The 57,671-nt window shown below is 63.6% G+C and carries 50 protein-coding genes (1 of these 50 running past the window's edge); 27 read left to right on the top strand and 23 right to left on the bottom strand.

Features of this window, described 5'->3' with window-relative positions; genetic code table 11:
- Positions 1–312: 312 nt before the first annotated feature.
- A complete protein-coding gene (gene rimO, locus RBB16_RS04450) occupies positions 313–1,674 on the bottom strand; it encodes a 30S ribosomal protein S12 methylthiotransferase RimO (protein WP_306045012.1) in 1,362 nt (453 codons plus the stop codon).
- A gap of 111 nt (positions 1,675–1,785) precedes the next feature.
- Between rimO and RBB16_RS04455 the strand changes: the two genes are divergently transcribed.
- Positions 1,786–2,088 carry a DUF4389 domain-containing protein gene (locus tag RBB16_RS04455; protein WP_306045013.1) on the top strand — a complete coding sequence of 101 codons (303 nt, stop codon included), beginning with the start codon at positions 1,786–1,788 and terminating at the stop codon, positions 2,086–2,088.
- On the opposite strand, the gene RBB16_RS04460 is transcribed toward RBB16_RS04455, so the two are convergent.
- Complete coding sequence (locus tag RBB16_RS04460) at positions 2,085–2,987, bottom strand: helix-turn-helix transcriptional regulator (RefSeq protein ID WP_306045014.1); 903 nt, start codon at positions 2,985–2,987, stop codon at positions 2,085–2,087. The genes RBB16_RS04455 and RBB16_RS04460 overlap by 4 nt on opposite strands.
- A gap of 345 nt (positions 2,988–3,332) precedes the next feature.
- On the opposite strand from RBB16_RS04460, the gene RBB16_RS04465 reads away from it, so the two are divergent.
- Complete coding sequence (locus RBB16_RS04465) at positions 3,333–5,303, top strand: AsmA family protein (protein WP_306045015.1); 1,971 nt, start codon at positions 3,333–3,335, stop codon at positions 5,301–5,303.
- A 3-nt stretch (positions 5,304–5,306) separates the two neighbouring features.
- Positions 5,307–5,783, top strand: a complete 477-nt coding sequence (locus RBB16_RS04470) for a lytic transglycosylase domain-containing protein (protein ID WP_306045016.1) — start codon at positions 5,307–5,309, stop codon at positions 5,781–5,783.
- Positions 5,784–5,900: 117 nt separating this feature from the next.
- Here the strand turns inward: RBB16_RS04470 and RBB16_RS04475 are convergent, their stop codons facing one another.
- From RBB16_RS04475 to metF, 8 genes are all read right to left on the bottom strand, one after another.
- The gene (locus RBB16_RS04475) at positions 5,901–6,485 is read right to left on the bottom strand and encodes a GcrA family cell cycle regulator (RefSeq protein ID WP_306045017.1); all 585 of its coding nucleotides are present in this window, start codon (positions 6,483–6,485) and stop codon (positions 5,901–5,903) included.
- 83 nt (positions 6,486–6,568) lie between these two features.
- Entirely contained in the window at positions 6,569–7,465 is an 897-nt protein-coding gene (locus tag RBB16_RS04480) for a DMT family transporter (RefSeq protein ID WP_306045098.1), read from the bottom strand.
- Positions 7,466–7,497: 32 nt separating this feature from the next.
- Entirely contained in the window at positions 7,498–7,950 is a 453-nt protein-coding gene (locus RBB16_RS04485) for a cytochrome c (protein ID WP_306045018.1), read from the bottom strand.
- Positions 7,951–7,988: 38 nt separating this feature from the next.
- Positions 7,989–9,020 carry an alpha/beta hydrolase gene (locus RBB16_RS04490; RefSeq protein ID WP_306045019.1) on the bottom strand — a complete coding sequence of 344 codons (1,032 nt, stop codon included), beginning with the start codon at positions 9,018–9,020 and terminating at the stop codon, positions 7,989–7,991.
- Between the two features lie 106 nt (positions 9,021–9,126).
- The gene (argF, locus tag RBB16_RS04495; RefSeq protein WP_306045020.1) at positions 9,127–10,053 is read right to left on the bottom strand and encodes an ornithine carbamoyltransferase; all 927 of its coding nucleotides are present in this window, start codon (positions 10,051–10,053) and stop codon (positions 9,127–9,129) included.
- A gap of 121 nt (positions 10,054–10,174) precedes the next feature.
- Positions 10,175–11,353 carry an aspartate aminotransferase family protein gene (locus tag RBB16_RS04500; protein ID WP_306045021.1) on the bottom strand — a complete coding sequence of 393 codons (1,179 nt, stop codon included), beginning with the start codon at positions 11,351–11,353 and terminating at the stop codon, positions 10,175–10,177.
- 186 nt (positions 11,354–11,539) lie between these two features.
- A complete protein-coding gene (locus RBB16_RS04505; RefSeq protein ID WP_306045023.1) occupies positions 11,540–12,028 on the bottom strand; it encodes a PaaI family thioesterase in 489 nt (162 codons plus the stop codon).
- A 131-nt stretch (positions 12,029–12,159) separates the two neighbouring features.
- Positions 12,160–13,026: a methylenetetrahydrofolate reductase [NAD(P)H] gene (metF, locus tag RBB16_RS04510; RefSeq protein WP_306045099.1), complete on the bottom strand. Its 867-nt coding sequence runs from the start codon at positions 13,024–13,026 to the stop codon at positions 12,160–12,162.
- Between the two features lie 102 nt (positions 13,027–13,128).
- Between metF and RBB16_RS04515 the strand changes: the two genes are divergently transcribed.
- The 4 genes from RBB16_RS04515 to RBB16_RS04530 all read left to right on the top strand — a co-directional run bounded on the left by RBB16_RS04515 (position 13,129) and on the right by RBB16_RS04530 (position 21,364).
- Positions 13,129–14,037 (top strand): LysR family transcriptional regulator, encoded by a 909-nt coding sequence (locus RBB16_RS04515; RefSeq protein ID WP_306045024.1) that lies wholly within the window; start codon positions 13,129–13,131, stop codon positions 14,035–14,037.
- 286 nt (positions 14,038–14,323) lie between these two features.
- The gene (locus RBB16_RS04520; protein WP_306045025.1) at positions 14,324–20,092 is read left to right on the top strand and encodes a choice-of-anchor L domain-containing protein; all 5,769 of its coding nucleotides are present in this window, start codon (positions 14,324–14,326) and stop codon (positions 20,090–20,092) included.
- A 130-nt stretch (positions 20,093–20,222) separates the two neighbouring features.
- Complete coding sequence (locus RBB16_RS04525; RefSeq protein ID WP_306045026.1) at positions 20,223–21,023, top strand: inositol monophosphatase family protein; 801 nt, start codon at positions 20,223–20,225, stop codon at positions 21,021–21,023.
- Between the two features lie 80 nt (positions 21,024–21,103).
- On the top strand, positions 21,104–21,364 hold the full coding sequence (locus tag RBB16_RS04530; RefSeq protein WP_306045027.1) for a hypothetical protein: 261 nt from the start codon (positions 21,104–21,106) through the stop codon (positions 21,362–21,364).
- Between the two features lie 500 nt (positions 21,365–21,864).
- Here the strand turns inward: RBB16_RS04530 and RBB16_RS04535 are convergent, their stop codons facing one another.
- Positions 21,865–22,194: a hypothetical protein gene (locus tag RBB16_RS04535; protein WP_306045028.1), complete on the bottom strand. Its 330-nt coding sequence runs from the start codon at positions 22,192–22,194 to the stop codon at positions 21,865–21,867.
- A gap of 118 nt (positions 22,195–22,312) precedes the next feature.
- Complete coding sequence (locus RBB16_RS04540; RefSeq protein ID WP_306045029.1) at positions 22,313–23,002, bottom strand: phosphatidylcholine/phosphatidylserine synthase; 690 nt, start codon at positions 23,000–23,002, stop codon at positions 22,313–22,315.
- A 140-nt stretch (positions 23,003–23,142) separates the two neighbouring features.
- Here RBB16_RS04540 and RBB16_RS04545 point away from each other — a divergent pair, with 140 nt between their 5' ends.
- Entirely contained in the window at positions 23,143–23,871 is a 729-nt protein-coding gene (locus tag RBB16_RS04545) for a hypothetical protein (RefSeq protein WP_306045030.1), read from the top strand.
- A gap of 22 nt (positions 23,872–23,893) precedes the next feature.
- Here RBB16_RS04545 and RBB16_RS04550 read toward each other — a convergent pair whose 3' ends face one another.
- Genes RBB16_RS04550 through fsa form a run of 3 tightly spaced genes read right to left on the bottom strand, consistent with a single transcriptional unit; the run spans position 23,894 to position 26,242 of the window.
- Positions 23,894–24,817, bottom strand: coding sequence for a tyrosine recombinase XerC (locus tag RBB16_RS04550; protein WP_306045031.1), 924 nt, complete (start codon positions 24,815–24,817; stop codon positions 23,894–23,896).
- A gap of 5 nt (positions 24,818–24,822) precedes the next feature.
- Positions 24,823–25,536: a DUF484 family protein gene (locus RBB16_RS04555; RefSeq protein WP_306045032.1), complete on the bottom strand. Its 714-nt coding sequence runs from the start codon at positions 25,534–25,536 to the stop codon at positions 24,823–24,825.
- Positions 25,537–25,588: 52 nt separating this feature from the next.
- Entirely contained in the window at positions 25,589–26,242 is a 654-nt protein-coding gene (gene fsa / locus RBB16_RS04560; protein ID WP_071688798.1) for a fructose-6-phosphate aldolase, read from the bottom strand.
- Between the two features lie 89 nt (positions 26,243–26,331).
- Here fsa and RBB16_RS04565 point away from each other — a divergent pair, with 89 nt between their 5' ends.
- Positions 26,332–28,539, top strand: a complete 2,208-nt coding sequence (locus RBB16_RS04565) for a primosomal protein N' (RefSeq protein ID WP_371931210.1) — start codon at positions 26,332–26,334, stop codon at positions 28,537–28,539.
- A gap of 63 nt (positions 28,540–28,602) precedes the next feature.
- On the opposite strand, the gene RBB16_RS04570 is transcribed toward RBB16_RS04565, so the two are convergent.
- The 5 genes from RBB16_RS04570 to RBB16_RS04590 all read right to left on the bottom strand — a co-directional run bounded on the left by RBB16_RS04570 (position 28,603) and on the right by RBB16_RS04590 (position 34,386).
- Positions 28,603–29,520 (bottom strand): ABC transporter permease, encoded by a 918-nt coding sequence (locus tag RBB16_RS04570; RefSeq protein ID WP_306045033.1) that lies wholly within the window; start codon positions 29,518–29,520, stop codon positions 28,603–28,605.
- Positions 29,513–30,523: an ABC transporter permease gene (locus tag RBB16_RS04575; protein WP_306045036.1), complete on the bottom strand. Its 1,011-nt coding sequence runs from the start codon at positions 30,521–30,523 to the stop codon at positions 29,513–29,515. Before RBB16_RS04575 ends, RBB16_RS04570 begins: the two co-directional genes overlap by 8 nt.
- 92 nt (positions 30,524–30,615) lie before the next feature.
- A complete protein-coding gene (locus RBB16_RS04580; RefSeq protein WP_306045037.1) occupies positions 30,616–32,325 on the bottom strand; it encodes a peptide ABC transporter substrate-binding protein in 1,710 nt (569 codons plus the stop codon).
- A gap of 68 nt (positions 32,326–32,393) precedes the next feature.
- Entirely contained in the window at positions 32,394–33,386 is a 993-nt protein-coding gene (locus RBB16_RS04585) for an ABC transporter ATP-binding protein (protein WP_306045038.1), read from the bottom strand.
- A complete protein-coding gene (locus RBB16_RS04590) occupies positions 33,379–34,386 on the bottom strand; it encodes an ABC transporter ATP-binding protein (RefSeq protein ID WP_306045039.1) in 1,008 nt (335 codons plus the stop codon). Before RBB16_RS04590 ends, RBB16_RS04585 begins: the two co-directional genes overlap by 8 nt.
- A 222-nt stretch (positions 34,387–34,608) precedes the next feature.
- Here RBB16_RS04590 and argE point away from each other — a divergent pair, with 222 nt between their 5' ends.
- From argE to RBB16_RS04620, 6 genes are all read left to right on the top strand, one after another.
- Positions 34,609–35,772 carry an acetylornithine deacetylase gene (gene argE / locus RBB16_RS04595; RefSeq protein ID WP_306045040.1) on the top strand — a complete coding sequence of 388 codons (1,164 nt, stop codon included), beginning with the start codon at positions 34,609–34,611 and terminating at the stop codon, positions 35,770–35,772.
- Complete coding sequence (locus RBB16_RS04600; protein WP_306045041.1) at positions 35,769–37,115, top strand: FAD-binding oxidoreductase; 1,347 nt, start codon at positions 35,769–35,771, stop codon at positions 37,113–37,115. Before argE ends, RBB16_RS04600 begins: the two co-directional genes overlap by 4 nt.
- A gap of 102 nt (positions 37,116–37,217) precedes the next feature.
- Complete coding sequence (locus RBB16_RS04605; protein ID WP_306045042.1) at positions 37,218–38,387, top strand: M20 aminoacylase family protein; 1,170 nt, start codon at positions 37,218–37,220, stop codon at positions 38,385–38,387.
- A gap of 14 nt (positions 38,388–38,401) precedes the next feature.
- Positions 38,402–39,568: a M20 aminoacylase family protein gene (locus RBB16_RS04610; RefSeq protein WP_306045043.1), complete on the top strand. Its 1,167-nt coding sequence runs from the start codon at positions 38,402–38,404 to the stop codon at positions 39,566–39,568.
- A gap of 21 nt (positions 39,569–39,589) precedes the next feature.
- Positions 39,590–40,753, top strand: coding sequence for a M20 aminoacylase family protein (locus RBB16_RS04615; protein ID WP_306045044.1), 1,164 nt, complete (start codon positions 39,590–39,592; stop codon positions 40,751–40,753).
- Complete coding sequence (locus RBB16_RS04620; protein WP_371931211.1) at positions 40,714–41,355, top strand: cyclopropane-fatty-acyl-phospholipid synthase family protein; 642 nt, start codon at positions 40,714–40,716, stop codon at positions 41,353–41,355. Before RBB16_RS04615 ends, RBB16_RS04620 begins: the two co-directional genes overlap by 40 nt.
- Here the strand turns inward: RBB16_RS04620 and moaA are convergent, their stop codons facing one another.
- Positions 41,356–42,366, bottom strand: coding sequence for a GTP 3',8-cyclase MoaA (gene moaA / locus RBB16_RS04625; RefSeq protein ID WP_306045045.1), 1,011 nt, complete (start codon positions 42,364–42,366; stop codon positions 41,356–41,358).
- A gap of 74 nt (positions 42,367–42,440) precedes the next feature.
- Between moaA and RBB16_RS04630 the strand changes: the two genes are divergently transcribed.
- From RBB16_RS04630 to RBB16_RS04640, 3 genes are all read left to right on the top strand, one after another.
- The gene (locus RBB16_RS04630) at positions 42,441–42,899 is read left to right on the top strand and encodes a D-galactarate dehydratase (RefSeq protein WP_306045047.1); all 459 of its coding nucleotides are present in this window, start codon (positions 42,441–42,443) and stop codon (positions 42,897–42,899) included.
- A gap of 1 nt (position 42,900) precedes the next feature.
- Positions 42,901–44,514: an AMP-binding protein gene (locus RBB16_RS04635; protein WP_306045048.1), complete on the top strand. Its 1,614-nt coding sequence runs from the start codon at positions 42,901–42,903 to the stop codon at positions 44,512–44,514.
- 400 nt (positions 44,515–44,914) lie between these two features.
- Entirely contained in the window at positions 44,915–45,592 is a 678-nt protein-coding gene (locus RBB16_RS04640) for a hypothetical protein (RefSeq protein WP_306045049.1), read from the top strand.
- A gap of 179 nt (positions 45,593–45,771) precedes the next feature.
- Here the strand turns inward: RBB16_RS04640 and RBB16_RS04645 are convergent, their stop codons facing one another.
- Positions 45,772–47,055 (bottom strand): DUF3422 domain-containing protein, encoded by a 1,284-nt coding sequence (locus RBB16_RS04645; protein WP_306045050.1) that lies wholly within the window; start codon positions 47,053–47,055, stop codon positions 45,772–45,774.
- A 300-nt stretch (positions 47,056–47,355) separates the two neighbouring features.
- Between RBB16_RS04645 and RBB16_RS04650 the strand changes: the two genes are divergently transcribed.
- From RBB16_RS04650 to RBB16_RS04680, 7 genes are all read left to right on the top strand, one after another.
- Entirely contained in the window at positions 47,356–48,930 is a 1,575-nt protein-coding gene (locus RBB16_RS04650; RefSeq protein WP_306045051.1) for a Re/Si-specific NAD(P)(+) transhydrogenase subunit alpha, read from the top strand.
- A 13-nt stretch (positions 48,931–48,943) separates the two neighbouring features.
- Positions 48,944–50,377 carry an NAD(P)(+) transhydrogenase (Re/Si-specific) subunit beta gene (locus tag RBB16_RS04655; protein WP_306045052.1) on the top strand — a complete coding sequence of 478 codons (1,434 nt, stop codon included), beginning with the start codon at positions 48,944–48,946 and terminating at the stop codon, positions 50,375–50,377.
- 229 nt (positions 50,378–50,606) lie between these two features.
- The gene (gene iolG, locus RBB16_RS04660) at positions 50,607–51,611 is read left to right on the top strand and encodes an inositol 2-dehydrogenase (protein ID WP_306045053.1); all 1,005 of its coding nucleotides are present in this window, start codon (positions 50,607–50,609) and stop codon (positions 51,609–51,611) included.
- On the top strand, positions 51,608–52,483 hold the full coding sequence (locus RBB16_RS04665) for an SDR family oxidoreductase (RefSeq protein ID WP_306045054.1): 876 nt from the start codon (positions 51,608–51,610) through the stop codon (positions 52,481–52,483). The genes iolG and RBB16_RS04665 overlap by 4 nt, the downstream gene beginning before the upstream one ends.
- A gap of 154 nt (positions 52,484–52,637) precedes the next feature.
- Positions 52,638–53,726: a substrate-binding domain-containing protein gene (locus RBB16_RS04670; RefSeq protein WP_306045055.1), complete on the top strand. Its 1,089-nt coding sequence runs from the start codon at positions 52,638–52,640 to the stop codon at positions 53,724–53,726.
- 70 nt (positions 53,727–53,796) lie between these two features.
- On the top strand, positions 53,797–54,561 hold the full coding sequence (locus tag RBB16_RS04675) for an ATP-binding cassette domain-containing protein (protein WP_306045056.1): 765 nt from the start codon (positions 53,797–53,799) through the stop codon (positions 54,559–54,561).
- Between the two features lie 15 nt (positions 54,562–54,576).
- Entirely contained in the window at positions 54,577–55,779 is a 1,203-nt protein-coding gene (locus tag RBB16_RS04680) for an ABC transporter permease (protein ID WP_306045057.1), read from the top strand.
- A 23-nt stretch (positions 55,780–55,802) separates the two neighbouring features.
- Here the strand turns inward: RBB16_RS04680 and RBB16_RS04685 are convergent, their stop codons facing one another.
- Positions 55,803–56,234 (bottom strand): BLUF domain-containing protein, encoded by a 432-nt coding sequence (locus RBB16_RS04685; RefSeq protein ID WP_306045058.1) that lies wholly within the window; start codon positions 56,232–56,234, stop codon positions 55,803–55,805.
- A 442-nt stretch (positions 56,235–56,676) separates the two neighbouring features.
- On the opposite strand from RBB16_RS04685, the gene RBB16_RS04690 reads away from it, so the two are divergent.
- Together RBB16_RS04690 and RBB16_RS04695 are read left to right on the top strand one after the other, a co-directional pair.
- Positions 56,677–57,516 carry an IclR family transcriptional regulator gene (locus tag RBB16_RS04690; protein WP_306045059.1) on the top strand — a complete coding sequence of 280 codons (840 nt, stop codon included), beginning with the start codon at positions 56,677–56,679 and terminating at the stop codon, positions 57,514–57,516.
- A 32-nt stretch (positions 57,517–57,548) separates the two neighbouring features.
- Positions 57,549–57,671, top strand: the 5' end (the start) of a protein-coding gene (locus tag RBB16_RS04695) for a zinc-binding dehydrogenase (RefSeq protein ID WP_306045060.1). Its footprint extends 1,041 nt past the window's final position; 123 of the gene's 1,164 nt are visible here — the first part of the coding sequence; it begins with the start codon at positions 57,549–57,551; the stop codon falls past the right edge of the window.

Genomic DNA, 57,671 nt, shown 5'->3' on the forward strand with positions numbered 1-57,671 from the left:
CGCTGCCCAAGGGTCTTCCTATCGGCAATCGCCCTCGCAGCGACCGTCATCTATTGGCTATGAGTCCTGAGCCTAGTTTTGCGGCATTCTCATCATGTGCGCGTTCAGTCTGATGTGTGATCGTCATTAGTACGCCCGCTGTGGCCAAGGTGGCAGCAGTGAGTGTAACAAGAGCGGAGAAAAGGTATATGGCGTTTCTCGAGAATGCATCAGATACTTCAAGATCCACTGCCCATGAAAGAAGGAGCGCCGCTGCCGATCCGATTGCCAAGCCTAGCGGAAAATTACGTAACCAACGGAAAAAGCCTAACATTAAAGAAAAATCCTTCCCCACAAATCATACTCACTTGTCTCATCCACCTCGACCTCGACGATATCCCCCGGGTTCAACCCCTCGAACCCTTCATCAATAAACAGGTTCCCGTCGATCTCGGGCGCGTCCGCCTTGGTCCGGCAGGTGGCGCCTTCTTCGTCCACCTCGTCGACGATGACCTCCAGCCTTGTGCCCACCTTGGCGGCCAGTTTGGCCTCGGAAATCGCCTGTGATTTCTCCATGAAGCGGTGGAAGCGGTCTTCCTTGACCTCTTCGGGCACGTGGTCGGGCAGGTCGTTGGACCGGGCGCCTGCGACGTTTTCGTAGCGGAAGCAGCCGACGCGATCCAGTTGCGCCTCGTCCAGCCAATCGAGAAGCGTCTGGAATTCCTCCTCCGTCTCGCCGGGATAGCCCACGATGAAAGTGGATCGCAGGGTGATGTCGGGGCAGTCCGACCGCCAGGCGGCGATTTCATCCAAAGTGCGCGCGGCGGCGGCGGGGCGGGCCATGCGCCTCAAGGTCTCGGGGTGGGCGTGCTGAAAGGGGATGTCGAGATAGGGCAGGATCAGCCCCTCGGCCATCGCCGGGATCAGGTCGCGCACATGGGGGTAGGGGTAGACGTAATGCATGCGGACCCAGGCGCCGAGCGAGCCCAGATCGCGGGCGAGCGGCAGGATCGGGAACTTGTCGTCGCGGTCCTTCCAGTCGGTGCCATAGGCGGAGGTGTCCTGGCTGATCACCAGCAGTTCCCTGACGCCCGCATCGACCAGCTTTTCCGCCTCTCGCATCACCGCCTTGTGCGGCCGACTGGCCAGACGGCCCCGCATGTCGGGGATGATGCAGAACTTGCATTTGTGGTTACAGCCCTCGGAGATCTTGAGGTAGCTGTAATGGCGCGGGGTGAGCGACACGCCGCGCGCGGGCAGCAGGTCGATGAACGGGTCGGGGTCGGGCGGCACGGCCTTGTGGACGGCATCGAGCACCTGTTCGTATTGATGCGGGCCGGTGACGGCCAGAACCGTGGGATGGGTGCCGGTGATGGTCGCAGGGTCAGCCCCCATGCAGCCGGTGACGATGACCTTGCCGTTTTGTTGCAGCGCCTCGCCGATGGCCTCGAGGCTCTCCATCTTGGCGGAGTCCAGAAACCCGCAGGTGTTGACGATGACCGCCTCCGCGCCCGCGTAATCGGGGCTGATCGCGTAGCCCTCGGCGCGCAGGCGTGTCAGGATGCGTTCGCTGTCCACCAGCGCCTTGGGACAGCCGAGGCTAACCATGCCGATGGTGGGCTGGCCGGGTCTGGCGTCATTCGGCACCGTGGCGCGGGCGAGGTCGGGGCGGAGATCGGGCGGGTTCTGGGTCATGGGCGGGCAGATACATCGGTGTTGGCGATGAGGGAAGGGAAATCCGGACTTGCGTAATAGCTCGACAGTGCCGATGTGATAGGCTTGGGCGAGCGACAGATGGGGACCGAGATGACCGACGACGACGACGACAGATATCAGGGCCGCATTCATGGCGAGCAGTTCGAGGCCGAAGAGGATTCGATCGGGATGCGGCTGGTCTACATGATCCTCATCGCGATCATGATCTCTCTGGCGCAGACCATTCTGGGGATCGCCACGATCATCCAGTTCGTGATCCTGCTGATCAACAAGCAGCCCAATGAGAGGCTGGCCGATTTCGGCACCGATCTGGGGGTCTGGGTAGCGAAGGCCGCGCGGTATCAGACCGCCGCCAGCAATGTAAAGCCCTGGCCCTGGACCGAGCTGGACTAAGGCGCGGGCGGGAACATATCGGCATAGAGCGCGGCAAGGCGTGGGCTGCGGCGGGTGAAGATCGAGCGGGCGATGGCCTCGCCCGGCAGGGTCCAGACGCCATATTCCGGGCTGACGAAATAGTCGCATAGCCGCGTCATGCCCAGATCACGGCAGAGCTGCTCACCCCCCTTGGTGCAGCTGATCGTGCCGAGCCCGTGCAGGAAGACCTCTCTGGCCGCCAGATTTTCTAGAAACTGCACGAAAGAGCTGAGCAGGAGCGTCGCGGCGGCTTCATGTCCGGGCAGGACGATCAGCACCGGGCAGTAGCCGAAATAGGTCCCGGGCAGCAGCGGCCGGTGGAAGCGGTCTATGGTCAGGTCCGTTTCGATGATGCGCCCGGACCGGAACAGTGCCTCATCCTCGGGGGTCAGAAAGAAGACGGCCCATTTGCCGACCAGTTGATCCTCCTTCAGCACCAGACCCCAGTGATCCGGAAAGGCCTCGTAGACCGGCACGAGCGTGTCGTCGCAAACCGACAGTTCAGGGGGGAGCGGGCCGAATGCACGCTTTGCCAGATCTGTCCCGGCGCGACCGATTGCGGCCCAGTCCCCACCAAACAGCGTTTCGGAGAGCGCCGCGTCCAGCAAGCGGTATCCCCCTGCTGTCCCACCCTGCTGGCGGGCCTGCCAGTCTGCGCGGCAGGCAAGGATTTCGGACCGGGTCCAGCCCAGGTTTTCAGCCAGGCGGTGTTCCAGATCGCCCCGGATGAAGGACAGCGAGCGTTCGTATTTGCCGACGGCCTCGACACTGACGCCGAGCCGGTCGGCCAGCTGTTCCTGTGTCAGCCGTCCATGTGTGCCGCTTGTCAGGCGCCAGTCGCGCAGCTTTCGGGCAAAGAGAGAGGGCGTGTTCTGCATGCTGGCCGGGCCGGTTGAGGTCTGGCCAGCATGGGCGGTGCGGCGCGGATTGCCAAGCCGCTTACGGGTGACTTACGGGTTCTGCCGGGTCTGATCCGTGGCGGGGCAGGGGGGACCGGGATCAAGGTGAAACCCGACCCCACAGCCAGAAGCCGCCCCATGACCCACCGTATCGCGGCCTTTCCCGGAACCACCCATCTGCTGTTTCCCGGCCTGTCTGCCCCGCAGCCACCGCCGCGCGGGCCGCGCGCAAATCCTTGCCTGCGCGGGACTTTTCCAACTTTGCGCTATCCCGGTTCCGCGCATCGCGCTACCTTTTCCCCAAAGTGGCAAGGAGTGGCGGGCATGCGGTGGATCTTTCGGCTTCTCGGGTTGGTCGTGGTGCTGGTGGTGGTGGCGATTGGCACGCTGTTCCTGATCCCGACGGATCGGATCGGGGCCATTGTCAGCGACCAGTTCGAGCGCGCCACCGGGCGGACGCTGGCCATATCCGGGGATATCCGGCCCTCGATCTACCCGACCCTTGGCGTGCGGGTCGACGGGATCGAGGTGGGCAATCCCGCCTGGGTCGAGGACGGGCCGATGCTGCGGGCGGACCGGCTGAATATCGGGGTCGATCTGTGGGCGCTGCTGTCGGGCAATATCCGCGTGCAGCGGTTCGAGGTGGTGCGCCCCGATATCATCCTGGTGTCGCGTGCCGATGGGGCGGTGAGCTGGGATTTTTCCGACGGCGAGGGGGTGAGCGAACCTGCGGATGACAGCGCCGAAGGCGGCGGCGGTCTGGGGGCGTTCAGCCTTGATCTGGCAGAGATCACCGCCGGGTCGCTCATGTTCCGCGACGAAGCGGCGGGCACGGATGTGCAGGCCAGTGACCTGAGCCTGACCCTGCGCCTGCCCTCTGCCGATGGTGTGGCGCGGCTGGAGGGCAGCGGCGCGATGAATGGCGCGACGGTCTCGGTCGAGGCGGTGATCGACGGGATCGGCCCGCTGCTGGAGGGCGAGTTGCGCCCGGTGACGCTGGCGTTGAATTGGGCGGGGGGCGAGGCCGGGTTCGACGGGCGCGTGGGGCTTTCCCCGCTCGGTGTGGAGGGGGCCGTCGCGCTGGACGCCACCGATCTGGGTCCGCTGATGGCGCTGGCAGGGCAGGCGCCGCCGGAGCTGCCGCGCGGATTGGGGCGGGACCGGCTGGCGGTGGAGGGTGCGTTTACGCTGGCCTCGGAAGGCACAGTGCATCTGCGCGACGCCAGATTCTCCTTTGATGACAACGTGCTGGCGGGCAGTATCGACGTGATCCCCGGCGATGACCGCCCGATGATCCGCGCGGTGCTGACCGGCGGGGCGCTGGACCTGTCCGGCCTGACCGAAGGCGAGGGGGGCGGCGAGGCCACCGCGTCGGCCGAGCGGGGATGGTCGCGGGACCCGATCGACGTCAGCGGCCTGCACGCGGCGGATGCAGAGGCGGCGCTGGTGCTGGCGGGGCTCGATCTGGGGATCATGCAGCTTGGGGCGGTGGATTTGCGTGCCACGCTGACCGCCGGTCGGCTGGTCTTCGACCTGCGCGAGGTGGCGGCCTATGGCGGCGGCATTTCAGGTCAATACGTGATCAACGGGCGCGGCGGCCTGTCCATGGGCGGCAGTTTGCAGATTGCGGATGTGCGGTTGAACCCGCTGCTGACAGATTTCGCGAATTGGGACAGGCTGGAAGGCACCGGAAACGCCGATCTGACCTTCCTGATGGTGGGTAACGATCTGCATGCTCTGATGAACTCGCTGGAAGGGTCCGGGTCCATCGCCTTTGGCGAAGGCGCAATCCTGGGGCTGGATATCGGCGGCATGATCCGCAATTTCGACACCTCGTATCGGGGCGAGGGACAGCGCACGGTCTATGAAAGCATTACCGCCAGTTTCAGCATGGATGGGGGCGTGGTGACGAATGACGATCTGCTGATGACCGCGCCCTTCGGCGAGCTGACAGGGGCAGGGACGGTCAGCCTTGGGGAACAGGTGCTGGATTACACGGTGGTTCCGCGCGTGCTCTATGGGGAAGGCTCGGATGGGGGGGTGCGGGTTCCGCTGCGGATCTCGGGCTATTGGGCGGATCCGAATTTCAGCCTCGATCTGGAAGCGCTGGCACGTCAGGAGCTGGAAGAGGAAATTGACGCGCTGGAAGAGCGCGCAACGGAGGCGGCGGCGGATGCGCTCGGGATCGAAGTGGAAGAGGGGCAATCGGTCGAGGAGGCAGCGCAGGACGCGCTGGAAGACCGGCTGCGGGACGAGGCTGCCCGGCAGTTGGAACGCCTGTTCGGAGGAAACTGAGCCATGCGGTGGATGCTGATCGCGCTGGCCCTTGTGCTGACCGCCTGCGGCGGCGGGGATGATCCCGTAACCCGACGCGGGGAACCGCCGCTCTACCCCAACGAAACGCCGGAGCTGCGGCGGTTGATCAACCACTATGCCGATCACTACGACGTGCCGGCGGCGCTGATCCATCGCCTGATCGACCGGGAAAGCGACTATCGCCCGCATCTGCGCGCAGGGCCCTATTACGGGCTGCTGCAGATGCTGCCACAAACGGCGCGCACCATGGGCCATCGGGGACCCGCGTCCGAGTTGCTGGACCCGGACCAGAACCTCAGATGGGGGGTGAAATACCTGCGCGGGGCCTATCTGCTGTCGGGCGGGGATTTCGACGGCGCGATCCGGCGCTACGCGAGTGGATATTACTACGAAGCGCGGGACCGCTGCATGTTGGTCGAGACCGGGCTGGCGGAGCGGGAGATGCGCGGCTGCCGGTAAGCCGCAAGAAGATTTTTCCAGAAAAATCTTCCCACTCTGGACAAGAAGAGTTTTCTTGAAAACTCTTCCTGGTATTCGAGTCCGAAAATTCTTCGGGAAGAATTTTCAGCGTCGCGATTAACGGCGACGGTCGCGCCGGCTGCTCATCGGTTGGAAGGCCACACCCACATGCGCCTCGCAATAGGGTTTTCCCTGCTGCACGGGCAGGCCACAGAAATAGAAATCATCCGTCGCCGGATCCCCGATCGGCCATTTGCAGGTGCGTTCGGTCAGCTCCATCAGGCTGATGCGCTTGGCGTGGGTTTCCACCTCGCGCACCTTGGCCAGAGCCTCGGGGCTGATCTCATTGGCCGAAGGCTGCGGCGGCAGGGGTTGACCGGCCGGAACGATGGGTTTGCGCAGCGGCGTCACATTGCTGGGACGCGCGGCAGGTTCGGGGGCGGGTTCTGCCTTTTCGGCCTTGGCAGGTTCGGGTTTGGGCGCCGGTTCCGCGGCTTTGGGCGCGGGCTTCGGCGCGGCCTCTTTCACCGGGGCGGCAGGCTTGCTGCTGCCCGAGGTGCGGTTGGACAGGCCAAGGCGATGAACCTTGCCGATCACGGCATTCCGGGTCACGCCGCCAAGTTCCTTGGCGATCTGCGAGGCCGATTGCCCCTCGCCCCACATTTTCTTGAGAAGTTCGACCCGCTCGTCGGTCCAGGACATCTGCGTCCCTCCTGATCCTAAGCCCCAAGTGCAGCGTTTAGTTATATGTGCCCGCGCGCCGGAAGGGAAGGCCCCGGCGCGGGTTATTCTTGCGTGACGGGCCGTGGTTTTGCACGCCGCGCTTCGCGCCAGGCCAAGAGGGCCGCGCCCGCGATGATGATGCCCGCGCCGGTGATGCTGACGGCATCCGGCCGAACCCCGAAGATCAGCAGGTCATAGACCGCTGCCACCACCAGGGTGAGGTAGGAAAAGGGCGTGATGAAGCTGGCATCGGCCCGGGCGACCGCATTCACGAAACAGGCCTGTGCACAGGCCATCGTGCCCCCGACGCCGGCAAGCGCCGCCCATTGGGCGGGTGTGGGCATCTGCCAGACGAAGACCACCGCGAGGCTGGCCACCGTCAACCCGAGCGCATTGTTGATGAACAGAATGGAAAGCGGGCCTTCCCGTCCTGAAAGCTTCTTGATGAAGATTAGCTCCAGTCCCAAGGCCATGGCAGCCCCGAGCGCCAGCAGCGCGGCGGGCTGAAAGCTGTCCGGGGTGGGGCGCAGCAGGATCAGCGCGCCCAGAAGGGCAATGGCGGCGGCGGACCAGCGGATGCGGCCCACGGTTTCGCCCAAAAGCGGGATCGCCAGCATCATGCCGAAGACCGGGTTGAGAAAGCTGATCGCGGTGGCATCGGCCATGGGAATGAAGGCCACGGCGGCGAACATCAGCGATACGCCGACCCACCCGCACAGCGTCCTGCCAATATGGATGCGCAGGTTGGTGAGCCTTAGCGTCGGGCGCATCACAGCAACTGTGCTGCCGATCAGAATGAATGCGAACAGAAACCGCCCGTGGCTGACCTGAAGCGGATGCAGCGGGGGGCCGAGCGTATCCGTTCCCAGAAGCTTCGCCATCAGCATCGACCCCGCGATGAAGAGCGTGGCGGTCAGCATGAAGGCGACGGCGAGCGGTGGATTGTGGGACGGGGTCATGGCGCTGTCGGTGCGCCCGCCCGCGTCAAATGTCAATCGCGATTGATGCGGTAATCCTCGTGGCAGCCGCTGCAGGAGGCGCCGACCCGGCGCAGCGCGGCCACCAGCGTCGCCCGGTCCTCGACCGTTCCGGCCAGTTCCGCCGCCAGAAGTTCAAGTTCCATGGCGCGATTGCTGAAATTGCCGAAGTTCTCCCAGATGCCGGCCCGCGCCTCGGATTGCGGGTCGGTTTCCGGGGCCTCGAAGAGGTCGACGATGCGATTGGCCTGGCTGGAGATCCGGTCGAGAGCGGCATTGGCAGCCTCGGCATCGAACGCGGTTTCCCCCCGCGCCATGGTGCCGATCACTTCCATCTGCCGGGCCATGGCCGTCATGTTGTCCATCCGCGCCTGGACAGCGGGGTTCTGTACGTTTTGATGGGCAAGCGCAGCGGTGGCCATGGTAATCAGGCCAATGAGGGCGCTTGCGCGGGTCAATCTGGGCATGGGATATCGGTCTTTCTGTCAGGGGTGGTGGGACCTTGCTATTTGGACTCCGACTGTACCGGGGCGGGTACGACGGCCGGAGCGGGAGCCGAGGCTGCTTCGGCGGCTTCGCTGCCCGTCATGAACTGGGTCAGCAGCGGGACAAGCTCTTCATGCAATGGCGCGTTCGGGTCGGCATAGGTGGCGAGGCTTGCCTGTGTGAAGGCCTCGTTGCTTGGGGCCTCGCTTCGGGGAATGGCGCGCTTCAGCACATGGGTCATGCCGCTGAGAACATGCGCCTCGGCATCGGGGCGCGCGGCGACGAGGGGGGCTGCCTCGGAGGGCGGGGCCTGCACATCGCCATCGCCATGCAGGATCAGCACGGGCACGGTGGTCGCGGCCAGAAGGTCACCGGGATTGGCGGCGATCAGGTCACGCATGTAGCGCGCGGTTTGCGGCGCGAAGATGCTGTGAAGGCCCGGATGCAGGCCGGACAGATCGGGGGTGCCACCGGCCGCAAACTCTTGCAGTGCGATGTCGAACGCTTCTGCGGAAGGCGCGATCAGGGGCTGAGAGGCAACCTGTTCTCGGAAGAGGTCGCCGACATTGCGACCCGGCGCGGCAAGCAGCGCGATGCCGCAGACATCCTCTCGTTCCGCCAGCATCGTGGCAATGATCGCGCCTTCGGAATGGCCCAGCAACCAGACGCAGTCTTCGCCGGACTGGCGGAGAAGTTCCGCGATCCAGACCGTTGCATCCTCTGCATATTCAGAGAGCGTCACATCGTTTGGGTCACCCTGGCTTGCGCCGATGCCGCGTTTGTCGAAGCGCAGGGTCGTGATGCCCTCAGCGGCGAGATCCACGGCCAACATCTGGTAGCTGGCCGCGAACAGCCCCAATGGATTGTTGCCATTGCGGTCCGTCGGACCCGATCCGGGCAGGATCAGCGCGGCGGCACGGGATGGGGTTTGTGGGGTTTCGATCGTTCCTGTCAGTTGCCCCGCGGGGCCTTGAACCGTCACGTCGAGAGGGGTCGCGGTGGCTTGGCTGGCAATCGCGAAAAGGAAGAGGGTAACGATCAACTGCTTCATGGAAATAACGCCTGACTGATGAAATTCACCTGCAGCATCGTTTCCGAACTGGGGCATTGCAACCCAAAAGGGCGGAACCGGGAGGTTTCCCCCCGGTTCGGGGGCCTCAGACGCCGAGGCACCAGCGCATGATTGCCTTCTGCGCGTGCAGACGGTTTTCGGCCTCGTCGAAGATCACCGAATGCGGGCCGTCCATGACGGCGCTCGTGGCCTCGTCGTCGCGATGCGCGGGCAGGCAGTGCATGAACAGGCTGTCAGGCTTGGCATGGGCCATCAGCGCCTCGTTCACCTGATAGCCGCGCAGCTGGTTGTGCCGCCGTTCGCGGGCCGATTGCGGATCGTGCATCGACACCCAGGTATCGGTGACGACAAGATCGGCCCCTTCGACGGCCTTTTGCGGGTTGCGCTCGATGGTGACATTGGCGCCGCGCGCGCGGGCCTCGTCGATGAAGACCTGTTCAGGGTCGAGCGGCGGCGGGCCGGAAAAGGTCAGGTCAAAGCCGAACTGCCCCGCCGCATGGGCGAAGCTGGCGAAGACATTGTTGCCATCGCCGCACCACACGACCTTCTTGCCCTTGATCGGACCGCGATGCTCCTCGAAGGTCATGATGTCGGTCATGATCTGGCAGGGGTGGCTGCGATTGGTGAGGCCGTTGATGACGGGAACGGTGGCATATTCCGCCATTTCCTGAAGCGTTGCTTCCTCGAAGGTGCGGATCATGATCAGGTCGACATAGCGGCTGAGCACACGGGCGGTGTCGGCGATGGTCTCACCATGGCCAAGCTGCATGTCGCTGCCCGACAGCACCATGGTCTGCCCGCCCATCTGGCGCACGCCCACGTCGAAGGACACGCGGGTGCGGGTCGAGGGCTTCTCGAAGATCAGCGCGACCATGTGGCCGGCCAGCGGTTGCTCGTCATCCGGCGTGCCCTTGGGGCGGCCATTGCGGGCGTCCTTCATCACGCGGGCGTGGTCGATCATCTGCCGAAGGTCGGCGGGATCGGTGATGTTGATATCCAGAAAGTGTTTCATGTCAGTGCCTTGTGTTGGGCCGCAGTACGGACGGCCCCGAGGAATGGGAAAGGGGGCGGGCTGTCCCTATCCTCGTCGGTGGCCGAAATAGGCCGGTTCGAAAAAGCCGCGCCCGGACATGCTATTGACCTTCCAGCGCCGTGGCAGCGGCGTCAAGCCGGGTCAGCGCCTCTCCGATCTCGTCTTCGGTCAGTGTCAGCGACGGCAGCAGGCGCACCACGTTGTCCCCGCCCGGGACAGTCAGCACCAGTTGATCATAACCTGCATTAACCACGTCCATATTGGGCACCTTGCACATGAGCCCGAGCATGAAGCCCTCGCCGCGCACACCCGCGAAGATATCGGGGTGGCTTGCCACCAGCCCCTCCAGCTTCTGCCGCAAGAGCCCCGCGCGGCGGTTCACATCGTCAAGGAAGCCATCGCGCGTGATCTCGTCCACCACGGCACAGCCCACGGCACAGCCAAGCGGGTTGCCGCCATAGGTCGAGCCATGCGTGCCCGGGGTCATGCCGCAGGCGGCCTCTTCGGTTGCCAGCAACGCGCCGAGCGGGAAGCCCCCGCCGATGCCCTTCGCGACCATCATGATGTCGGGCGTGATCCCCGCCCATTCATGGGCGAAGAGCTTGCCTGTCCGGCCCATGCCGCACTGGATTTCGTCGAGGATCAGCAGAAGCCCGTGTTCGTCGCAGAGGTCGCGCAGGCCCTTGAGGCAGGCGTCGGGCAGCGGGCGGATGCCGCCCTCGCCCTGCACGGGCTCGATCATGATCGCGCCCACCTCGGGCCGCGCCGCGGCCTCGCGCAGCGCGTCATGATCGCCGAAGGGCAGGGTGATGAAGCCGGGCAGAAGCGGGCCGAAGCCCTTGGTCAGCTTCTCGGATCCGGCGGCTGAGATCATGGCGATCGACCGGCCGTGGAACGAGCCGTCGAAGGTGATGATCGTCGTCCGTTCCGGCTGGCCCTTCTCGTGCCAGTACTTGCGCGCCATCTTGACGGCCAGTTCACCTGCCTCGGTGCCCGAGTTGCAGAAGAACATCGTGTCGGCGAAGGTATGTTCCACCAGCCGCTCGGCCAGCGCCTCCTGCTGGGGCACGTTATAAAGGTTAGATGTGTGCCAGAGCGCGTTCGCCTGGTCGGTCAGCGCCTTGACCAGCGCCGGATGCGCATGGCCAAGCGCGGTCACCGCGATGCCGCCGCCGAGATCCAGAAAACGTCGGCCATCCGCTTCCACGAGCCAGGCCCCTTCGCCCTTGACGAAGGAGAGAGGTGCACGGGAATAGCTGGGTAGAACCGGCGTGATCATGGCGATCTCCTTGGGGTGAGTTGAAGAAACGGCCATGCCTCAAAGCCCATGCGAAGTCAACGAAATCAGGGGCTGAGACGGAAGAGTTTTCCGGAAAACTCTTCTTTGCGCCGGGAAAAATCTTCCGGAAGATTTTTCGGCGACTGACGCACTTGCGAAAATTCTTCTGGAAGAATTTTCTGGTGCTCACGCCATCGCCATGATGATGCAGGTGGTGGAGCCTGTTGCGTAGAGTTTCCCGTCCTCAGTTCCGCGAATGGTGCCCTCGGCCACACCGGTCGACCGGCCCGAATGGGACACAATCCCCTCAGCGATGATTTCGGTGCCAAGCGGGATGGGCCGTGTGATATTCACCTTGTATTCCAGCGTTGTGTAGACTGACCCTTTCGGCACTTTCGTCATCACCGCGCAGGCCATGCAACTGTCCAGCAGCGTCCCGTACCAGCCGCCATGCACCGTACCCATGGGGTTGCAGTGGTCAAAAAGCGGCGCGCCGCGAAAGATCACCCGTCCATCCTCGACGGTATCGACGTGATAGTTCAGGGTTCTCGCAATGGGTGGATTGGGCAGGAGGCCGTCGCGGATCGCTTCCATGAACGCGAGGCCTGACATGGAAAGGAGCGTGTCGCGATCCGCGATTTCTGCGGGTGTGGAGGCGAAGAACGGGTTGGGCATAGGGCGATCCGGGCAATCTGGGTGTCCAGACCAGCATGCCCAACTGGCCTGCGCCGCTGCAATCCTGCTCTGACTGCGGCGGCGCGAGGTGACGCAACGTTTCAGCTGGTCCAGCGGAAGACCGGGGGGTGTTACGCCACCTCTGCCAGGGTGACGCGCGGTGTGACGCCGAGCGCGGCGCAGACATCGCGGGTCAGGTCGGGGCTGTTGAGCGTGTAGAAATGCAGGTCTTTCACGCCCTCTTCCAGCAATTCGGTACAGAGCTCGGCGCAAAGCGCGGTGGACAGCAGCTGTTCCCGTCCGTCGCGGATGGCGGCGGCGTAGGCTTCGTCCAGCCATGTCGGAATGACCGCCCCACAGCGGCTGGCAAAGCCGCGAACGCGGGTCCAGTTGTTCACGGGCAGGATGCCGGGGATGATCTGCGCGGTGATCCCCGCCGCGGCACAGGCATCGCGGAACCGCAGGAAGCTGCCGGTCTCGAAGAAGAACTGTGTGATCGCCGTGGTCGCGCCTGCATCCACCTTGCGCTTGAGATAGTCGACGCAGGCCTGCAGATCGGCGGCTTCGGGATGCGGCTCGGGGTAGGCCCCTACGGCGATGTCGAACTTGCCGGTTTTGGCCAGTGCCTCGACCAGTTCGACCGAGGACGCGAAGCCATCGGGATGGGGCCGGAAACCCGACGCACCCTTGGGGGGATCGCCCCGCAAGGCAACGATGCGCGTCACGCCCGCCTGCGCGTAGCTGTCGGCAATGGCCAGCGTGTCTTCCCGGGTGGCGTCGACGCAGGTCAGATGCGCGGCGACATTGACGCCGTAATTGCCATGGATCGTCTTCACCGCGTCATGGGTCAGGTCGCGGGTGGTTCCGCCCGCGCCATAGGTGACGGACACGAATTCGGGGGCCAATGGCGCGAGGGTGCCGAGCGTGTCCCACAGGCGGAACGAGGCCTCCAGCGATTGCGGGGGGAAGAACTCGAAGGAAACGTTTGGGGTCGGCAGGGTCATTTTGGGATACATCCTCGATGCTGTTGCACAAGGATGTGACATGGATAGAATGCTGAGGCAAACTCATAACATTCATCATCAACATGAGTCCGGCTAATGCATATCGAGTTCCGCCACCTGCGCACCATCAAGGCCATCCATGACGAGGGGGGGCTGGCCAAGGCGGCTGACCGGCTGCACATCACGCAAAGCGCGCTCAGCCACCAGATCAAGGGGCTGGAGGATCAGGCTGGGATGGAGCTGTTTGTCAGGCGATCCAAGCCGATGAAACTGTCGCCGGCCGGGCTGCGCCTGCTGCGGCTGGCCGAGCAGATATTGCCGCAGGTGGCTGCGATGGAGGAAGAATTCCGTGCCATGCAGCAGGGTAAGGTCGGGCGTCTTCATATCGCCATCGAATGCCATGCCTGCTTCGAGTGGCTGTTGCCGGTTCTGGAACAGTTCCGCGTCGCCTGGCCGGATGTGGATGTCGATATTCGCCCCGGTCTGCAATTCGAGGCGCTGCCTGCCCTGATGCGGGAAGAGGTCGATCTGGTGATCTCCTCCGACCCCGAGGATCTGCCCGGTGTCGATTTCTCGCCGCTGTTCGACTACGAGCCGGTCTTTGTTGCCTCGTCCGAACACCCGCTGGCGGCCAAGCCCTTCATCATGCCCGAAGATTTTCAGGATGAGCTGCTGATCACCTACCCGATGGAACGCAGCCGGCTGGATGTGTTCAGCCAGTTCCTGAAACCCGCAGGGGTGGAGCCGCGCGCGGTGCGGCAGGTGGAATTGTCTGCCGTGATCCTGCTGCTTGTGGCTTCCAACCGCGGGGTCACGGTACTGCCTGACTGGGTGGTGCGCGAACAGCGGAGCAATTCCAGCTATGTTACGCGGCCGCTGACCGAAACCGGCCTGACCCGGCGCATGTACGGGGCGACGCGGGTCGAGGATACGACGAAACCCTTCATGTCCCATGTGCTGAAACTGGCCCGGACAGAGCCGGTAAAGCTGCAAAGACGCGGCTGAACCGGCCCGAATGAGGCGCGGATGTGGCTGGTTCTTGTCAGCTTTCCGCAAATTGTTCTCATCTCGCCAACAATCGCCGTCTTCTTAGCCGGAAATGGCCCGGGCAAGCCCCGAAAACCGACCCAATCGGACCTTAGCACGATCACAGAACAATAATGTGAAAGCAGTGCAATGCAGGCCGGAAACCGGGTTTTCCCAAGGGATTTTCTCCTTGTGACCGACAGGCGCGCGACCAATTGGATGGTCGTGTCGGTCGGGACGTCCTGCGTTGCAGGAGGTCCGAGTAATGCCTGACGCACTTGAACTGAACGTCACCACCACGACCGACGCCACGACGATTGCCCAGACCATTTTCGGGGACGGCATTCAGGTGGTGTCCGCCACGCTGACCGGCGCAGCGACCCAGGCCGGGACCTATTCGGGCGGCGACGCGGTCTCTGGTGGGGTGGTGCCGAGCGACAGCGGGGTGATCCTGTCGACCGGCAATGCCACCGATTTCACGACGGGGGGGACCGGGACAAACACCAATACCAGTGCCGGGACATCCACCGGCCATGGCGGGGCGGGGGACGCGGACCTCGATGCGATCTCGACCACCTCGACCTTCGACGCGGTGGTTTTCGAATCCACCTTCATTCCCGATGACGACTACATCACGATGCAGTTCGTCTTCTCGTCCGAGGAATATCTGGAATATGTGAACTCCGGTGTGAACGATACGCTCGGGGTCTGGGTCAATGGCAGTTTCGTGCCGCTGACCAGCTCGGGCGATACGGTGTCCATCGACACGGTGAACGACACATCGAATTCAAACCTCTATGTCGACAACCCGGCGGCGACTGACACCTACAATACCGAGATGGACGGGTTCACCATCACCCTGTCTTTCAAGGCGCCGGTTAATCCGGGCGAGGAAAACACCATCAGGATCGGCCTCGCCGATGGCGGCGACAGCGCCTATGACACCAACGTCCTGATCGCGGCGGACAGTATCCAGACCGTTGCCCTGGCCTTCGAGGATCATGTCACGCTAGAGGCCAACACCACCGCCGTGATCGACGTTCTCGAAAACGACCGCGACTCCTCCGGCGACGGGCTGTCCATCACCGAGATCAACGGGCAGGCCGTGGTTCCGGGCGACTCCGTGACCCTGAACACCGGCGAAGTCGTAACGCTGAACAGCGACTACACGTTCTCCGTCGAAACGGACGCGGATCTGGGGGAGACCGTCTTCACCTACACGGTCGAGAACGGCGACGGCGTCAGCGATGTCGGGTATGTCATTATTCAGACCGTGGCCGATGCCCCGCTTGACGGCATTGTCGAGGGAAGTGGCACGGACGATGTCATTGACGCGACCTTCACCGGCGATCCCGAAGGCGACATGATCGACGCGAATGACGCGATCGGCGTGAACGGGACCACCGGAAACGACGACTATGTCCTCGCGCATGCTGGCGACGATTCCGTTGTGACCGGAGCAGGCGATGACATCGTCGAGGGGGGCGACGGCAATGACACGATCTTTGGCGGCAACGGGCAGGCCAATGATGACGCCACTGCACCTTTCGATGGCGATGACAGCCTCGTCGGGGGGGCCGGGGATGACTTTCTCTACGGTGAAGCGGGCAGCGATACGCTGATCGGCGGCACTGGCAATGACAACCTGTCGGGCAGCATCGGTAATGACAGCCTTTCAGGCGGGGACGGCAACGACAGTTTCGATGGCGGCGCGGGCGACGACACGATCGACGGTGGCGCCGGGGCCGACTACATTTTCGCCGACAATGCGCTGAACCAGGGCGATGACAGCGTCGATGGCGGCGCGGGCAATGACACGGTGATCACGCTGGACGGGGCTGACACCGTCGATGGCGGCACCGGCGATGACGTGATCATGACCGGCGGCGATGCTGACCTCATCCAGCTTTCCAATGGCTTCGGCAATGACACGATCACCGGCGGCGAGACGTTTACGGCGGGCGGTGCGGATGACGATACGCTGGATATGTCTGCGGTTACGTCGGGTGTTGAGCTGGACCTGACGTCGAACGACCCCGAAGCGGGCAGCGTCTTCGAGGTGGGAAGTGCCGGGGGCGACACCGATTTCACCGAGATCGAGAACATCATCCTCAGCGCCGGGCGCGACACGGTGCATCTGGCCGATGGCGGCGGTCAGGACGCGGTTGGCGGCTTCGACATTTCCGATTCCGGCGATGGCACGGCGGTCGATCAGCTCGATGTCAGCAAGCTGACCTCGGACGGCGGCACCACGCCGGTGACCACCACCGATGTGACCGTGACAAGCGATCCCTATGGCAATGCGGTGCTGACCTTCCCGGGTGGCGAGAGCATCACCCTGGAAGGCGTCAACCCGCTGAACCTGTCCACGGTTGACGATCTTGTCGCCATCGGCATCCCCGACGGGCGCGATTACATCGTCGAGGGCACCAGCGGTTCGGATACGATCGACGCGGGCTATAACGGTGACCCGGAGGGCGATCTGGTCGATGCGAACGATGCGTTGAACGGGTCCAATGACGATGTGATCGAAGCGGGGGCCGGGAATGACTCCGTCGTGGCTGGCGCGGGCGATGACTCGGTTCAGGGCGATGCGGGCAACGACACCATCGAGGGCGGCGCTGGCGCCGACACGCTGCGCGGTGGCACTGGCGACGACTCGATTGAGGGTGGTGACGGGGACGACGACCTCTATGGCGACGAAAACTCCGACACGATCATCGGCGGTGCAGGCAACGACACAGTCGATGGCGGGACAGGCGCGGACAGCATCGACGGCGGGGCGGACGACGACTCGATCAGCGGCGGCGACGGCGATGACACGATCATCGGCGGTGCGGGCGATGACTGGCTGCGCGGCAGCGTCGGCAATGACGAGATGTGGGGCGGCACCGGGGACGATTACATCTGGGCCGGTTTCAACGACGACACGATCCGCATCGAGAACGATTTCGGCAATGATACGATCGAGGCCGAGGGCATCAACGAGGTCACCGGCGACGTTCTGGACCTCAGCCTTGTCACCGACGACCTGACCATCGACCTGACCGGGTCCAACCCCGAAGCAGGCACGTTCAGCGACGGCATTTCGACCGCGCAGTTCAACGAGATCGAGAACATCATCCTTGGTGGCGGGCGCGATACCATAACCCTGGCCGATTTCGGCGGCGCGGATATCGTCCAGGCCTTTGACATGACCGACAGCGGCGACGGCTCGACCAATGACCAGCTCGACGTGTCGGGTCTGACCTCCGACTGGGGCACGACGCCGATCCATGCGGGCGATGTCACGGTCAGCGATGATGGCAACGGAAATGCGCTGCTGAGCTTTCCGGGCGGGGAGTCGATCACTCTGGTGGGCGTGGCCCCGAGCCAACTGGCGACCGAGGCCGACCTTGTGTCCATCGGCATTCCGCCCGCGCCCGACTTCATCGTGGAAGGCAGCTCGAGCGATGACACGATCGACGCGGGCTACACGGGCGACCCCGAGGGCGACAGGGTCGATGCAAACGATCATTCGGACGGCTCGAACGATGACAGCATCGAAGCAGGCGGCGGCAATGACAGCGTCGTCGCGGGGGCGGGCGACGATACGGTCTGGGGCGGCAATGACGCGGGCGCGGATACCATTCTGGGCGGCGCGGGCAATGACCTGATCAACGGTCAGGGCGGCGATGACAGCATCGACGGCGGTGCCGATGACGACAGCATTGCGGCGGGCGCGGGCGATGACAGCGTCACCGGTGGCAGCGGCAATGACTCGATCAATGGCGGCACCGGCAACGACACGCTGGATGGCGGAACCGGCGCTGATCTTATCAGCGGTGCGGGCGGCAGCGACAGCATTCTTGGCGGCGACGATGCCGACACGGTCATGGTCTTCGACGGCTACGGCGCCGATACGATTGCGGGTGGCGAAGGCGGTGTCGATGCCGACATTCTGGATGCGTCCTGGATTGGCGCTGACCTGACGCTGGACCTGTCGGCCAATGGCGCGGCGGATAATGAAAGCGGCACGTTGACCTCGACCACAGCGGGCGACGTGGCGAATTTCACTGAGATCGAGAGCGTTGTCCTGGGCTCCGGCGATGACAGCGTGACGGGCTCTTCCGGCGATGACAGCGTCGCCACTGGCGCGGGGGCCGACACGGTCGCGGGCGGTCAGGGCGATGACAACATCGCTCTTGGCGCCAATGATGGTGCTCAGGATGTGGTGGTTCTGTCGGATGGCGACGGGTCCGACATCGTTCAGGAATTCGAAGCCCCGATCGACAATGGCAATGGCACCTACACCGGGCAGGATCAGCTGGATGTCAGCGGCCTGACCTCGGATGGCGGCACCACGCCGGTCACCACCAATGACGTGACGGTCACGGATGATGGTTTCGGCAACGCGGTTCTGAGCTTCCCGGGCGGCGAAAGCATTACGCTTGTGGGTGTGGCTCCGAGCGAGGTGGACGGTGCGGCCGAACTGGTTGCCATCGGCATCCCGGACGGGCGCGATTTCATCGTCGAGGGCAGCTCGGGCAACGACACCATCGACGTCGGCTATACCGGTGATCCGGAAGGCGACATGATCGACGCGCTGGATCATTCCGACGGGTCGAACGATGACAGCGTGCTGGCCGGTGCGGGCGATGACTCGGTCGTGGCGGGGCTTGGCGATGACACGGTGTTCGGTCAGGACGGCGCGGATACGATCCTTGGCGGGGCTGGCAATGACAGCCTCGATGGCGACGACGTGTTCGCGACCGGTGGGGCCGACAGCATTGATGGCGGTGCCGGGAATGACACGATCATCGGTGACAGTTTCGATGACACGCTGATCGGCGGGGCCGGGGATGACAGCATCTTCGCGGGGGCCGATGACGACCTTGTCTATGCAGGCACCGGTGACGACCAGGTCTTCGGCGAAGGCGGGGATGACACCGTCATTGTGGAAGACGGGTTCGGCAATGACAATCTGATCGCCGGTGAAACCAGCGAGACCGATGGCGACACGCTCGACCTGAGCAATCTGACCGTCGATACCACCATCGACCTGACCAGTGTGAACCCGGAAAAGGTGACCATCACCGATGGCACTGACACGATCAACGCGGAGGAGTTCGAGACTCTGATCCTCGGCGGTGGCGAGGATACGCTGCAGCTTGGCGATGGTGGCGGCAGCGATGTTGTGTCCGGCTTCGACATGGGCGACCGCGGCGACGGGCACACCTTCGACCAGCTTGATGTGACGGGCCTGACCACCGACGGCACCACGCCCGTGACCGCCTGGGATGTCGTTGTCACCGACACCAACGGCAACGGCACCGGCGATGCAATCCTGACCTTCCCGGGCGGCGAAAGCATCACGCTGGAGGGCGTGGCCCCGAACCAGGTCGACACGATCCCGGAACTGTTCGCCATTGGCATTCCCTGCTTCACCCCCGGTGCGATGATCATCACCGCCGACGGGGAACGCGCGGTGGAGGATATCCGCCCCGGCGACATGGTGCTGACCGCCGACAACGGCTTTCAGCCGGTCCGGTGGGTGGGCAGTCGTACCCTGACCGGCGAGGAGCTGGAGGCAAAGCCGGAACTCAAGCCCGTGGTGATCCGCAAGGGTGCGTTCGGCAATGACCGCAAGATGCTGGTGTCACCGCAGCACGGGTTTGTCATGAAGACCGATACCGGCGAACGGCTGATCCGCGCCAAGCACGCGGCGGAGCTCTATGGCGGGCAGATCGCGCGGATCGACCGCAAATGCGAGCAGGTGACCTATGTGCACATCATGTTCGACCGGCACGAGATCGTGTTCGCCGAAGGCGCCCGGACCGAGGCCTTCTATCCCGGCCCGCAGGCGCTGAAATCCATCGACCGAGAGGCGATGGCCGAACTGCTGACCCTGTTCCCGGAACTGGCGCATGTTGCCTTTGGCGAGGAAGGTGCCGCAGGTCGCTATGGCCCGCCAGCCCGCGATTACCTGCTGGGACGCGATATCCGTGCCATGAAGAAAGGCGCAGGGGGCATGCAGCCGACCCGCGCGGCCTGATCCTGACAAACCACGCCCCGGCCCGTCCGGGGCGGGCTTGTCCAGGCGGTGCTGAAAAACTGCGCTTCTCAACTTTCCTTTGCTGCGGACTACGGGTATACGCCGCTTTCGTCTAGCCGAGGAACACGCCATGCAGGGCAGCGCAAATCTCAACATCATGATCAAGGCCGCCCGCAAGGCAGGCCGCAGCCTTGTGAAGGATTTCCGCGAGGTCGAGAACCTTCAGGTCGGGTCCAAGGGGCCGGGTGACTTCGTGTCCAAGGCCGATATGGCCGCCGAAGAGATCCTGCGCACAGAGCTGATGGAAGCGCGCCCCAACTATGGGTGGCTGGGTGAGGAAACCGGCGAAACCCCCGGCACCGACCCAACCCGCCGCTGGATCGTCGATCCGCTGGACGGCACCACCAACTTCCTGCACGGGATGCCCCATTGGGCGGTGTCCATTGCGCTGGAACACAAGGGCGAGATCGTGGCGGGCGTGGTCTATGACGCGGCGAAGGACGAGATGTTCTATGCCGAAAAAGGCGCGGGGGCCTGGTTGAACGATTCGCAGCGCCTGCGCGTGTCCGGTCGTCACCGGATGATCGACTGCGTCTTTGCGACCGGTGTGCCCTTTGGCGGGCGCAAATACCTGCCCGCAACGCTTCAGGATCTGGCGCGGCTGATGCCCGCCTGTGCCGGTGTGCGCCGGTGGGGCTCTGCCGCGCTCGACCTCGCCTATGTGGCGGCGGGCCGTTACGATGGCTACTGGGAACGGGGTCTGCATGCCTGGGACGTGGCTGCGGGCCTGTTGATCGCCAAAGAGGCGGGCGCCATCGTTCAGCCGATTCGCGACGGGCAGAACCTCGTGGAAGATGGTCAGGTTCTGGCGGCAGCCGAGCCGATCTTCGACCAGTTCGCCAAGATTATCCGCGATCGGTCGGAAAACTGACACGCGTCGCGGTTTGATCCGTCAAATTTTTGCCTTGGCCGTAAGGCATCCTCTTCCCCGGATGATTCCAAGAGGATGCCATGACCTGCGTTGCACAGTTCTGGAATGATGAAAGCGGTTCGGCCACGGTCGAATGGGTGGTCATGACGGCCGCCTCTGTCGCCATGGGTTTGGCGGTCATGTCCTATGTCAGCGAAGGCGTTGAAAACCTGTCGAACGACGTGCGCTCGGCGCTCAGTGGTTTCGAGATCATGACGAGTTTCGACCAGTGGGACGATTTCCGCGCGCAACAGGCGGCAGCGGCAGCGGCTGTCGCGTCAGAGGACGCAGAGAGCCAGTAGCGGGCCGTCGACAATCACGACTCCCACCCATCTTGTCCGGACAGAAAACGGATGGCCCTGCCGCTCTCACGGTTGCAGCAGGACCATCCGAAATGAAAATGTTTTGGTGCTGAAAAATCTGGGTGTCAGGCCCGGCACAGGGAGGGAAAGAGGAGGGAGGAGGACAGCCGGGCCTGACGAAACTTGGTGGGGCTCAGCAGATCAGCCGAGCGGGAAAGGAGCCTTGGGAAGAGTGACCGGCTTGGCCTGGCGGGTGCGGGCGTCGCGGGCGAGAAGGGCGGCGGCGGAGCGGGAGGAGAATGTCATTGGTTTGAGTTCCGTTGTCTTCGTTTCTGTTAGTGTATTAATTACACATTAATCCGGGGTGCGCAAGGCAAAAGTGTGCACTCGACACAAAAAAAATTTCAACTGAGTCAGACCAGGGCAGAACCGGCCCCGAAAAATGAAAAGGGCCTGCCAACCGAACCGGCTGACAGGCCCCGATCTGCTGCGACGTGGGATCAGTTGCGCAGGGTTTCCATGAAGGAGTTATGACGCTGGTCCAGAATGGCCGAGTTGGCTGCACCGGTGGCCAGCATCTGGTTGCCCCAGCTGTGGATGTCTTCCATCCGCTGCGCATGGGCGGCGTAGGGGTCATAGCTGTTATAGCCGCCATAGACCGGGGCCTGCATCTGCATCGCATAGGCGTCCAGCATGGCGCAGGCCTCGTAGTAGCCGGCGCTGCAATAGGCGCTCAGTTCATACATGTCGACATACTGGGCCTCGGCCTGAGACGCACCGGAAATGGCAGAAGCGAGAGCAGCGGCGGAGAGGAGAGAAAAGATACGCATGGGTCAAATTCCTGGGTTTGAGTGCGGTTTGGTTCAATACGTGTAAAATATACACAAACATAAGCCGGAGTCAATCCATCACCGCATTGACCATGCGTCATCCATGGCTTTCTCAAGATCAGCGTTCTGGCAGAACCTGTTGGGCAATCCCGGCAATAGCCAGATAGATCGAGCTGCCCATCAACCCCCAAAGTGCCCAGCTTTCCGGGTGGAAATCGACCCAGGCGGCCCAACCGGCAAAGCCGGTCCAGGCAATGGCCATGGGCAAGGACAAGGCCCGCCAGCGTTCCGTGCGCACCGGGTGGATGAACTTGAGGTTCAGGAACATCCCCACGGCAAAGAGGATGACCAGCCCGAGGATTATGTAGAAATTCGGGCTGAGCGCGAACAGAACCAATACCACCATGTTCCAGCAGCCCGGAAAGCCCGCAAAGGAATTGTCCTTGGTCTTCATTCGGGTATCGGCGAAGTAGACGACGCTGGCAAAGGTGATCACGATGATCGCCAGCCATCCCGTCCAGCCCGGCAGCAGCCCGGATTTGAACAGCGCATAGGCGGGGATGAAGACATAGGTCAGGTAGTCGATGATCAGGTCCATCAGGACCCCGTCGAACTCTGGCGCATTGGTCTTGACCTGGTAGCGGCGCGCCAATGGCCCGTCGATCCCATCGACGATCAGGGCCACAACCAGCCACAGGAACATGAGCGACCACTTTTCCTCGACCGCCGCCAGCATCGCCAGCATGGCGAATACCGCGCCGGTGGCGGTGAACAGGTGAACCGAGAGGGCTTTCATACGCAATGTCATCGGACTGACATGAACCAAAGCAACGCGATAGGCAACCGGGGGTGTGCCGGGAAAGGGCGGGCGGCACTACCGTTAGGACAGAATTTCGGACTTGCCGCATCCCGTGATACCCTTGCCGTCCAATCGGAACGGAGGTCCCCATGCCCGCATTGATTCGCGCCTTTGCGCTCTTTGTCCCGCTGCTGCTGGCGATCACGGGGATCGCGCATGGCCAACAGGCCACGCTGATCATCCACAACAACACCGATGCCACGCTGTCCGTTTTCACGCAGAATGCCCATAGCTCCTCGATCCAGAGCCAACCCGTCGTCGTGCCTCCTTTGTCACGCGGACAGGCAACCGTCCCCATGGGACAGAGCGTCATCCTCGCTGAGGCCATCCACATGACCGGGACGCCGGATGCGAACTGGAGCTACAATTTCCACCATTCCGGCGCGCATGAGCTGGAGATCTTCGCCTCGAATTTCGGAATGTCGGTGATGTTCGATCGGCCAGGCTCGGTCGCACCCACGCCATCAGGGGGCACAATGCCGATCATCGCGGCAGGCAGCTACGATTGCTGGGGCGGTGTCAATCTCAGTCAGGCGGGATCCTGGATGGCAATGGAGGGCACCTATCAGGATACCTACGAGGACGAACACGGCAGGCTCACTCTCACCTATGACCCTGCTCTGGGGCAGGGGGCTTCGGGATGGGCTGGCACATGGTGGGAGCCCGGCGTTGGCCGACACGGCACGCTGTCGAATTTCGAGCTGTCGGAGCAAGGGTTCAGCGCCGACTGGGCCGTTGACCCGCAGCGCGTGGGGGCGCGAAGCAACGGCAATGCGCTGCCGGTGGCAAGCGGTGATATGACCTGCACGCTGAACTGATGAAGGACCGCAAAGGGCAGCGCTACGCCTTGGGATGGGCGTTGCGGTAGACCTCCATCAGCCGCGCGGTATCGACCGCCGTATAGGCCTGGGTGGTGGACAGGGAGGCATGGCCGAGCAGCTCCTGTATCGCGCGCAGATCGCCGCCGGCGTCCAGCAGATGCGTCGCAAAGCTGTGGCGCATGGCGTGGGGGGTCGCGGTGGCGGGCAGGCCCAGTTGCATGCGCGCGGCCTCGACCACCTTGGCCACCTGCCGAGGGCCAAGCGCGCCGCCACGCACCGCCCGAAACAGCGGGCCATCGGCGGGCAGGTCATGCGGGCAAAGCGCGGCGTATCGGTCCACGGCGCGGCGGGCGGCGGGCAGGACCGGCACTTCACGGTCCTTATTGCCCTTCCCCCGAATGCGCAGCGTGTCGGACAGGGGCAGGACAGAGGCCGTCAGGCCAAGCGCCTCCGATATCCGCAATCCGCAGCCATAAAGCAGCGTCACCACCGCCACGTCCCGCGCGGCAATCCAGTCGCGGGCGTCCTGTGCGCCGACCCGGTCCATCAGGTCCTGAGCGGCGGGTTCCGACAGTGGGCGGGGCAGTTTGCGCTGGAACTTGGGCGCGCGGGTGGACAGGACCGCCGTGGCGTCGAACCCCTCCCGCTCGGCCCACCATCGGTAAAACCCCTTCACCGCCGACAGTTTGCGCGCCAATGATCGCGCCCCAAGCCCCGATCCCCGTTCCGCCGCCATCCAGGCCCGCATATCCCGTGGCCCAAGGGCGCGCAGGGGGCCAAGCCCAAGCTGTGCCCCATGGTGCCCGGTCTGGAACGCCAGAAAGTCCCGCAGGTCCGCCCCGTAGGCTGTCACCGTGGCAGGCGAGCCGCCCCGCAGGCTGCCCACATCCGCAAGCCACGCGTCCATCAGGTCGCGTGCGGCGGGGCTGAGGGCGGTGCTCATCGCGCCTACCCCAGGAACCGTTTCATGCTGCGTTCAAAGACGCCGGTGAAGAAATTCAGCAGGTCCGTGCCCTGGCTGGGGCGGAATTGGTGCGGATCTTCCGACCCCATGACCAGCATGGCGGGCAGGCGCCCAAGCCCGAGGTCGAGGCGCAAAATGGCCTCGGACGCAATCCAGTCGGCGGCCTCGCCGTAGATGCTGGCTGCTCCAGCCCCGATCTGGCGCAAGGTCACCGCCCGTTGCGGCATGTTGCGCCCGGCGGTCAGGTAATCGTCGACAAAGCCGGGTGCCACCACGGTCAGCACATCTTCCAGCTTCTGCACCTTGGGGGCGCTGGTTTCCGTCGCCTCGGGGCTCTCCAACACCAGCCGGATGCGGTCCACCCGCAGGATCGCGGCTACATCAGTACCAAGGACCTTCAGGAAATCCTCAAACTCCGCCTGATCCAGCAGTTTCAGGATCGCGCGGTGAATCTGGTTGGTCCCGGCGAGGTTTTCATAGGCCGCTGCGATCACGCTGCGATGCGTGTCCTCCAGCCGGTCCAGCCGGTTTTCCAGTCGTTCCATGGCGATGCCGCGCATATCGACGATATTGCCGCCCATCTGGCGGTCATTCGCGGTAATCAGCGCCCGCATCACGTCGCGGTCATCCAGAATAAGATCCGGGTCCTGCAATACCCGTTCGCGCCAGTCTTCCAACGCGTCTGCCCTTTCGCCCATAAGTGGTCTGCCCCTTGGTGTTTTTATGGTTGGGGCAGACCTTACACCATGTTTACAGGATTTTCTGCCCTGTTTTTGCCCAGTCCTTCATAAAGGCGTCGAGCCCCTTGTCGGTCAGCACATGGTTGGCCATCGCCTTGATCACATTCGGCGGCGCGGTGGCCACGTCAGCGCCGATCAGGGCCGCGTCCTTCATGTGATTGGCGGACCGGATCGAAGCGGCCAGGATCTGCGTCTCGAACCCGTAATTGTCATAGATCGTGCGGATATCGCCGATCAGGTCCATCCCGTCGAGGTTGATGTCATCCAGACGCCCGATGAAGGGGGAGATGTAGGTTGCGCCTGCCTTGGCGGCCAGCAGCGCCTGATTGGCCGAGAAGCACAGCGTCACGTTGGTCTGGAACCCGTCATTGGTCAGGATGTTGCAGGCCTTCAGACCGTCCCAGGTCAGCGGCAGCTTGATGCAGATATTCTCTGCAATCTCGGCCAGCTTGCGGCCCTCGGCGATCATGGCGTCGGCTTCCAGCGCCACGACCTCGGCGGAGACGGGGCCATCGACCATGGCGCAGATTTCGCGGGTCACTTCGATGATGTCGCGGCCCGATTTCAGGATCAGCGACGGGTTGGTGGTGACACCGTCGACCATCCCGATATCATTCAGTTCGGCGATGGCGTCCACTTCGGCGGAGTCGACAAAGAATTTCATTGGTCTATCCCTCAGGGGTTGATGGCGGGCTCGGGCGTGTCTTACCCCAGCTTAGACGCGGCGGAAAGCCCAACTATGATTGCGGTAACATGAGTGACATGCAGGCAGAGCAGGAATTCTTCGAGGAAGGCAGCCTTGTTGGCGTGCTGACCGCCGAACCGCTGGACCGCGTGCTGGATTACAAGGCGCCCGAGGGCGGCTGCTGGATAGGGGCCTTCGTGCAGGTGCCGCTTGGCCCGCGCAAGGTGCTCGGCGTGGTCTGGGGGCCGGGGCGGGGCGATTGGGATCCGGCCAAGATCCGCTCTGTCCTGAAGGTGCTGGACGTAGCCCCGATGCGATCTGAGATGCGGGAGTTTCTTGCGCGCGTGGGGTCCTACACCCTGACGCCGCTGTCGCAGATGCTGCGGCTGGCGACCCGCGCGCCGGGGCTGGCTGATCCGCCCTCGATGCGCAAGCTCTACCGGATGGGCTATGGCGAGCCCGACCGCATGACCGACGCCCGCACCCGCGTGATCGCGGTGCTGGAGGAATATGGCGGGGTCAGCTTCACGCTTGGTGAGCTGTCGGAAATGGCGGGCGTGACCTCCTCTGTCGTCAAGGGGCTGGTGAAACAGGGCGTGGTGGAGGAATTCGACACGCCCCGCGACGCCCCCTACCTGCCGCTCGATCCGGAACGTGACGGCAAGGAGCTGACCGAAGCACAGGCGGCGGCCGCCGCGCAAATCTGCGAGGGCATCCGCGCCGGGCGCTACGGCACAACGCTGCTGAAGGGCGTCACCGGATCGGGCAAGACGGAGGTGTATCTGGAGGCCGTGGCGGAATGCCTGCGGCAGGGGCGGCAGGCCTTGGTGCTTCTGCCCGAGATTGCCCTGACTTCCGAGTTCCTGACCCGCGTGAAAGCACGCTTCGGCGCGGAGCCCGCCGAATGGCATTCCGGTGTCACCATGACTGAACGCCGCCGCTGCTGGCGCATGGTGGGGCAGGGGGCGGCGCAGTTGATCGTGGGCGCGCGGTCCGCGCTCTACCTGCCGTTCCGCGACCTCGGCCTGATCGTCGTCGATGAGGAACATGACACCTCCTACAAGCAGGAGGACGGGGCGCTTTACAACGCACGGGATATGTCGGTGCTGCGCGCCTCGCTGAATGACGCTCAGGTGGTTCTGGCCTCGGCCACGCCGTCGCTGGAAAGCTGGTGGAACGCGGAGTCGGGAAAATACACTCGGATCGACCTGACCGACCGGTTTGGACCCGCCGTGATGCCCGACATGCGCGCGATTGATATGCGGGGCGAGGATCTGCCGGGCAACAGGTGGATTTCACCGACCCTGCAAGCTGCGGTTCGGGCGCGACTACAGGCGGGCGAACAGGCGCTTCTGTTCCTCAACCGCCGCGGCTACGCGCCGGTCACGATATGCCGGGCTTGCGGGGAACAGGTGGGCTGCGATCACTGCGACGCGCGGATGGTGGAACACCGGTTCCTCAAACGGCTCATGTGCCACCAATGCGGCGAGACGAAGCCGATGCCAGAGGCCTGCCCGTCCTGCGGGGTCGAGGGCAAGATGGCCGCCGTCGGACCGGGGGTGGAGCGGTTGGCGGAAGAGGCGGCGGCGCTGTTCCCGGAGGCCAAACAGGCGGTTCTGTCCTCGGACCTCTTCGGATCCGCCCGCGCGCTGAAGGCCCGGATTGCCGAGATCGCGGAGGGCGAGACCGACATCATCATCGGCACGCAGCTGGTGGCCAAGGGGCACAATTTCCCGCGCCTGACCTTGGTGGGTGTGATCGACGCGGATCTGGGTCTGCAAGGCTCTGACCTGCGCGCGGCGGAGCGGACGTTTCAGCTGATGCGGCAGGTGGCAGGTCGGGCCGGTCGCGCGGAGAAGCCGGGAACAGCTCTGTTGCAGAGCTTTCAGCCCGATCACCCGGTGATCCGCGCGATCCTGTCAGGGGATGAGGAAGGCTTCTGGCGGGCCGAGGCCGACGAACGCCGGGCAACCGGGATGCCCCCTTTCGGGCGGCTGGCCGGGATCGTGATCTCCGCGCCCGAGGCGGCGGCGGCTTTCGACCTCGGCACCCATCTGGCGCGGTCGGATGCCCCCATCCGGGCGATTGACGGGATCGTATTCGGCCCCGCCCCGGCACCGATTGCGCGGATCAGGGGGCGGCACCGGGTGCGCTTGCTGGTGAAGGCGCCCAAGGGCGCACCGATCCAGAACGCGCTGCGGCAGTGGTTGGGGGGGCTGAAACTGACCAACAATCTGCGGGTGGCTGTCGATATCGACCCGCAGAGCTTTTACTGAAAAGGGCGTCGGTTTCGACACCGACGCCCCAAGGACATTCAGGCAGAGACGAAGTCGCTTGTTTCAGCGGCCACGAATTCTGGGGTCCAGCGCGTCGCGCAGCCCGTCACCGATATAGTTCACGCTGAGAACGGTCAGCGAGATGGCAAGGCCCGGCCAGATCACCCGTTCGGGGTTGCGCTGCAGCCAGTCGGTGCCATCGAACAGCAGCCGCCCCCAGGTCGGGAAGTCCGACGGGAAACCAAGCCCGAGGAAGCTAAGCGCGCTTTCCGTGATGATCGCGTTGGCAATGCCGAGCGTGGCCGACACCATGATCGGCGACAGCACATTGGGCAGCACATGCCGGGTGATCATTCGGTAGGGCGGTGTGCCGATGGACCGGGCGGCCAAAACGAATTCCCGCTCTTTCAGTGCTAGCACATCGCCGCGCACGATCCGCGCCGTCTGCATCCAGCTGGTGATGCCGATGACGAAGACGATCAGGATGAAGATACCCTTTTCGGGGCCGAACTGTGCGCGCAGCGTGTCGCGGAACAGCATGATGATGACCAAGAGCAGCGGCAGCAGCGGCAGGGCGAGGAACAGGTCGGTCAGGCGCATCAGGATACCGTCGAGCCGTTTGAAATAGCCCGCCAGAACCCCCACCAGCGTGCCCACGACCAGCGCCAGCAGCATTGCTGTCAGCCCCACCAGCAGCGACGTCTGGCCGCCGACCATGATCCGGGACAGCGTATCGCGGCCCAACTGGTCAGTGCCCATGGGGTGGGCCCAGGACGGGCCCTGGCTGCGGGCGCGGATGTCGATATATTGCGCGTCCAGCGTCCAGAAGATCGGGCCCAGAAAGACGAAGATCAGCACGAAGATGAAGAAGGCCGCGCCGATCAGGGCACCCTTGTGGGTCTTGAACTGGTCCCACACATCCCACCACTGGTTGCGCGGCTTCTGGTAGGTTTCCGCTTCGAGCGTGGTCAGATCAGTCATAGCGGATCCTCGGGTCAAGAATGCCGTAAAGCACATCGGCAATCAGGTTGAAGAGCACGATAAGCACCGCGAAGATGAAGGTCAGGGTCTGGACAGTCGGGATGTCGCCGCCCTGGATGGCACCGATCAGCAGGTGACCAAGACCGTTCACCTTGAACACCTGCTCGGTGATGATGGCGCCGCCAAAGACCTGCGGCACGCCAAGCGCAATGACGGTCACCACCGGGATCATCGAGTTGCGCAGCACATGGACCATGACCACGACGCTTTCCGTGAGGCCCTTGGCGCGGGCGGTGCGCACGTAATCCTGGTTGAGGTTGTCGAGCATCGAGGCCCGCATGAAACGGCTGATCTGGCTGGTGATCTGAAGGGCAAGCACCATGACAGGAAGGATCATCTGCTTGAGTTGCACGACGAAGCTGTCCCAGTCCACCACCACATGGGTCGTGTCATAGACCGACGGGAACCAGCCAAGCTGCACCGCGAAGATCACGATCACCAGAACGCCCGAGAAGAAGGGCGGGACCGAGAAGCCGACCATGGTGATGAAGGTACCGGCCTGGTCGAAGATCGAATACTGACGATAGGCCGAGTAGATGCCAATGGGCAGCGCGATCAGGATGCCGACCACGTATGCGGTGCCGACAACCCACAGGGTCTGGGGCATGCGCTGTGCGATGATATCGACAACGGGGCTGCGGGTCTGCCACGAGATCACGCGGGTACGGTCGCCATCGCCGATGGTGAGGCCCGTCCATTGCTCGATCAGGTTCAGCGGCTCGTTCACGAAGAACTGTTGCAGCCACAGGGCAAACCGTATGTGGATGGGTTCATCCAGGCCAAGCGAGGCCCGGATCTCGGCCCGCACCTCTGGCGGGATGGTCAGGGGCAGGCTGGCCGTGGGATCGGACGGGGCCAGATCGAGGATCAGGAAGATGATCAGGCTTATGAACAGAAGCGTCGGGATTGCCATGAACAAGCGACGGATCGTGAAAGTCAGCATGGGCGGGCGCCTCGGTTCAGAAGTCTGTACTGCGTGGGGTCTGTGAGGGGCCGCACCCCCGAGGGGATGCGGCTGCGGTGTTCAGATCGAGATCACTCGTCGATGCGATACCATTCTGCGATGTTCCACAGTTCGGAGTCCCAGTCGGACATGCGCACACCGCCGAGCGAGTTCGCATGGGCCGACACGCCACCGCGGTGGATCAGCGGGATGATCGAGTAGGACTGCATCAGCATGTCGTTCATCTCGCGCGCCAGGCGGCCACGCTCTTCGAGCGGTGCGGTCTGGCTCATCTCGGTGACGAGGGCGTCATACTCTTCCGAGCAGAAGCGCTGGATGTTCGAACCCTGCCACTGGGTATCCGGGCCCGGGATCTCGTTACAACGCCAGTTGGCCATGTAGGCTTCGGGGTCCACACCGGCGAAGTTGTTGGTGTACATCTCCACGTCTGCATAGAACTTCTGGAAGGTGTCGGGCGACGCCGGATCACCGCCGAAGAACACGGACGCGTCGATGTTGCGAAGCTCGGCGTCGATGCCGATCTCGGCCCACCACTGCTTGATCAGCGCCTGCGTGTCCTGGCGGACGGCGTTGGTCGAGGTCTGGTAGAGAACGCGCAGCGGAGTGCCTTCGTATTCGCGCACGCCGTCGCCATCGGAGTCGACGATGCCCGCTTCATCGAGCAGCGCGTTGGCGCCGGCGATGTCCTGGGTCAGACAGCCGTCATTGGCGGTGGAGGCATAGAGCGCCGGTGCGGGCAGCACGTTACAGGTGGGCTGGCCGCCTGCACCATAGCCGATTTCAACCAGCAGCGCGCGGTCGATGGCCATGGACATGGCCTGACCGATCACCGGGTTGGTTAGGAACGGGTGCGGGCCGCCTTCCGCGGTCGAACGCGCGTCGCCAAGGGCCGGATCGGGGTTGAACTGGTTGAGGTGCAGACGCTCAACCGAGGTGCCGAACGCGGTCACGACGGTGCCGATGCCGTTGGCTTCCATCTCGGCCAGAAGGGTCGGGTCGATCTGGAGGTTCCAGGCGTAGTCGAATTCACCGGTTTCCAGAACCGAGCGGGCCGCAGAGGCAGCGTCGCCGCCACCTTTGAACACCACGCGGGCGAAGGCCGGCTGGTCGGGGTTACGGTAGTGCTCGTTGGCCACGAAGGTGATCACGTCGTTCGGGCGGAATTCTTCCACGACGAACGGGCCGGTGCCGATCGGGCCAAAGTTGGCCTCGGTGCACTCGGGCGCGGCTGCGCCAAGGCAGTCAGCGAACTGAGCGGCCTGGATGATCGGGCTCTCGGAGCCGACGAAGGCGGTGTAGGGGAAGGGCTTGGGTGCCGCGAAGTTCACGCGAACGGTGCGGTCGTCGAGGGCTTCAACGCTTTCCACGCCGTCAAAGTAGCTGGCCTGGGCACAGCCGCCTTCCGGGTGGGTACAGTATTCCCAGGTGAACACCGCGTCATTCGCGGTCACGGGCGTACCGTCGGACCACAGCAGGCCTTCGCGCAGGGTCCAGGTGATCGAGGTCAGATCCTCGGCCACGCCACCGTTTTCAACGGTCGGAATGTCTTCGGCCATGAACGGCACAAGGTTGCCGTCGCTGTCGAAGCGCGCCATCGATTCCAGCACCAGCGAGGCGGATTCCACCTCTTTCGTGCCGCCCGAGAGATACGGGTTCAGCGTCGAGGGCGCCTGCCAGTAGATGATGTTGAGCTGGCCATCTGAGCCACGCTCGGCCATCGCGGCCACGGGGGCGAGGGCGAAAGCCGCCGCAGCCCCTAGCATGAGATGTCTTAACTTCATGTTGTCTCTCTCCTTGTTGGTCTCTTGAGCTCTTGTGACCTCATGGGTGCCGCCGTTCTTCGGCGGTCTCATTGATTATACAGGTGGCAGGCAACGAAGCGGCCCGGTTCGATCTCGCGGAACTCGGGGTCCAGTTGCTTGCAGATATCCATGACCTTCGGGCAGCGGGTGCAGAAGTTGCAGCCCTGCGGCGGGTTCGACGGGCTTGGCACGTCGCCTTGCAAAATGACGCGGTTGGCGGAGTCATGCGCCGCCGGGTCGGGTTCGGGGACCGCCGAGAGAAGCGCAACCGTGTAAGGGTGCTTGGGATCGTCATAGAGCCCTTCACGCGGCGCCAGTTCTACCACCTTGCCCAGATACATCACCGCCACCCGATCCGCGATATGGCGGACCATGGACAGATCGTGACTGATGAAGAGGTAGGTCAGGCCAAGCTCGGATTGCAGGTCTTCCAGCAGGTTCACGACCTGCGCCTGAATCGACACGTCGAGCGCCGCAATCGGTTCGTCACAGACGATGAATTTCGGGTTCAGCGCCAGGGCGCGGGCGATCCCGATGCGCTGACGCTGGCCACCGGAAAACTCATGCGGATACCGGTTGGCGAAATCACGGTTCAGGCCCACGGCATCCATCAGTTCATAGATGCGGTCCAGCCGTTCGGCCTTGGATTTCTTGGTATGCTCGCGCAGCGGCTCGCCGATGATATCGGCCACTGACATGCGCGGGTTAAGGCTGGCCTGAGGATCCTGAAAGACCATCTGCATGACCGGGCGCATCTTGCGCAGCCCGCTTTGCGAGGTGGTCGAGATATCGGTGCCATCAACCTCGATCGTTCCTGCGGTCGGATCGTAAAGCCGCAGCACCGCGCGCCCGCAGGTGGATTTGCCACAGCCGGACTCCCCCACGAGGCCAAGCGTTTCGCCCTCATAGATGTCAAAGCTGACGTCATCGACCGCCTTCACGTCGCCCGTGTGGCGACGCAACAGGCCGGTATGGATGGGGAAATACATCTTCAGCCCGTTGACCGAGACGAGTTTCTTGCGCTGAGCCGTATCAAACATCGCGGGCGCCTCCGGTCTCGGGGTCCCAGAAACAGGCCACGTCATGGACGGGGCCAACAGGGTAGCGCGAAGGGTTCTCCCGCGCGCAGCGGTCAAACGCCTTGTCGCAGCGGTCGCGGAAGGGGCAAGCCGTGGGGTGGGCGCGCAGGATCGGGGGCTGGCCTTCGATCACCTCAAGCCGTTCGGCCCGTTCGCCGCGCACATGCGGCACGGTTTCCAGCAGGGCGCGGGTATAGGGATGCTTGGGGTTGGCGAACAATTCGCGCACCGGGGCATGTTCCACCACCTGCCCGCCATACATGACCAGAACCCGGTCGGCGATGCCGGCGATGACGCCGAGGTCATGGGTAATCCAGACCACCGCCATACCCAGCTTGTCGCGCAGGTCTTTCATCAGTTCGAGGATCTGCGCCTGGATGGTCACATCAAGCGCCGTGGTCGGCTCGTCCGCGATCAGCACCTTGGGGTCGCAGGCCAGCGCGATGGCAATCATCACCCGTTGACGCATGCCGCCGGAAAACTGGTGCGGGTAATCCTTGAGCCGCCGTTCCGCATCGGGGATGCCGACCAGTTCCAGCAGTTCCTTGGCCCGCACGCGCGCCTTGGCCTTGGACATGCCCATATGCTTGCGCAGCGGCTCCATCAGCTGGAAGCCGACGTTGAACACCGGATTCAGCGAGGTCATCGGGTCCTGAAAGACAAACCCGATCCGCGCGCCGCGCACGGCCCGCAATTCGTCATCGGTGGCGGTCAGCAGGTTCTGACCTTCGAAATAGACACCTTCGCCGCTGACCACCGCAGGCGGTGCCGGCACAAGGCCGATCAGGGACATCATGGTCACGGATTTTCCAGAACCGCTTTCCCCGACAACACCCAGAAGCTCCCCCGCCTTCAGGTGGAAGCTCACGTTGTTGACCGCGTGGACTTCGCCGCGTCGGGTTTTGAATACGGTCTTGAGGTCCTTGACATCAAGGACGGAGGGCTGTGCCCCATCAAGCATCACCAGACGCTCCTCACCGGTTGGACATCGCCCCGCCTCTGCCGGGCGGGTGCGTTCATTCCCGTCACGGTATCAGGAAACTGGTCCCCCGCAATAGGTTTTAACCTGACCTTGCGTCCGATTTTGACCATTCGGGCAAAATTTGAGCATTTGTCGGGGGTGGGCTTGACGGGCTGGCGGGGTAAGAAGAGGCTCAGGCGCGAAGCACAAAGGACCCTGCCCATGCCCGCCGAGATGACCTCCCGCGATCTTCTGGAAAAGCTTGTTTCATTTCCGACAGTTAGCCGTGACAGCAACCTTGAGCTGATAGAATGGGCAGAGACGTTTCTGACCGATCTCGGGGCCCGCTGTTTCCGCGATTACAACGAGGATGGGACCAAGGCGAGCCTCTATGCGCATATCGGTCCCGACATTGAGGGCGGCGTCATTCTGTCGGGCCACACCGACGTTGTGCCGGTGGATGGGCAGAACTGGTCGACCGATCCGTTCACCGTTGTCGAGAAGGACGGCAAGCTTTTCGGGCGCGGCTGTTGCGACATGAAAGGCTTCGATGCGCTGGCGATGGCGGCGATGGCGAAGGCGGCGAAGCTACCGCTCAGGAAACCCTTGCAAATATGCCTTTCCCGCGATGAAGAGATTGGCTGCACAGGTGCGCCGCCGATGATCGCGCACATGCAGGGCACCCTGCCGAAAGCACAATTGGCGATCATCGGGGAACCCACGATGATGCAGGCCGTGACCGGCCATAAGGGGGGAATCGGTTACGACACCCATCTGCGCGGGTTCGAGGTTCATTCTTCCATGATCGACGATGGCGTCTCCGCGATCATGGAGGGCGCAAAGCTCATTGATTGGGCCAACAAGATGAATGACGAGAATCGCGCGAAGGTGCCCCAGGGCGCCGACGCGCTGTTCGATCCGCCCTTCACCACGTTGCATGTGGGCATGATCGAGGGCGGCACCGCCCATAACATCACCGCCAAGGATTGCCGCTTCGTCATGTCCTTCCGCTGCGTGCCGGGCGAGTCGATGGACGATTGGGGCGCGCGCTACGAGGCAGAGGTGCGGCGGCTGGAAGCGCAGATGCAGAAGGTGCATCCCTCCTGCTTCATCCAGATTGATCGCCGGTGGGACGTGCCGGGGCTGAAGCCCGAGGAAAATGGCGCGGCGGAGGAGCTTGTCCGCCGCCTGACCGGCGACAACGCCACCCATGTGGTCAGCTACGGCACCGAGGCCGGGCAGTTCCAGCACGGCGGCTATTCCGCCGTTGTCTGCGGCCCCGGCGACATCGCGCAGGCGCACCAGCCCGACGAGTTCCTGACCGTGGAACAGTTCGAGGCCGGGGAACGCTTCATGGACCGGCTGCTGGAGACGCTCTGCCAATGACGCCCTTCCCGCTTGGCCTGCACCGGCCCGTGGAACATGCCGGCCCGCTGCCGGAGGCGGCGGATGTTGTCATCATCGGCGGTGGCGTCATCGGGGTGATGACGGCCTATTACCTTGCCGAAAAGGGCCTGCGCCCCGTGGTCCTCGAAAAGGGATGGGTGGCGGCGGAACAGAGCAGCCGAAACTGGGGCTGGGTCCGTCAGCAGGGGCGCGACCCCGCCGAACTGCCGATCATGATGGAGGCGAACCGGCTGTGGATGCAGCTTGCCGCTGAGGTGGGCGAGGATCTGGGGCTTCGCCAATGCGGGCTGACCTATCTGGCCAAGAGTGAGGCCGAGATGGCGGGCTTTCAGGGATGGCTGGATGCAGTTGCTGGTTCGGGCGTGGACAGCCGCTTGCTAAGCGCGCGAGAGACCGCCGACCTGCTTCCCGGCGGCAGGACAAACTGGGCGGGCGCGCTGCACACGGCCAGCGACATGAAGGCCGAACCGTGGATCGCGGTGCCGGTACTGGCGCGCGCCGCCGTGCGCAAGGGCGCGGTGATCGTGGAAAACTGCGCCGCGCGGCTGGTCGACGTGGAAGGCGGCAGGGTCGCGGGTGTCATCACCGAACTGGGCCGCATTCGCGCGCCCGAGGTGGTGGTCGCGGGCGGGGCGTGGTCATCGCTGCTTCTGCGCCAGCATGGCATCCGCATCCCGCAACTGTCGGTCAAGGCGACGGTCGTGGCCACCAAGGCGCTGCCCGAGGTGCACGGCGGCGGCGCGACCGGGCAAAGCCTTGCCTTCCGCAGGCGCGACGACGGCGGCTACACGCTGGCCAATGGTGGCTTTCACGAGATTTTCGTGGGTTGGGATGCGTTTCGCCATCTGCCGAAATACCTGCCACAATTGCGCCGCGACCCGTGGGGGCGGGTTTATCACCCAATGTCGCCGCGCGGCTATCCCGATGGCTGGACCACCCCGCGCGTCTGGCGCGGCGTGGACGAAACCCCGTTCGAACGCATGCGCGTTTTGAACCCGGCCCCGCATCGCAAGACGGTCGCCCGCCTGTTGCGTGGCTTCGAACAGGAATTTCCCGCGCTTGGCCGGGTCGAGGGCGCGCTGGCTTGGGCGGGCATGATCGACACCATGCCCGATATCGTGCCGGTGGTGGACCGCGCCGACAGCCTGCCGGGCCTGTCGATCTGCACCGGCATGTGCGGTCATGGCTTCGGGATCGGGCCGGGCTTCGGGCGGGTCATGGCCTCTCTGATCACGGGCGAGGAGGTGGGCCACGACCTGTCCCGCTTCCGCCTGGATCGCTTCTCCGATGGCTCCCGGATCGAACTCGGCCCGGACATCTGACGCGACGTGCCGTCAGATTGGCGGGAGGTCCCCCTTGTAGGGATTTGAACAATCGGTCAGGTTTCGCCTGACCCCTTCATTGCTTTGGTAAGGAATCTGCGAATGCCCGTGAAGAATCGTCTTGCCGAATTGCTGCCGGAGATCACCGAATGGCGGCGCGACCTGCATGAGAACCCCGAGATTCTCTATGACCTGCCGCGCACCACGGCACTGGTCGAGGAGAAGCTGCGCGCCTTCGGCTGTGACGAGGTCGTGCCGGGCGTGGGCCGGTCGGGCGTCATTGGCGTGATCAAGGGCAAGTCCGACAGCAAGGGCCGGGTGATCGGGCTGCGCGCCGACATGGATGCGCTGCCGATGGATGAGAAGACCGGGCTGCCCTATGCCTCCAAAACCGCTGGCAAGATGCACGCCTGCGGCCATGACGGGCATACGGCGATGCTGCTTGGGGCCGCGAAATACCTCGCTGAGACCCGCAATTTCGATGGTACCGTGGTGCTGATCTTCCAGCCCGCCGAGGAAGGCGGGGCCGGCGGCAAGGCCATGGTCGACGATGGCATGATGGAACGGTGGGGCATTCAGGAGGTTTACGGGATGCACAACGAACCGGGCCTGCCCGTGGGCGAGTTCGGCGTTAGCCCCGGCCCGATCATGGCGGCCGCCGACGAGATCGAGATCGTGATGCGCGGACGTGGCGGCCATGCTGCTCAGCCCCACAACGTGATCGACCCGGTGCCAGCCGCCTGCGCCACCGTCATGGCGCTGCAGACCGTGGCCAGCCGCAACGTGGACCCGATCAAATCCGTCGTGGTCTCGATCTGCGTCATGACCACCGAAAGCGCGGCAACCAACGTGATCGACGATTCCGTTCGGCTGGCTGGCACGGTCCGCACGCTCGACGAAGAGGTGCGCGACATGGCCGAGGTGCGGATCATCGAGATCGTGAACGCCACCGCCGCCGCCTATGGCTGCACCGCCGAAATCCACTACCAGCGCGGCTATCCGGTGACCGTGAACCACGAGGAAAACGCCGAGATCGCCGCCGAGGTGGCCCGTGCTGTGGCGGGCGAAACCCGCGTGCGCTATGGCCGTCCGCCGCGCATGGGAGCTGAGGATTTCAGCTACATGCTGCGCGCGCGCCCCGGGGCCTTCATCAACGTGGGCAATGGCGACAGCGCCAAGGTCCACCACCCCGAATACAATTTCAACGATGAGGCGATCCCCTACGGATGCAGCTTCTTCGCAGAACTCGTCGAACGACGAATGCCCGCCTGAAAGGACCCCGCGCCATGCCCGTGAAGAACAGCCTCGCCGAGATGCAGCCCGAAATCGCGGGCTGGCGCCGTCACCTGCACCAGCACCCCGAACTGATGTACGAGGTGCATGAAACGGCGGCCTTCGTCGTGGACCGCCTGAAAGAGATGGGCGTGACCGACATCACGCCGGGCATTGGCAAGACGGGGGTCGTGGCCGTCATCAAGGGAAAGACCGACATCAGGGGCCGGGTGATCGGGTTGCGCGCCGATATGGACGCGCTGCCGATTCATGAGGCATCGGGGGTGGACTATGCCTCGACCGTTCCGGGCAAGATGCATGCCTGCGGTCATGACGGGCACACGTCGATCCTGCTTGGAACCGCGAAATATCTGGCTGAGACTCGGAATTTCGACGGCACCGTTGTGCTGATCTTCCAGCCCGCCGAGGAAGGCGGCGCGGGCGGCAAGGCCATGTGCGAGGATGGCCTGATGGATCGTTGGGGCATCCAGGAGGTCTATGGCCTGCACAACATGCCCGGCCTGCCCACGGGTGAATTCGCGATCCGGCCCGGCGCGCTGCTGGCGTCCTCGGATGAATTCGAGATCAAGGTGACGGGCAAGGGCGGCCACGCCGCCGCGCCCCATCACGCCATCGACACGACGCTGGTCGCCTCGCAGATCGTGGTCAGCCTTCATTCCATCGTGTCACGCAACGTCGATCCGATCAAGCGCGTGGTGCTGACCGTGGGTACGTTCGAGACCGACAGCACCGCGTCCAACGTCATTGCGCACACGGCAACGCTGAATGGCACCGTGCGGACGCTCGACCCCGAATATCGGGCGATGGCGGAGGAGCGTGTGCGGCAGGTGGCCGAATCCACCGCTGCCGCCTTTGGTGCAACGGCAGAGGTGATCTGGACGCCGGGCTACCCGGCCACCATCAACCACGAGGAGGAAACCCGCCACGCCGCCGAGGCCGCCGCCGCCGTCGCGGGCCGGGTCATCGACGATGTCGATCCGATCATGCCCTCGGAAGATTTCGCCTACATGCTGGAAGAACGCCCCGGCGCCTATATTTTCCTTGGCAATGGCGACACGGCCATGTGCCACCACCCCGCCTATGTTTTCGACGATGACGCGATCCCTGCCGGGTGCAGCTTCTTCGCCGAGCTCGTCGAACGCCGCATGCCGGCGCAATAGACCCGAACCAGGAGAGAGAGAATGCCCGTCAAGAACCGCTTTGCGGAACTGCTGCCCGAAATCACCGAATGGCGGCGCGATATCCATGAACATCCCGAAATCCTGTTCGAAACCCACCGGACCTCTGCCCTTGTGGCCGAGAAGTTGAAGGACTTCGGCTGCGATGAGATCGTGACCGGCATCGGGCGCACTGGTGTTGTCGGTGTCATCAAGGGGAAATCTGACACGAGCGGCAAGGTGATCGGCCTGCGCGCCGATATGGATGCGCTGCCGATGAACGAGGAAACCGGGTTGCCCTATGCCTCCAAAACGCCCGATGCGATGCATGCCTGCGGCCATGACGGGCACACCGCCATGCTGCTTGGGGCGGCGAAATACCTGTCCGAGACGCGCAATTTCGACGGGACGGTCGTTGTCATCTTCCAGCCCGCCGAAGAAGGCGGCGGTGGCGGCAAGGAGATGTGCGACGATGGCATGATGGACCGGTGGGGCATTCAGGAGGTCTACGGGATGCACAACTGGCCCGGCCAGCCCGTCGGCAAGTTCGCCATCCGCTCCGGCGCGTTTTTTGCGGCCACGGACCTGTTCGAAATCACCGTGACGGGTCGCGGCGGTCATGGTGCGAAACCGCAGGAAACCATCGACCCGACAGTGACGGCGGCCCAGGTGGTGACGATGCTGCAGACCATCGCCAGCCGCAACGCGGACCCGGTGGAAAACATCGTGGTGTCCGTGACGTCTATCGAAAGCTCCTCCAAGGCGTTCAACGTGATTCCGCAAAGCGTGCATCTGAAAGGCACCGTGCGCACCATGTCGCCCGAGATGCGTGACCTTGCCGAAACCCGTCTGACCGCGATTGCCGAGCAGGTGAGCGCAGCCATGGGGGGCAGCGCAGACGTGCGCTATCAGCGCAACTATCCGGTGATGGTGAACCACCCCGAGCAGACCGAATTCGCCGCCGAGGTCGCCCGCGCCGTGTCCGGTGATTGTGACGAGGCGCCGCTGGTCATGGGGGGCGAAGACTTTGCCTTCATGCTGGAAGAACGTCCCGGTGCCTATATCCTCGTTGGCAATGGCGATACGGCGGCGGTGCATCACCCGGAATACAACTTCACGGATGAAGCCATTCCCGCCGGGTGCAGCTGGTGGGCCGAGATCGTGGAACGCCGGATGCCGGCGGCCTGACGCGCATGTGGGAAGATCGCTATCGCACGTCAGGGGAGTATCTGTTCGGTATCGCCCCGGCAGGATTCCTGACCGACAACCCCGGCTGGATAAAGCCGGGGCAGCGCGCGCTTTGCGTCGCTGACGGCGAGGGGCGCAATTCCGTGCATCTTGCCGAACGGGGGTTGGAGGTCTCGGCCTTCGACATGGCCCCGACAGCGGTGGAACGGGGCCGGGCCCTGGCGGCTGCAAAGGGCGTGGTGGTGGATTACCACGTCTCGGACTGGGCCGGGTGGGACTGGTCGCGGACCTATGACCTTGTGGTCGCGATCTTCATCCAGTTCGCCGATCCTGCCGCGCGGGTGGGCCAGTTTGCGGATCTGCGCCGTGCCGTGGCCCAGGGGGGCGTTCTGATGCTGCATGGATACACGCCCGAACAGGTCGACCACGGCACCGGCGGGCCGGGCAACCGGGCGCATATGTACACGTCCGATCTGTTGCGAGAGGCGTTCGGGGATTGGCAGGTGGAGCGGCTCGCCGCCTATGAACGCGATGTTCAGGAGGGCCGGGGCCATTCCGGGCGCTCGGCGCTGATTGACCTGATCGCGCGCAAGCCCGCCTGATCAGCCGCCCGTGTGGCTCATGTGACGGGTCATCTGGCCGTCTACGGTCTGCCGGGAATAGTCGAAATCATGGCCTTTGGGCTTTTGCGCAATGGCGGCGCGAATGGCCTCTTCCAGCACCGCATTATCAGGCGATGCCCTGAGCGGCGCGCGCAGATCGGCCATGTCTTCCTGCCCGAGGCACATGTACAGCTCGCCGGTGCAGGTCAGCCGCACGCGGTTGCAGCTTTCACAGAAATTATGGGTCAGCGGCGTGATGAAGCCGATCTTTTGGCCGGTTTCCTCGACCTTCACATAGCGCGCCGGACCGCCCGAGCGTTCGGCCAGATCGGTCAGCGTGTAGCGTTCCGCCAACCGCGCGCGCAGGTCCTTGAGGCTCCAATACTGGTCGAGCCGGTCTTCGTTGCCCAGGTCACCCATTGGCATGACCTCGATCCAGGTCAGGTCCATGTCACGGCTGGCGCACCAATCCTGAATGGTGAACAGCTCCTCTTCGTTGAAGCCCTTCAGCGCCACCGCGTTGATCTTGACCCGCAGACCCGCCTTCTGCGCCGCGTCGATGCCGTTCAGCACCTGCGGCAGGCGGCCCCACCGGGTAATGTCGGCAAATTTCTTCTCGTCCAGCGTGTCGAGTGAGATATTCACCCGTCGCACCCCTGCGGCATAGAGCTGATCCGCAAAGCGCGCCAGCTGGCTGCCATTGGTGGTCAGCGTCAGTTCGCGCAGCGCGCCGCTGTCCAGGTGGCGGGTCATGGACTCGAAGAACGTCATGATCCCCTTGCGCACCAGGGGTTCGCCCCCTGTGATCCGCAGTTTCTTCACCCCAAGCCGGATGAAGGTCGAACACATGCGGTCCAGTTCCTCCAGCGTCAGAAGCTCCTTCTTTGGCAGGAAGGTCATGTTTTCGGACATGCAATAGACGCAGCGGAAATCGCAGCGGTCGGTGACCGAAACGCGCAGGTAGTCGATGGCGCGGGCGAACGGGTCTATCAGGGGGGCGGGCGTTTCCATATTGAGAAGGTAGTTTGCACAGGCAGGCGCGGCAAGCGTTGATGCATGCGATTTTTGCGCCTAGGCTTCGCATCATGACACAGATGCTCCGCGCCCTTCTGGCCCTTGCCCTCGTCGCCTCGCTTGCCGGGTGCGGTGGTGGGTTTCGCCCCCTGTCTTTCCTGAACCGTGACCGCGAGGCCAGCGCCGTGCCGCCCCCTTCGGTGGCCAGCGAAACGGAGGAGGAAGAGACGGAAGAAGGAAGCGAGGAGCCGGAAGAGGAGACCGCCGAGGCCCCAGCCTCCGGCGTACTTGGCACAACCGTGGCCTCTCTGGGCGACCCGACGGCGCCGGGGCTGTGGCTGGAAACGCCGTTGGTAAGCGCGGAAACGGAGGGCCGGTTGGAGGCCGAGAACGGCAATTCCGTCGAGGTCACCCTGCGCCCGAGCGGCGGCGCGCCCGGATCTGGCAGCCGCATTTCGCTGATGGCGATGCAGGCCCTTGGGCTTGGCTTGACGGACCTGCCGACGCTGACGGTCATTGCTGGCGGATAACATGGACCGGCGGCTGTTCCGGGCCGAGGCCCGGTGGGAAGATCTGCGCGCGGGCTTTCACTGGGACATCCCCAAGCGGGTGAATATCGCGCGGCTCTGCTGTGACGATTGGGCCGCGATCCGTCCGGATCAGGTCGCAATCATCCATATCGGACAGGATGGCCACCGGCAGGAATGGACCTACGGCCAACTCAAGCGCGCCTCTGACGGGCTGGCCGTGGCTCTGGCGGCAAAGGGCGTGGGCCGGGGTGATCGGGTGGCGGTTCTGCTGGCGCAGCATCCCTTTGTTTTGCTGACCCATATGGCGGTGATGAAGCTGGGGGCCGTGGTGCTGCCGCTGTTCACGCTATTCGGCGAAGATGCGCTGCGCTACCGCCTGTCGGACAGCGGCGCGCGGGCGGTGGTGACGGACCCGGCCAATCTGGACCGGGTGATGGCGTTGCAGCCCGATCTGCCGGGGCTGGAGGTGGTGATCTCGACAGGGACCGCGCCTGCGCCGGTTCTGTCTCTGCCCGATCTGATCGAGACGCCCGCGCGCGGCTTTGTGCCTGCCGATACCCTGGCCGAAGATCCGGCGATGATGATCTACACCTCGGGCACCACCGGCGACCCCAAGGGTGTGCTGCACGCGCATCGGTTCTTATATGGTCATCTGCCCTGCATGGAGTTGAGCCAGGGTCTGTTCCCGCGTGCCGGTGATGTGGGCTGGACGCCCGCGGACTGGGCCTGGATCGGCGGCTTGATGGATATGGCAATACCTTGTCTTTACTACGGAATTCCCCTGGTCAGCCACCGCTTTGCGAAGTTCGAACCTGAGGCGGCCTACCGGCTTTTGGCGGCGGAGAAGGTGACGAATGCTTTCATCCCACCGACCGCTTTGCGGCTGATGAAGCAGGCGCCGGTGGGTCAGGGGCTGTGCCTGCGGGCGGTCAGTTCCGGCGGCGAGCCCTTGGGGGCGGATATGCTGGAATGGGGCGAGGCGCGGCTTGGGGCGGAGATCAACGAGCTTTACGGGCAGACCGAGGCCAACCTGATCGTGGCGGCGCGGTCCGCGATGATGACCCGCGTGCCGGGGGCCATGGGGCTGCCGGTGCCGGGGCATGAGGTACGTTTGCTGGGGGCTGACGACCGCGAGACAGGCGCGGGTGAGGTGGGCGAGGTCTGCCTTAGAATGCCCGACCCGGTCGCCTTCCTGCGCTATTGGAACAAGCCGGAAGCCACGGAAAAGAAAGTGAAAAACGGCTGGCTGCGGACCGGAGACCTGGCCACGCGCGGGGCGGATGGGCAGATCACTTTCCACGCCCGTGACGATGACGTGATCACATCTGCGGGCTACAGAATCGGGCCGAGCGAGATCGAGGCGGCGCTGGTGCGGCATCCGGATGTGCTGATGGCCGCCGTGGTGGGGGAGCCTGATCCGATCCGCACCGAGATCGTGGTGGCGCATGTTGTCTTGCGGGACGGTGCGGATTGGGAGGGGATGGAAGACGCCCTGAAAACGCTGGTGAGAGAGCGTGTCTCGGCCCATCTGGTGCCGCGCAAGGTGGTACGGGCCGAGAGCCTGCCAATGACCGCCACGGGCAAGATCATGCGCCGCGCGCTGCGCGTTCAGTGAGGCGAAAAACAGGGGGGTGCCGTGCGTACACCCCCTGTACACCCCCCGTACACCCCCTGTGCATACGGAATGGGAGAATGGCGCAGGGGTATATGTTTGGCAATAGGGTTGACGAAAGGCGGTGACTCGGACGCCGTCTTTCGGGTGATGTGTGGCAGAAGGGGGCCGTGATGCCGACGGTACAAGGTCTGCAGTCGGGCGGTACGCATGATGGGGTGGACCGAGTCGGCATCCGGGACCAGTCGTGCCGCGTCTGCACTAGCTGGGACCCGACGGAGGCGAGTGATCTTCAGGTGTTGAAGGCTGTGCTCGACAATGATGGTGATGGCAAGCTGACCTCTGCGGACAGCACTGGGTCTCAATCTCGGGTGGCGTTGGTGAAACAGGAAAGGCGATTCAAATGATTGTTAAACCGCATTTAATAAAAGTGTACGCCATCCTTTTAATGGTCGCAATTGGTGTCGGTCTCTATATTCATTCTCTTAGAAGTGATTTCAATCAGTTCATTGCAATGCTTGAAAGAGTTATGCCCGGATACAACCTATCCTCTGAAGTTATTGGGCGAGAATTGATCGTAGCAAGTACATTTGCGGTCGAGCATGTGTCAGGTTCAGAATATCGAGACCCCATAAATTCTAGGGCCACTTCTTTCGTTTCACAGTATGACGGATCGGGTCTTCCGCCGTTAACATTGCTCTTTGTGACGCGCGAGTCCGGCTTGGAGTATTGGGAGATTGAGTTTCAAGGCTGTTCTCCAGGGGAGTGTGACATTGATTTTGATCGTGAGCAATTCGAACAAATTGATGAGTTCACTTGGGCTTCGTTCACGAGACCTCCGGGAAGGTATGTGGAAACGGAGTTGATCTTGGAAGAGGAAATTAATGGAACACAGTATCGCGCATTCATCAACCTCCTGTTGTTGGAGGGTGGTGAGGTGATCGATTATAGCGTTGTTGTATCATTTGAGGCAAGAAACCTTGTTGAATCGTTTATTGCCAGGATTGCAGATGGGAATGGGCGACCCATTGTTCATTCACATATTGTGACAAGAAACCTTGCACTTGAGTTCGCTGGGTAGACGTCAGACTTTCATTCCTGAGAAAGCATTGCGCGCCGTACCGAACAGGCTTGTGCTGCATCGAATGGCGGTCTTGGTGGTGCAGCAAGCGTCCGGTGGGCGTCTGCTGCGGCTAGATCCGTCCGGATGCCTCCGGCTGAGGTAGTTGGTGCCAAGATGAAAGGGGTGGATGTAGGGCCCTAGTGCACCATCTTTTTGATCCGCCGGGTCATGAGCCAGACGGCTGCGATCACCGGCAGGACGAGGGCGGCGGTGACCAACGGTTTCTCGATGCCGAAGCCATAGCCAATGGGGGCGAGCAGGTAGCTGAGCAGGCTGACCGCGTAGTAGCTGATCGCCACGACCGAGAGCCCCTCGACCGTTTCCTGCAGGCGCAGTTGCAGGGCGGCGCGGCGGTCCATGCTTTCCAGCAGGTCCTGGTTCTGGGCCGATCGACCCACCTCGACCTTGGTGCGCAGAAGCTCGCCGGCGCGGAAGGCGCGGTCGGTCATGGAGCGGAGGCGCGTTTCGGTGCTTTTCACCGTGCGCATGGCGGGATCGAAGCGGCGCAGCATGAATTCGGCGAAGGTCTGGCGGCCCGCGAACCGTTCCTCGCGCAGGATCTCGATGCGCTGCTGCACGATGGCCTCATAGGCGCCGGTGGCGCCGAAGCGGAAGGAGGCGCGGGACATGAGGTTTTCCAGCTCGGTGGCATAGGTCAGAAGCTGGTCGAGCTGCTGATCCGGCGCGGTGCTGTCGCCGGTCATGTCGCGCAGAAGCGCCGAGAGACCGGTGTCGATCTGGGCCATGCGGGCGTTAAGCTCGCCCGCCTTGGGAAAGCCCAGCATCGCCATCGCCTTGTAGGTCTCGATCTCGCACAGGCGCTGGACGATGCGGCCGATCCGTGCCGGGCCGGCCTCGGGCCGGGGAAAGATCGCGAAACGCATATGGCCCGCCGGGTCGATGCGGAAATCGCTGGCCAGCACCGCGTTGCCGTCGAGCACCCGGTTGGCGGCGAGGCTTTCGGGTTCGAACCAGTCCTTGAGGCAGGTGGAGATGGCGTCATCATCCGCGATGCCTTCGGAAATGCGGAAATGCGCAGAGGTGATGCGCGGGCCGGGGGCGGTGGCCATCCAGTCCTGAGGAAAGAGATCCCAGATCGCGGAATCGAAGGGGCGGTCGCTTAGCCCCTCGCCATGAACAAGGTAGGTCACGAATTCCGTATGCTGTTCCCACTTGAGGTGATAGCGCCCGAGCTTGCCGGAAAAATGCGTGGCGCCGGGCTTGGGGTGCTGCGCGTCGTAGCGGTCGAGCAGGGCGATCAGGTGGGCGCGGTCGGCATCACGGTCGCGGGCGGCGGCGTTCTTGACCGGTTTCAGGGCGATGATCGCGGCCTGGCTGCCGTGCCGAATCGAGGGGAAGGGGCGGGCGTGCAGCTCATTCGCCAGGTCATAGCGCTGAGGGTGATCGGGGAAGCTTGGCATCGGTGGTCCTTTGACGCGGTTGCCTAGCGATAGCCTGTTCGCTGTGGTTTTCAACAATATTAAATTAATGAAATGAAGGGGTTGGACGTGTGCAACGGTATACCGTGCGATCTAAGCCCCGCTGGGCGATGGACTTTTCCCGGCCGGAGGGTGACGCAGGGTCAGATGGTCGCGGGCGATTGGGGGGCTGCCTTGTCGTAAATGAGCCCTGCGGCGTCCATTCCGTTGTAGCCGGGGGCTGCGCACTGTAAAAGCGCCTGCAACGCCCGGACAACGGGATCAAAGGGAAAGGGGATCAGTGTGAAGATAGGCGCTCCCAAGGAGATTGAAGCCGGGGAAAATCGCGTTGCGATGACACCGGACAGTGCCGTGCAGCTGCAGAAATTGGGCTATGACTGCCTGATCGAGGCTGGCGCGGGTGAAAAGGCGGGATTTGCGGATGCCGATTACGAGGCGGCCGGTGTCAGCGTTGTGAAGACCGCGGCGGCGCTTTGGAAAGACGCCGACATCATCGCCAAGGTCCGCATTCCCAACGAGACTGAACTCAAGCGGCTGACTGCCGACAAGACCTTGATTTCCTTCTTCAACCCGGCAGGGAATGAAGAGGGAATGGAACTGGCCAAGGCCAAGGGCGCCAATGTGATCGCCATGGAAATGGTGCCCCGGATCAGCCGCGCGCAGAAGATGGACGCGCTGTCCTCGATGGCCAATATCGCGGGCTATCGCGCGGTGATCGAGGCGGGCAACAACTATGGCCGCTTCTTCACCGGGCAGATCACGGCGGCGGGCAAGGTGCCGCCTGCGAAGGTTCTGGTTGTGGGCGCGGGCGTGGCGGGGCTGGCCGCGATCGGCACCTCGACCAGCCTTGGCGCGATCACCTATGCGTTCGACGTGCGCCCCGAAGTGGCCGAGCAGGTCGAATCGATGGGGGCCGAGTTCGTCTATCTCGATTTCGAGGAAGAGGCGCAGGATGGCGCGGCGACGGGGGGCTATGCGAGCGTCCAATCCGAAGAGTTCCGCAATGCGCAGCTGGCCAAGTTCCGCGAACTGGCGCCCGAGGTCGATATCGTCATCACCACGGCGCTGATTCCCAACCGCCCCGCGCCGAAGCTGTGGACGGAAGACATGGTTGCGGCGATGAAGCCGGGATCGGTCATTGTCGACCTTGCTGCCGAGCGGGGCGGCAACGTGGAAGGCACGGTGATGGATGAGAAGGTGGTGACCGAGAACGGCGTCACCATCATCGGCTATACCGATTTCCCGAGCCGGATGGCCAGTCAGGCCTCGACGCTTTACGCCACGAATATCCGTCACATGATGACCGACCTGACGCCCGAGAAGGACGGGCAGGTCGTGCACAACATGGAAGATGACGTGATCCGCGGCGCGACCGTGACCTATCAGGGCGAGATCACCTTCCCGCCGCCGCCGCCGAAGGTTCAGGCGATCGCGGCGCAGCCAAAGAAGGACGCGCCGAAGGAGCTGACCCCGGAAGAACGCCGGGCGCAGGAAGTGGCGGCCTTCAAGGCGCAGACCCGGCAACAGGTGACGCTGCTGGCCGTGGGCGGCGGGCTGATCCTGCTGGCGGGGCTTTATGCGCCAGCCAGCTTCATGCAGCATTTCATCGTCTTCGTGCTGAGCGTCTTCGTCGGCTTCCAGGTGATCTGGGGCGTGGCGCATTCGCTGCACACGCCGCTGATGGCGGTGACGAACGCGATTTCGTCGATCATCATTCTGGGCGCCCTGATGCAGATCGGGTCGGGCAGCTGGCTGGTCATCCTGCTGGCGGGGCTCAGCGTGTTCATGGCCGGGATCAACATCTTCGGTGGCTTCCTCGTGACACGGCGCATGCTCGCCATGTTCCAGAAATCGTGAAGGGGTAGGGATTATGGAATTCGGATTCACGACGGCGGCCTATGTGGTCGCGGCGGTTCTCTTCATCCTTTCGCTGGGCGGCCTGTCCGGGCAGGAAAGCGCCAAGCGCGCGGTGTGGTACGGCATTGCCGGCATGGCGCTGGCGGTCTTTGCGACCCTTATCGGTCCCGGATCGGGCCTTTGGCTGCTGTCGATCCTGCTGATCGCGGGCGGCGGGATCATCGGCTGGTACGTGGCCAAGAAGGTCGAGATGACCGAGATGCCGCAGCTTGTTGCCGCGATGCATTCGCTGGTGGGCCTTGCGGCGGTGTTCGTGGGCTTCAACGCCCATTTCGAGCTGGTCCGCGTGCTGGGCATGGAGCCGGAGGCGCGCGAGGCGCTGACCGGTTTTGCCGAACTGCTGGCGCATAAGTCGGTGGTCGAGCAGAACATCCTGCGGGTCGAGCTGTTCCTGGGCATCTTCATCGGGGCGGTGACCTTCACCGGGTCGGTGGTGGCCTATGGCAAGCTGGCGGGCAAGCTGACCTCGGCGGCGACCAAGCTGCCCGGCGGTCACGCGCTGAACGCGGGCGCGGCGGCTTTGTCGGTCATCTGCCTGATCTGGTACTTCAACTCGGGCGGCTTCTTCCCGCTGTTCATCATGACGCTGGCGGCGCTCTTCATCGGCTATCACCTGATCATGGGCATCGGCGGCGCCGACATGCCGGTGGTGGTGTCGATGCTGAACAGCTATTCGGGCTGGGCCGCGGCGGCGATCGGCTTCTCGCTCGGCAATGATCTGCTGATCGTGGTGGGGGCGCTGGTCGGCTCCTCCGGTGCGATCCTGTCTTACATCATGTGCAAGGCGATGAACCGGTCCTTCATCAGCGTGATCCTGGGCGGCTTCGGCGGCACCGCGGGCCCCGCGATGGAAATCGAGGGCGAGCAGGTGGCGATTGACGCCGATGGCGTGGCGACGGCCCTCAACGAGGCCGACAGCGTGATCATCGTGCCGGGCTACGGCATGGCGGTGGCGCAGGCGCAATCGGCGGTGGCCGACCTGACGCGCAAGCTGCGCGCTGCGGGCAAGGAGGTGCGCTTTGCCATCCACCCGGTGGCGGGCCGTCTGCCGGGGCACATGAACGTGCTGCTGGCCGAGGCCAAGGTGCCCTATGATATCGTGATGGAGATGGACGAGATCAACGAGGACTTCCCCTCGACCGACGTGGTGATCGTGATCGGCTCGAACGACATCGTGAACCCGGCGGCGCAGGAAGACCCCAACAGCCCCATCGCCGGGATGCCGGTGCTGGAGGTCTGGAAAGCCAAGCAGGTCTTCGTGTCCAAGCGCGGGCAGGGCACCGGCTATTCCGGCATCGAGAACCCGCTGTTCTACAAGGAGAACACGCGCATGTTCTACGGCGACGCCAAGGCCAGCATCGACTCGCTTCTGCCGAAGATCAGCTGACGCCCGTCGAACCTGAAATTGGAAAGCCCCGAGGTCCGGCCTCGGGGCTTTTTCGTTGGTTGGGCGGCGCGCCCGGTGAGCAAGCGTTCCGATCACGGGAGAATTCCATTCTCGTCACTTTTCCCCGCTGCCCATGAGAGCCGCAGTTCCAATCTGGACAAACCCTGCATTGTTGACCGGCGGCTTTTCCGAGAGGCTGTTCTTAAAACGGATGTAAGGGAGGGGCGCGATGCTTCGCTTCGGAATAATCGGCACCGGTCGGATCGGCGACATGCATGCGCGCCTTGTGGCGTTGCAGCCCGATGCACGGGTGACGTGGTGTTATGACCTGTTCGAGGACAGCGCCGCACGCACCGCCGCCGCCGTGGGGGCGCGGGCGACGACCGATCTGGATGCGCTGCTTGGGGCAGATGATGTCGACGCGGTGCTGATCGCCTCGCCCACCAATACGCATGTTGAAATGATCCTGCGTTCCGCCGAGGCGGGCAAGCCGATCCTTTGTGAGAAGCCCATTGATGTCGATATCGAGAAGGTCGAGGAGTGCCGAGAGAAGCTGGCCGCTTTCGACGTTCCGCTGCAACTTGGTTTCAACCGGCGGTTCGATCCCAGCCATGCGGGCGTGCAAAAGGCCGTCGCTGCGGGTGAGATCGGGGCGCTGGAACTGCTTGTCATCACAAGCAGGGACCCGGGGCCTCCTCCCCCCCGGGCGATCTTGGAGGCCTGTGGTGGCCTGTTCCGCGATACCACGATCCACGACATGGATATGGCGCGGTTCGTTCTGGGCGAGGAGCCGGTCGAGGTTTTCGCGATGGCCGCAAACCGCGTCGATCCGATCTTCGCGGAACTGGGCGACGTGGATACGGCGATGATCGTGATGCGCACGGCCTCGGGCGCGCTGTGCCATATCAACAACTCGCGCCGCACCAATTATGGCTATGACCAGCGGGTGGAGGCCTTCGGGGCCGAGGGCATGGTGCGGTCCAACAACCACCGTCCGACCGAGGTGTCGCGCCACGGGGCGGGCGGGACGGCGACGAAGGATGAGCTGCTGTATTTCTTCATCGAACGCTACCGCGCCGCCTACGAGGCCGAGATCCGCGATTTCATCGACCAGGTGACGGCGGGCAAACCGCCTAACGTGACATTCGAGGACGGGCGGCGCGCGCTGCTGCTGTCCGAGGCGGCGCTGAAATCCTACCAGACCAACAAGCCGGTGGAGGTGACTTACGCATGACCGACTATCAAAGCCCCTATGGCAGTGCCGCCTATCACGCGGCGTCCGAGAATGATGTTCCGCTGGACCGGCAATTCGCGGGCAAGGTGGCGGTGGTGACCGGGTCCACGCAGGGGCTTGGTCTGACGGCGGTCAAGCTGATGCTGCGGCGGGGGCTGAAAGGCGCCCTGATCATGGGCCGGAAAGAGGCCGAGGGGCAGGCCGCGGCGGATGCGCTGTCCACGCCGGAACAAAGGGTGGTCTATCACCGTGCCGACCTGACCGATCTGGACGATTGCCAATCGATCCACGACCGCGCGATTGCCGAATTTGGAACCTACGACATTCTGGTCAATTCCGCCGGGATCACCGACCGGGGCGGCATTCTGGATGGGGATGCGGCACTGTGGGAACGCACCTTCGCGATCAACGCCCGCGCGCCGTTCTTCCTGATGCAGAACGCCGCCAATCACTGGCGCGAGGCCGGAAAGCCCGGCGCCATCGTCAACGTGGCCACCATCACCGCCCATGGCGGGGTTCCGATGCTGACGGTCTATGCCGCGTCCAAGGCGGCGCTTGTGGCCACCACCAAGAACGCGGCCTTTTCGCTGATGCGCGACGGGATCCGGGTGAATGCGCTGGCCATCGGCTGGATGGACACCCCCGCCGAGGACATCACGCAGAAGACATTTCACGACATGCCCGATGGCTGGCAGGCCGAGGCGGGCAGCCAGTTGCCTGCGGGCAGGCTGCTGAACATGAACGAGGTCGCGCGCTGGATCGCACATCTGGCCAGTGACGAGTCGGGGATCATGACGGGATCCGTTCTCGATTTCGATCAGGGGGTTATCGGCTGCTACGAGGCGACGCCGATCCCCGCGAAACCGGGCTGACCGGGGCTGTCCGGTTCCAGACTGGACAGAACTCGACACGACCGGGGCGGGCTGCGGGCCTAGACTGAGCACACGAATACCGAACTGGAACCGGCCCCGTGCGGCCGGAACCCGCAAGGCCCCGATGGGCCACCGACATCAAGGGAGGACGACAATGACCAGACTGACGAAAATCCTGACCAATAGCAGCGCTGCCGTGGCGCTGACCGTGGCCGGCTTCACCGCCGCACCCGCGCTGGCCGATGGCGAGCAAGTGTTCTTCATGCTGCCCAATTCCACCACCATCCGCTTCGAACGCCGCGACGCGCCTCTGTTCGTGGCGGCGATGGAGGAACGGATGCCGGGGGCCATGGTCACCGTGCAGAACGGAGAGGGCGACCCGGTGCGCCAGCAGCGGCTGGTGGAAGACGCCATCGCGCAGGGGGCTGACCTGATCGTCTATACCTCGTCCGATGCGAACTTGTCCGCCGGGGCGCTTCGTGCCGCGGAAGAGGCCGGGGTTCCCGTTTTGCTGTATGAACATGACGCGATCGGCGGTCTGGCCGAGGCGCATGTTCTGTTCAACGCCCGTGCCGTGGGCCAGGCCCAGGGCCAGCGCGCGGCGGAGCTGATCGAAGCGATGCCCGAGGGGACGATCCGCATCGCCCGCGTCAAGGGCAACCAGGGCGAATACGGCACAACCCAGTATGAGCTGGGCCAGAACGAGTATCTCGATCCGCTGATTGCATCGGGCCGCGTGGAGATCGTCTGCGAGGATTTCACCCCCAACTGGGACCCGGTGCAGGCGCAGGCCTTTGCGGAGGACTGCCTGACCCGGACCGGTGGCGAGGTCGACATGTTTCTTGGCATGAATGACGGCACCACCGGCGGCTCGGTCGCGGCGCTGATCAGCCAGGGCTACGCGCCGGGCGAAATCGTCGTGACCGGCGGGCAGGACGCCACCATCGAGGCGCTTCAGTTCATCGCGCAGGGCTGGCAGGACAACACCGTGTTCAAGGACCTGCGGGTGATGGCCGAGGCCGCTGCCGACATGGCGGTGGCGATCCTCAATGGTGAGGAGCTGCCGGAACAGTGGATGAACGGCGAGGTAGACAATGACTATATGATGGTCCCCGCTGCCTTCCTGCCGGTGAACAACGTCACGCTCGACAACATCTCGGACGTGGTCGAAGCCGGTATCTACACCTGGGAGGAAGTCTGCCAGGGCGCGGAAGACTCTCAATTGTGTCAGGATAACCTCTGACAGCGGAGGTTTCTCCCGGTCGTCGGCGGTGAAACCTCCGCCGGCGACCTCGCGATACGGAAAGGCAGACATGACACAGCCCATCCTCAGCCTGCGTGGCATCACCAAGCATTTCGGCGGCGTCAAGGCGCTGACCGACGTGTCGCTCGATCTGGAGCCCGGCAAGGTCGTGGCGCTTGTGGGCGATAACGGTGCCGGAAAATCGACGCTGGTCAAGGTGATGTCCGGTGTGCACCGGCCCGATAGCGGCACCTATCAGTTCGAGGGGCGGGAGGTGGCCGTGTCCAACCCGGCCGAGGTGGCCGATATGGGGGTGCAGACGGTCTATCAGGACCTCGCGTTATGCGACAATCTCGATGCGGTTCAGAACCTCTTTCTGGGGCGGGAACTGACAGGGCCGTGGTACACGGGCTACCGCGTCAGCCGCGCGGCGGCGGAGAGGCGGGCAAAGGAGGTGCTGAAGCGGCTCCGGCTCGACTCCATCTCGCTGACCCGCAACGTGGGCGCCATGTCGGGCGGGCAACGCCAGAACATCGCCATCGCCCGGTCGATCCTGTGGGAACCCAAGGTGGTGCTGCTGGATGAACCGACGGCGGCGCTGAGCCATTCAGCGGCGGAACAGGTGGGCGATCTGGTGCGCGAACTGGCCTCGCACGGGTTGGCCGTGCTGGTGATCAGCCACGACATCCATCACTTCGTTCTGGACAACACCGACCGGATCGAGGTGCTGCGGCTGGGGCGCAATGCCGCCAGCTTCAATTCCAGGGACGTGACCGGCGAGCAGGTCGTCAACGCGATGGTGGGCGGCAATGAAGCCGTCAACATGGCAGGCTGAGGCGAGGACAGACGAATGACCGATATATCCATCCCCCCCACGCCCACGGCGACGCCGACACGGTCGCTGACGGAGCGTCTGGGCAATGAGCTTAGCTTCGTGCCGGTGGCCGTTGGCCTGATCGCGCTGTTCCTTTTCTTCGCAACGCAGTCGGATGTGTTCCTGACCAGCCGCAACCTGTCGAACCTTCTGGTGCAATCGACCGTGACCGGGATCATTGCGCTTGGCCTCGTCTTCGTGCTGCTAACCGGTGAGATTGACCTGTCTGTCGCCGCAACCTCGGGCGTGGCGTCCGTCTTCATGGCCAAGCTGGTGATGGATTTCGGCCTGCCGGTGCCGCTTGCGATCCTTGCGGGCGTTGCGCTGGGCGGGCTTGTCGGCGCGGCCTCGGCAAGGTGGGTGACGCTGATCGGGGTGCCGTCCTTCGTGGTGACGCTTGGCGTGGGGCTGGTGCTGAACGGCATCCAGTTGCTGCTGCTGCCCCGCACGGGCCGCTATAACCTGATGAATTCCGGTGTCGATCAGCTTGCCGCGACCCATGTGACCGGCCCAATGGCCTGGGGGCTGGTGCTGTGCGCCATCGCGCTGTTCGCCCTGGTCATGGGATCGACATGGCGGTCGCGCCAGCGGGCGGGGCTGTCTGCATCCTTCAACGCGGGCGTTCTGCTGCCGGTGGTCATCGTGGCGCTGTTTCTTGTCGGGGTTCTGGTCTTTCTGGAAAACCAGCGGGGGTTGCCGATGCCGGTCATCCTGTTCCTCGCGCTGCTTGGGGTCATGTCCTACATCACATCGGAAACGCGCTTTGGCACCTATCTTTATGCCATCGGCAACAATGCCGAGGCCGCGCGGCGGGCGGGCATCAAGGTAGACCGCATCAAGATCACGGCGTTCGCCATCGCGGGCGGCATGGCGGCTTTCGGCGGCATCCTGTCGGCCTCCCGCTCGCTTGGCGTGTCGGTATCGTCGGGCGGCGGCGTCGGCGGCGGGGCGCTGCTGCTGGAAAGCATCGCGGCGGCGGTCATTGGCGGGGTGAGCCTGTTCGGCGGGCGCGGCATGGTTGTCGGCGCCCTGTTCGGGGCGCTGATCATCGCAACCGTGTCGAACGGGCTGAACCTGATGGGCGTGGCCAATGAGGCGCGGCTGATCGTGACCGGCCTGCTGCTGGTCGTCGCGGTGTCGATCGACCGCGGGATCGAAAGGCTGGCGCGGCCGGGCTGAGGCGGACCGAAAGCGGGCGGCGCTCAGCCCTCGTAGAAGCTGCGCAGCAATTGCAGCCCGTTGGACAGTTCGCCGTCGCTGGCCCGTTGCCAGAAGGCATCGCTGCCGAGATCGGCGAAACCTTCGACGCCTGTCAGGTCATCGGCGTCGACATTCTTGAAGCCCATGGACCAGTTGGAAAACATCCTGTCGTCAATCGGCCCCTCGTCGATCACCACAACCGTATGGTGCCTTGTATCGTTGGAAATCCGGCGCCAGACATCGTCAATGGCCGCGTCCGGCCCTTCCAGAACCTGAATGAAATTTCCGCGGCGGAAATCCTCGTTGAAGCGATAGACGAGGCATCCCGTGACGCCGTCCTGTTCATTCCGCGCGCGGCTGTGGCGCAGCAATTCGCCAAGATCTTCCTGAGAGAAGGGCCGCTCGGCCTGACTGACATAGGCTATGAATTTCATCTTGAGGTCATCCTCTCTTGTCTGCCCCGACCGATGGGTTCGCCCCGAAGCTTACGTGTTACGGGCATTTGGTTGCCCATTGGCGAAAGTCCAGAGCAGCTGTCAACAAAACGGAGTTCTGGATCGTGAATTTGATATTGTGAAATTAGCGGCCTGTGATCTGCGATCTATGTCACGGCCAGCCCAGTGGCAACGCCCCCGATTCGCCTCTTTGAGAGGGGAAGGCTGCGTATGGTCTTCGCAATTGCAGCAATGGCGGAGAGCTGGGGGGGAAATCTCTAGCCCATTGATATTTGGTATTTTTTTCATCCTGGGTGATCTGTCGGCGTCCTTGCGTGGTCGAATTAAGTTTCACGATATCAAATTATAGCCAATATAATCAAATTATCTTGCCCTGAGGGGCCCATTTCGAAACCCTGATGCCAGAGGAGATCGCCAGATCATGAACGAACAGCTTCACACCCAGGACCGGTCGGCAAATGACCTGCGAGGCGTGCTGCGCAGCCCGCAAAAACCGGTTCGGACGATCCAGTCCGTTGATCGGGCCCTGACGCTTCTGGAACTGGCAGCCGGTGAAATCGACGGCATCACCTTGTCGGAATTGTCGGATCGGATCGGCCTGAACGCCTCGACCTGCCATCACCTTGTCATGACGCTCGTGGCGCGGGGGTATCTGACCCATATCAGCCGCAGCCGTGGATATGCGCTTGGCCCGCGGGTTCGGGAGCTTCTGGAGATGATGGAGCATGACTCCGACCCGGCGGTTCTGCTGCGCGAAGACCTGCGGCGCTTGGGCGAACAGCTCGGCCTCGGCGTGCAGCTTGCCGTGCTCAGCGAAACGTCGCTGCTGACCAAGCTCAGCTTTCCCGCCGCGGCCTCGACCCTGCAAGAGCCAAACGAGGTCGAAAAGATGACCGCGCTGCACGCAACCGCGACGGGCAAGGCCATTCTTGCCTGGATCCCCGATACGGAGCTTGTGCGGATCATCTCGACCAATGGGCTGAAATCCTACACGCCCAACACGATCAACAGCCTGTCCGGTCTCGTGGAAGAGCTGCGCAGCGTGCGCCGCTTCAAATACGCCATCGACAACGAGGAACTGCGCGAGGGCGTCGTCTGCATCGGGTCGGCCATCCGCGAAGGGGGCGGCGCGGTCGTGGCGTCCATCTCGACGACGCTGCCCGCCAGCGAGGCGACCGAGGAGCGCAAGGCCCAACTGACCCGCCAGATGATCGAGGCGGCCAACATATTCTCGAACAAGCTGCGAAACGCGCAACGTTAGCAGCCCCGTTAGCAACCTTAGGAGGACAGGACATGACGCTTCCCGCCAATGTGAAAACCAGCCCGGATTACCCGGTGCCCGAGACGATGAAAGCCTGGGTTCTGGGCGATCCCGGCGAACTGACGCTTTCGGACAAGCCGGTTCCCGTGCCGGGC

This window comes from Nioella sp. MMSF_3534 (assembly GCF_030732985.1).
Taxonomy (GTDB): Bacteria; Pseudomonadota; Alphaproteobacteria; order Rhodobacterales; family Rhodobacteraceae; genus Nioella.

Excerpts from the sequence above, each read along its gene's own strand:
- rimO (WP_306045012.1), bottom strand. The coding sequence starts at position 1,674 with ATGACCCAGAACCCGCCCGATCTCCGCCCCGACCTCGCCCGCGCCACG.
- RBB16_RS04455 (WP_306045013.1), top strand. The coding sequence starts at position 1,786 with ATGACCGACGACGACGACGACAGATATCAGGGCCGCATTCATGGCGAG.
- RBB16_RS04460 (WP_306045014.1), bottom strand. The coding sequence starts at position 2,987 with ATGCAGAACACGCCCTCTCTCTTTGCCCGAAAGCTGCGCGACTGGCGC.
- RBB16_RS04465 (WP_306045015.1), top strand. The coding sequence starts at position 3,333 with ATGCGGTGGATCTTTCGGCTTCTCGGGTTGGTCGTGGTGCTGGTGGTG.
- RBB16_RS04470 (WP_306045016.1), top strand. The coding sequence starts at position 5,307 with ATGCGGTGGATGCTGATCGCGCTGGCCCTTGTGCTGACCGCCTGCGGC.
- RBB16_RS04475 (WP_306045017.1), bottom strand. The coding sequence starts at position 6,485 with ATGTCCTGGACCGACGAGCGGGTCGAACTTCTCAAGAAAATGTGGGGC.
- RBB16_RS04480 (WP_306045098.1), bottom strand. The coding sequence starts at position 7,465 with ATGACCCCGTCCCACAATCCACCGCTCGCCGTCGCCTTCATGCTGACC.
- RBB16_RS04485 (WP_306045018.1), bottom strand. The coding sequence starts at position 7,950 with ATGCCCAGATTGACCCGCGCAAGCGCCCTCATTGGCCTGATTACCATG.
- RBB16_RS04490 (WP_306045019.1), bottom strand. The coding sequence starts at position 9,020 with ATGAAGCAGTTGATCGTTACCCTCTTCCTTTTCGCGATTGCCAGCCAA.
- argF (WP_306045020.1), bottom strand. The coding sequence starts at position 10,053 with ATGAAACACTTTCTGGATATCAACATCACCGATCCCGCCGACCTTCGG.
- RBB16_RS04500 (WP_306045021.1), bottom strand. The coding sequence starts at position 11,353 with ATGATCACGCCGGTTCTACCCAGCTATTCCCGTGCACCTCTCTCCTTC.
- RBB16_RS04505 (WP_306045023.1), bottom strand. The coding sequence starts at position 12,028 with ATGCCCAACCCGTTCTTCGCCTCCACACCCGCAGAAATCGCGGATCGC.
- RBB16_RS04515 (WP_306045024.1), top strand. The coding sequence starts at position 13,129 with ATGCATATCGAGTTCCGCCACCTGCGCACCATCAAGGCCATCCATGAC.
- RBB16_RS04520 (WP_306045025.1), top strand. The coding sequence starts at position 14,324 with ATGCCTGACGCACTTGAACTGAACGTCACCACCACGACCGACGCCACG.
- RBB16_RS04525 (WP_306045026.1), top strand. The coding sequence starts at position 20,223 with ATGCAGGGCAGCGCAAATCTCAACATCATGATCAAGGCCGCCCGCAAG.
- RBB16_RS04530 (WP_306045027.1), top strand. The coding sequence starts at position 21,104 with ATGACCTGCGTTGCACAGTTCTGGAATGATGAAAGCGGTTCGGCCACG.
- RBB16_RS04535 (WP_306045028.1), bottom strand. The coding sequence starts at position 22,194 with ATGCGTATCTTTTCTCTCCTCTCCGCCGCTGCTCTCGCTTCTGCCATT.
- RBB16_RS04540 (WP_306045029.1), bottom strand. The coding sequence starts at position 23,002 with ATGACATTGCGTATGAAAGCCCTCTCGGTTCACCTGTTCACCGCCACC.
- RBB16_RS04545 (WP_306045030.1), top strand. The coding sequence starts at position 23,143 with ATGCCCGCATTGATTCGCGCCTTTGCGCTCTTTGTCCCGCTGCTGCTG.
- RBB16_RS04550 (WP_306045031.1), bottom strand. The coding sequence starts at position 24,817 with ATGAGCACCGCCCTCAGCCCCGCCGCACGCGACCTGATGGACGCGTGG.
- RBB16_RS04555 (WP_306045032.1), bottom strand. The coding sequence starts at position 25,536 with ATGGGCGAAAGGGCAGACGCGTTGGAAGACTGGCGCGAACGGGTATTG.
- fsa (WP_071688798.1), bottom strand. The coding sequence starts at position 26,242 with ATGAAATTCTTTGTCGACTCCGCCGAAGTGGACGCCATCGCCGAACTG.
- RBB16_RS04565 (WP_371931210.1), top strand. The coding sequence starts at position 26,332 with ATGAGTGACATGCAGGCAGAGCAGGAATTCTTCGAGGAAGGCAGCCTT.
- RBB16_RS04570 (WP_306045033.1), bottom strand. The coding sequence starts at position 29,520 with ATGACTGATCTGACCACGCTCGAAGCGGAAACCTACCAGAAGCCGCGC.
- RBB16_RS04575 (WP_306045036.1), bottom strand. The coding sequence starts at position 30,523 with ATGCTGACTTTCACGATCCGTCGCTTGTTCATGGCAATCCCGACGCTT.
- RBB16_RS04580 (WP_306045037.1), bottom strand. The coding sequence starts at position 32,325 with ATGAAGTTAAGACATCTCATGCTAGGGGCTGCGGCGGCTTTCGCCCTC.
- RBB16_RS04585 (WP_306045038.1), bottom strand. The coding sequence starts at position 33,386 with ATGTTTGATACGGCTCAGCGCAAGAAACTCGTCTCGGTCAACGGGCTG.
- RBB16_RS04590 (WP_306045039.1), bottom strand. The coding sequence starts at position 34,386 with ATGCTTGATGGGGCACAGCCCTCCGTCCTTGATGTCAAGGACCTCAAG.
- argE (WP_306045040.1), top strand. The coding sequence starts at position 34,609 with ATGCCCGCCGAGATGACCTCCCGCGATCTTCTGGAAAAGCTTGTTTCA.
- RBB16_RS04600 (WP_306045041.1), top strand. The coding sequence starts at position 35,769 with ATGACGCCCTTCCCGCTTGGCCTGCACCGGCCCGTGGAACATGCCGGC.
- RBB16_RS04605 (WP_306045042.1), top strand. The coding sequence starts at position 37,218 with ATGCCCGTGAAGAATCGTCTTGCCGAATTGCTGCCGGAGATCACCGAA.
- RBB16_RS04610 (WP_306045043.1), top strand. The coding sequence starts at position 38,402 with ATGCCCGTGAAGAACAGCCTCGCCGAGATGCAGCCCGAAATCGCGGGC.
- RBB16_RS04615 (WP_306045044.1), top strand. The coding sequence starts at position 39,590 with ATGCCCGTCAAGAACCGCTTTGCGGAACTGCTGCCCGAAATCACCGAA.
- moaA (WP_306045045.1), bottom strand. The coding sequence starts at position 42,366 with ATGGAAACGCCCGCCCCCCTGATAGACCCGTTCGCCCGCGCCATCGAC.
- RBB16_RS04630 (WP_306045047.1), top strand. The coding sequence starts at position 42,441 with ATGACACAGATGCTCCGCGCCCTTCTGGCCCTTGCCCTCGTCGCCTCG.
- RBB16_RS04635 (WP_306045048.1), top strand. The coding sequence starts at position 42,901 with ATGGACCGGCGGCTGTTCCGGGCCGAGGCCCGGTGGGAAGATCTGCGC.
- RBB16_RS04640 (WP_306045049.1), top strand. The coding sequence starts at position 44,915 with ATGATTGTTAAACCGCATTTAATAAAAGTGTACGCCATCCTTTTAATG.
- RBB16_RS04645 (WP_306045050.1), bottom strand. The coding sequence starts at position 47,055 with ATGCCAAGCTTCCCCGATCACCCTCAGCGCTATGACCTGGCGAATGAG.
- RBB16_RS04655 (WP_306045052.1), top strand. The coding sequence starts at position 48,944 with ATGGAATTCGGATTCACGACGGCGGCCTATGTGGTCGCGGCGGTTCTC.
- iolG (WP_306045053.1), top strand. The coding sequence starts at position 50,607 with ATGCTTCGCTTCGGAATAATCGGCACCGGTCGGATCGGCGACATGCAT.
- RBB16_RS04665 (WP_306045054.1), top strand. The coding sequence starts at position 51,608 with ATGACCGACTATCAAAGCCCCTATGGCAGTGCCGCCTATCACGCGGCG.
- RBB16_RS04670 (WP_306045055.1), top strand. The coding sequence starts at position 52,638 with ATGACCAGACTGACGAAAATCCTGACCAATAGCAGCGCTGCCGTGGCG.
- RBB16_RS04675 (WP_306045056.1), top strand. The coding sequence starts at position 53,797 with ATGACACAGCCCATCCTCAGCCTGCGTGGCATCACCAAGCATTTCGGC.
- RBB16_RS04680 (WP_306045057.1), top strand. The coding sequence starts at position 54,577 with ATGACCGATATATCCATCCCCCCCACGCCCACGGCGACGCCGACACGG.
- RBB16_RS04685 (WP_306045058.1), bottom strand. The coding sequence starts at position 56,234 with ATGAAATTCATAGCCTATGTCAGTCAGGCCGAGCGGCCCTTCTCTCAG.
- RBB16_RS04690 (WP_306045059.1), top strand. The coding sequence starts at position 56,677 with ATGAACGAACAGCTTCACACCCAGGACCGGTCGGCAAATGACCTGCGA.